Below are 57,172 nucleotides of genomic sequence, written 5' to 3' on the forward strand. Positions count from 1 at the left end.
GACGATCACGAGAGCCAGCTCGACGTCGTAGCGGAACGGAAGGCTGCCGTCTCCGACGACGTCGATATCGGCCTGGGTGAATTCGCGGGCCCGGCCCTCCTGGGGCCGCTCCCCGCGCCACACCTTCTGGATCTGATAGCGGCGGAACGGGAAGGCGAGGTAGCCCGCGTTCTCCACGACATAGCGCGCGAACGGCACCGTGAGGTCGAAGTGGAGGGCCAGCGCATTGGCGTCGCCCCTGCTCGCGGAATCCTCATCGTCCTGAAGTCGGCTGAGGCCGTAGACCTCCTTGTCGATCTCACCCTTCCGCAGAAGCTGGCCGACCGTCTCGACAGCGCGGGTCTCGATCGACGAGAAGCCGTGCAGCTCGAACGTGCGGCGAAGCGTGTCCAGCACGTGAAGCTCCACGAGACGCTCCTGCGGAAGCCACTCGGGGAATCCGGACAGGGAGGCGGTACGTGCCATGGGGTGCTTGCTCCTTGAATGCATTCGCGTGCGTAGACTGGCCGATGACCAAGTCTATGCGGTAGCCAGGGAGGTCAATCCGCGTGTCGAAGCGCAACGCCCAGGAGGCGCGCCGTCGTGTTCAGCTCATGGAAGCCAAGCAGGGGCTCCGCCGTGGCCAGGAGGCCAGACGACGGCGAGACAACCTCATCGCGTCGGCTGCGGTAGTCCTCGCGGTCGCCCTCGCGGGCGTCCTGCAGGGGACCGTGTTCGCGTCGAATCCGACCGCCGCCCAGTACGAGGCGGTCAAGGCCGGACTCCAGACGCCGTCCGCGAGCCCGAGCGCCTCGCCGTCGAACGCTCCCGGCGTCCCTGCCGCGAGCACCGCCGCTGGCAAGACCTTCACCGGAAGCCTCGTCCTCAACGGCGCGAGCGTCGGAGTCTCGATCGACGGGACGAAGGCGCCGCAGGCAGCCGCGGTGTTCAAGTCCATTGCCGACAAGGGCCTCTACAAGGGCCGCGCGTGCCATCGCCTCACGACGAGCCAGACCGCTTCCATCCTCCAATGCGGCGCGGAGGACGCGTCAGGCAAGGCTGATCCGAGCTACACGTGGGGCCCGCTCGAGAACACCCCGGCGGACCAGAAGTACCCCGCGGGCACCATCGCCGTCGCCCGAACTTCGAACAACGCGTACGGGAACGGGCAGCAGCTCTTCATCGCGTACAAGGACTCGACGTTCCCGAACGATTCGGCCGGTGGCTACACGATCGTCGGCCGGGTCACGTCGGGACTCGACGTCATTTCCAAGATCGGCGCGGCGGGTGTCGCGCCCGGCGGATCTTCGTCGGAAGACGGGGCCCCGGTGACGCCTGTCACGATAGACTCGTTCACGTTGAACTGAGGCGGGCGACCGCCCGCACCCACGTACATTCCAAGCGAAAGACTTCTAGCGGTGACCGAAAGTCAGAAACCCGACGACACCGCAGCTCCCGAGGCTGCACCCACCCTTTCCGTCCCTTCTCCGGCCGCGTTCGCGAAGGCCAAGCCCGGGCCCGTGGCCCCGGTGCCGCCTCCCGCACCAGCGGCAGCGCCCGTGCCGGTCAACCTTGACGAGGCCCGCAAGTGGGGCCGCGTCGAGGGCGATGGCCACGTCTTCCTGACGGTCGACGGCGAAGAGCACTCCGTTGGCCAGTACCCTGGCGTCTCCGAAGAGGAGGCACTCGCCTACTTCGCTCGGAAGTTCGAAGACGTCCAGGCCCAGATCGCCCTCCTCGAGCAGCGCGTCGCGTCCCACGCCGCAGCCAGCGATGTGCGCAAGGCCGTTGCCCACCTTCGGGCGCAGCTCGCCGAGCGGGCCATGGTCGGCGACATCCGCGGCGCCGAGGCGCGTCTCGACGCGCTCGACGCGGCGCTGGCCGAAGCCGAGGCCGAGCAGAAGGCCGTCCACGAGCAGGCGCGCGCGGAGGAGCTCGCGAACCGCGAGGCCATCGTCGCCGAGGCGGAGACGATCGCTGAACAGGACCCGCAGCGCACGCAGTGGAAGTCGAGCGGTGCACGCATGAACGAGCTGTTCGATGCCTGGAAGACGTCGCAGAAGTCCGGGCTCCGGCTGGGCCGCACGGCTGAGGACAACCTCTGGAAGCGGTTCAGGGCGGCGCGCACGCAGTTCGACCGCCACCGTCGCGCATACTTCTCGCAGCTCGACAACGCCAACGCCGCGGCCAAGGCTGTCAAGGAGCGGCTCATCGAGGAAGCGGAGGCCCTGCAGACCTCGACCGACTGGGGATTCGCAGCAGGAGAGTTTCGCCGCCTCATGGACGAGTGGAAGGCCGCCCCGCGCGCCAACCGCAAGGAGGACGACGCGCTGTGGTCCCGCTTCCGCGCGGCCCAGAACGTCTTCTTCGAGGCGCGGCAGGCCGCCAATGCGGCGATCGACCGGGAGTTCTCCGCGAACCTCGAGGTCAAGGAGGCGCTCCTCACCGAGGCGCAGAAGCTCCTGCCGGTCACGGATGCCGTGGCCGCGAAGCGGTCCCTCCAGTCGATCCGCGATCGGTGGGAAGACGCAGGAAAGGTGCCGCGGGCCGATATGGGCCGGATCGAGGGTGCACTCCGCAAGGTCGAAGACGCGATCCAGCAGGCTGAGCATGAGACGTGGCGCCGCACGGATCCCGAGATCCAAGCGCGCACCGACTCGGCTCTCTCGCAGCTCGAGACGTCGATCGCAGGCCTCCGTGAGGACCTCTCACGTGCCGAGAGCTCGGGCAACGCCCGCGAAGCGGCCAAGGCCCGCGACGCCCTCGCCGCCCGTGAGGCATGGCTCGAAACGCTCCGGAAGTCGGCGAGCGAGCTCGGCTGAGCCCCCGAACGAGGCCCCGTTCGGCCGTCCCTGTGGACGCCGGGCGGGGCCTCGGCCGTTCCCGGGCGACGTTATCCACAATCGCACGGCCACGGTCGCGGAGGCCGCGCGGCCCACGGCAGAATGCTGGAATGCACAGCGAGTCTCCACCACGCGGCAGCGTCCGGCCCCTTTCGCGCACCGAGGTGATCCTCACGCCCGGATCGCCGTTCACACACGCCGAGCTGCGCGCGATGGCGATCGACGGCGTCGTGCGGCGCGTGGTGGGCACCGCCTACGCATCTTCTGCCCACGAGGAGACCGCTGCTCTGCGGGCCGCGGCGCTCGGGGCAACCCTCGACGCCGGAATTGCGAACAAGGCCGTCGTAGGGAGGCTGTCCGCGGCGTGGATCTATGGCTGCTCCGCTGCCCCCGAGGCTCCGGTCCTGCTCGTGCCCGCACCCCGGCGCCTCTCATCAGCCGGCAAGGGTCCCGGAATCCTGCTCCACGAGGTCGCACTCGGCGATTTCGACGTCGTCGATTTGGGGCCTGTGCAGGTCACCAGCCCGCTTCGCACCGCCGTCGACATCGCAGTGCACACGGAGGCGAAGACGGCCCTTCCCGTGCTGCGTCGCCTGCTGGCCCGCCCGGGCCTCGGGCTCACGCTCTCCCTCATGAGGCGGGCCCTCGAGTCGCTCCCCCGCCAGCCCCACAAGCGCCGCGGCCGAGAAGTCCTCCATCGGCTTGAAGCTGGCGCGGCGGCCTCGGCCTGAGGTCACGTGCGGCGGCGATTGCCCGTCGTCCGGTACACGTCGAAAACGCCATCGATCCGTCGGACCGCGCTGAGGACGTGATTGAGATATTTCGGATCGCCCATTTCGAAGGCAAAACGCGAGAGCGCGAGGCGGTCGCTCGACGTGTGAACGTGCGCCGAAAGGATGTTCACGTGATTCTCGGCGAGAACCCGAGTCACGTCTGAAAGGAGGCTCTTGCGGTCGAGGGCCTCGACCTGGATCTCGACGAGGAAGACGCTCGACTGCGTGGGGGCCCACTCGACCTCGACAATCCGGTCGGGTTGAGCGCGCAGACTCGCCGCGTTCGTGCAGTCGACGCGGTGCACCGAGACTCCCGAGCCGCGCGTCACGAAACCGAGGATGGGATCCGGCGGAACCGGGGTGCAACATCGGGCGAGTTTGACCCAGACCTCGTCGACGCCGCGGACGATGATGCCCGAGTCGGAGTACTTCGGCGGTGCGGGCGTCGTCGGCGCGATGGTCTCGGCGATGTCCTCGGCCGTCCCGGCGGCGCCGCCCAAACTGTCGACGAGCTTCTCGACGACGGACTGGGCCGAATTGTGGCCGTCGCCGATGCCTGCGTAGAGGCCGGCGATGTCCTGATACCTGAACTCCTGCGCGATGGCGAGGAGTGCATCGTGGCTCAGGAGCCGCTGGAGCGGGAGGTTCTGCTTGCGCATCGCGCGCGTGAGCAGCTCCTTGCCCTTGTCGATGGCCTCCTCGCGCCGCTCCTTGCTGAACCACTGCCGGATCTTGTTGCGGGCCCGCGCACTCTTGACGAAGTTCTGCCAGTCCTGGCTAGGGCCGGCGCCTTCGGCCTTTGAGGTGAAGATCTCGACGACGTCACCGTGATTGAGCTCGCTGTTGAGCGGAACGAGCTTGCCGTTGACTCGGGCGCCAATCGTGCGATGGCCCACTTCGGTGTGGATCGCGTACGCGAAATCGACCGGCGTCGAACCCGCCGGGAGGGCCATGACCTCACCCTTCGGGGTGAAGACGAACACCTCCCGCGCGTTGATCTCGAAGCGCAGCGAGTCGAGGAACTCCCCCGGGTCCGAGGTCTCCTGCTGCCAGTCGACAAGCGAGCGGAGCCAGCCCATCTCGGCCGCCTTGCCGTCCGGCGTGTGCGAGTTGCGGTTCGGCTGGTCTTTGTACTTCCAGTGGGCGGCCACGCCGTATTCGGCGCGCCGATGCATCTCGTGCGTGCGGATCTGGATTTCGACGGGCCTGCCGTTGGGCCCGATGACCGTCGTGTGGAGCGACTGGTACATGTTGAACTTCGGCATGGCGATGTAGTCCTTGAATCGCCCGGGCAGAGGGTTCCACCGGGCGTGCATCGCGCCGAGCACGGCGTAGCAGTCCCTCACGGAGTCCACGAGGATGCGGACGCCCATGAGGTCGTTGATGTCGTCGAATTCCTTCTGGCGGACGATCATCTTCTGGTAGATCGAGTAGTAATGCTTCGGCCGACCCGTCACTTCCGCGCGGATCTTGGCCGACCTGAGATCGTCGACGATCTGGTCGCGAATCACCGAAAGCTGCTTCTCGCGCTCGGGCGTCCGCGCCCCGACCATGCGCACGATCTCCTCGTACACCTTCGGGTATAGCGCGGCAAACGAGAGGTCCTCGAGCTCCCACTTGATGGTGTTCATGCCGAGCCGGTGGGCTAGAGGGGCGAAGATCTCGAGGGTTTCGCGCGCCTTGCGGGCCGACGATTCTGGGGAGACGAAGCGCCACGTCCGGGCATTATGCAGGCGGTCCGCGAGCTTGATGACGAGCACGCGGATGTCCTTGGCCATCGCGACGACCATCTTGCGGACGGTCTCTGCCTGCGCGGCGTCGCCGAACTGCACCTTGTCGAGCTTCGTGACACCGTCGACGAGCATCGCGACCTCGGGGCCGAAGTCCTTGCGGAGCTGTTCGAGCGTGTACGACGTGTCCTCGACCGTGTCGTGCAAGAGAGCGGCGGCAAGGGTCGTCCCGGTCATGCCGAGCTCTGCGAGGATGGTGGCCACCGCCACGGGATGCGTGATGTAAGGGTCGCCGCTCTTGCGCTTCTGGCCCTGGTGGCTGCGCTCGGCAACCTCGTACGCACGCGTGATGAGCTCGAAGTCCTCGCGCGGGTTGTTGGCCCGGACGGTCCGCAGGAGGGGCTCGAGAATCGGCGAGTGCGCGCTCACACCCCGGCCAGTGAGACGTGCGAGCCTCGAGAACGTGCGGTCCCGCCTGCCCAGGAGAGGGCGCTCGAGCAGGCTGTTGGTCCCCGGAGCCGGCGCTGGCGAGGTCACGAGCGGCGAGACCGGGGCGGCACCTGCCGGGGCCGCCCCTGGCGTGGACGACGACGCCGGCGCGGCCGCCGCGGCGACCTGACCCTGGGCGCGTGCAAGCTCCGGCTGACCGGCTCCGGCTTCCTCCGCGGGACGCGGGGCACCGGAATGGGCCGGAACAGGCGTCGGACGCTCCTCCACGCAAGCCTCCTGAACGGTCTGAGGATTCATTCAGTCTATGCCCGGGTAGAACGCACGGAACAATCGCCGCCATTCCTCGGGCCAGACTGTGTTCGCCGACAGCGCGTCGCGCACCCAGACGGGAGCGGACGGGCCGCGCGGAGCAAGGCCTCAGACCGTCGCCTCGGACCTCCGCGCCGCGACCTTCTCGGCCTGCTTCACGAGCGCCGGCTCGCCCTCACGAAGCCACGCATACATCGGGGCGGCGATGAAGAGAGTCGCAGCGGTGCCCGCGAGGATGCCGACGAAGAGCGCAAGGGACAGATCACGCAGGGTGCCAGCCCCCAGAAGCCCGGCCCCGATGAAGAGGATCGCGGCAACCGGCAGGACGGCGACCATCATGGTGTTGATCGACCGCACGAGCGTCTGGTTCACGGCGAGGTTGACCTCTTCACCGAACGTGCGCCGCGTCGACGTCGAAATGTCCGCCGTATTCTCGCGGATCTTGTCGAACACCACCACGGTGTCGTAGAGCGAATAGCTCAGGATCGTGAGGAAGCCGATGATGGCCGACGGCGAGATCTCGAAGTCGCTGATCGCGTACACGCCTTCGGTGACGAAGATCGTCACGATCATGCCGGTGAGTGCCGAGAGCGACATCTTCCACGTTCGGAAGTAGAGGGCCATGAGCACGGCCGCGAGGCCGACGAACACCACGAAGCCGATAAGCGCCTGATTGGTGACGTCTGCGCCCCACGTGGGGCCGACGAACGTCGATGCGACCTCGTTCGAATTGACTCCGTAGGCGGCCGCGAGCTTGTCCTTGACCTGAAGGGTCTGCGTGTCGGTGAGCTGATCGGTCTGGACCTGGATCGTGTTCCCGGCGACATTCGCCACGCGCGGCGTCGAGCCGGGCACGATCGAGTGCACCGCGTTCTGGCCCACCACGGTATCGGTGGACTTGGCCTGGGAGATCGTGAACTGGGAGCCGCCCCGGAAGTCGATGCTGAGGTTGAAGCCGCCCCGCACGAGAGGCACGATGATCGCGATGAGCACGGCGGCCCCGGCCACGATGAACCACAGCTTCCGCCTGCCGACGAAATCGTAGGAACGCTTGCCGGAGTAGAGCTCATTGCCGAAGCGGGCGAGGACGGTCGTCGACATCAGTTCTCCTCCTGAGAACGCTCGGCACGCTGAGCGGACTTCGTGGCCGTGGCGAGGTCTGTCTGCTGCTCGGCCTCGGCCGCGCGGCGCTCAGCGATGGTCATGCGGCGCCCGGCCTCGCCGGCCGCGGCCGCGTTCTTGGGCTTGAGGGAGCCTCGAGCGGCTTCCGATGCCTCGCGGAGACGGCCCGCGCCGCGATACAGCGGCACAGCACCGAGCTGGACGGGATCAAGGCCGGAGAAGCGGTGGCCCTCGCCGAAGAACTTCGTCCGCGCAATGATCTGGAGCGTCGGGTGAGTGAACATGAACACGACGATGAGGTCCGCGATGGCCGTGAGCCCGAGCGTGAACGCGAAGCCACGGACGTTGCCGACCGCAACGAAGTACAGCACGACCGCGGCCAGGAGGTTGACGGCCTTCGACGCAAGCACCGTGCGCTTTGCTCTCCTCCAGCCGTTCTCGACGGCGGAGACGAGTCCGCGGCCTTCACGAAGCTCGTCGCGGATGCGCTCGAAGTAGACGATGAACGAGTCTGCGGTCTGACCGATCGCCACGATGAGGCCCGCGACGCCCGCAAGGGACAGGCGGTAGTTCTGCGTCCAGCCGAGGATCGTGATGGACAAGTACGTCATGAGGCCTGCGACGACGAGCGAAGCGATCGTCACGAAGCCAAGGGCGCGGTACTGGAAGAGCGAGTACACGACGACGAGGAGCAGGCCGATGAGCCCCGCGAGGAGGCCCATCTGCAGCTGCTGCGTTCCGAGCGTCGCGGAGATCTGCTCCTCGCTCTGGATGTCGAAGCTGATCGGCAGCGCGCCGAATCGGAGCTGATCCGAAAGGGTCCGGGCACTCGTCTGCGTGAAGCTGCCGGTGATCTGCGGGCGGCCGTCGGTGATCACGGCCAGAGCACGAGGCGCCGAGAGCACCTTGTCGTCGAGGACGATCGCGAACTGCGCACGGGCGTCGTTCCCGCGCTCCCCGCCGGCGGCGACATAGAAGCCGTTGAGCCGCTGCGTGACGTCCTTGAAGACCTTGGTGCCGTCGCCGTTGAACTGGATGTTGACGGCCCACTGGTTCGTGACGGCGCCCTGCTGGCCCTGGACGAGCTGGTAGGTCGAGCCGGAGATATCGGTACCGGGAATCTCGACCGGACCGAGGATGTACTTGATGGCCGGGGTTCCGTTGGCTGCAGGCTGGCACGTCACGAGCGGCTTCTTCGGATCCGAGCGCTGCGTCGTCTCGGGCTGCGGCTGGGTGCAGTCGAGCGCCTCGAACTGCTTGTAGACATCCGCCGTCACCCAATTGGTGTCGCTCGCGTTCGTCGGCGCAGCGCTGGGCTTGGGCAGCTGGTCATCGGGGACGAGCTTCTCCTTCGCCACGGCGGCCGGATCGCCAGCGGCGAGCACCGGGCGGAAGTTCATGTCCGCGGACGCCTGGATGAGCTGGCGCGTCTCGGCCGACGGAACGCCGGGGAGGCTCACGACGACGTTCCGGCTCGACTGCGTGCTGATCTCCGCCTCGGAGACGCCGGAGCCGTCAACGCGCTGGCGGATGATCTCGACCGCCTGGTTGAGCTGATCCGGCGTCACCGCGCCGCCACCCGTCACCTTGGGCGCGAGGATCATCTGGGTTCCGCCCTCGAGATCGAGCGCGAGCTTGGGCGCCCATGACGCTTGGGCTACGAGGACACCGCCGCTGAGGGCAGCGACGAGAGCGACGAACAGGACGACGAGCCAGACGAGGGTCCTGAGTCCCGGCCGCTTCGTGCGGGATCGAGCCATGGGTTCATTACTCCTGATGAGACGGCCGCTGCGCGCGATCGAGCCGGGCGCGGGTGGCAGGCGTTGAGTGGCTTTTACTTGCCTTCGCCGTTGAGGCGCTTGAGGGTCTCCTCCGGGGTCTCTCCGGGGCGGGCCTCGGTGTGCGGGGCAGGATCGCCCGACGGGGTGTGCGACTGCGCCTCGGCGGCCGCATCGTCGTCGTCGGCCGCCTGCTCGTCGACTGCGGGCGCTGCCGACGGCTCGACGACCTTCGAGATGGCCTGCTTGTGGACGGTGGCCGTGGCACCCGGGGAAAGCTCAAGAACGACCTTGTTCTCGCTTTCGTCGACCGACACGATGCGTCCGAAGAGCCCGAAGCTCGTCATGACCTCGACACCGGGGACGAACTTCGAACGCATCTCGGCCTGCTGCGACTGGGTCTTCCTGTTGCGCCGGAACATCGTGAAGATGAAGAACGCAAAAACGACAAGCAGGAGGATGGTTATCGGATCGAAGGGCATGGTGAATCCAATCTCTTGGGTGGCACGCGACTGGGGATGCGCGCCTGACCCGGATCGTTCCGGGCACAGCATCTCGGCCCGCCAGAGGCAGGTTGTCTTCCTTCAGTCTACGGGCAAGGAGACACAAGAGTTCCCGGCGGCGCGCCTCGCGGGGGGCAGGCCGTCAGCGCCACTCGGCGAGGACGTCGTCGTCGCCCGTCTCCTCGGACGCGCCTGTTCCGGGTCCAAAAAGAGTTGAGCTGTAGGCGAACGGGGCATCGGGCGGGACTGGCAGGCCCAAGTGCTGGTAGGCCGCGGGCGTCGCGATGCGCCCGCGCGGGGTGCGTCCCATGAGGCCCTCGCGCACAAGGTACGGCTCGGCAACAGTCTCGACCGTCTCCGGCTCCTCCCCCACGGCAATCGCGAGGGTCGACAAGCCCACGGGACCTCCGCCGAACTTCGTCGCGAGCGCCGTGAGGACCGCGCGGTCAAGGCGGTCCAGTCCCCTCGCGTCGACCTCGTACATATCGAGCGCGGCTGCCGCAGTGCGAGCGTCGATGCGTTCGATCCGGTGCACGAGGGCCCAGTCCCGAACGCGACGGAGCAGACGGTTCGCGATGCGCGGAGTCCCGCGCGAGCGCCCTGCAACCTCTGTGAAGCCAGCCGACGTCACCCTGAGGTCCAGAAGGCCCGCCGAGCGTCGCAGGACCAGCTCGAGCTCCTCGACGGAATAGAACTCGAGATGGCCCGTGAAGCCGAAGCGGTCGCGCAGCGGCCCGGGCAGGAGGCCGGCCCGGGTCGTCGCGCCGACGAGCGTGAACGGCGGCAGGTCGAGCGGGATCGCCGTCGCGCCCGCGCCCTTGCCCACGACGATGTCGACCCGGAAATCCTCCATGGCCATGTAGAGCATTTCCTCGGCGGGCCGAGACATGCGGTGGATCTCATCGAGGAAGAGGACCTCGCCCTCGGAGAGCGAGGAGAGGATCGCCGCGAGATCGCCCGCGTGCTGGATCGCCGGCCCCGACGAGATTCTGAGCGGCGCGTTCATCTCCGCCGCGATGATCATCGCGAGCGTCGTCTTGCCGAGGCCGGGAGGCCCCGAGAGCAGCACGTGATCGGCGCTGCGTCCGCGCAGCCGCGACGCCTCGAGCACGAGCGAGAGCTGGCGCCTGACACGCTGCTGGCCGACGAAGTCGTCGAGCAGCTTCGGGCGGAGCGCCGCCTCGATCGCGCGCTCCTCGGGCTCCTCGCCCGTCGACACGATAGACGGCTCAGCCACGCGAACCCGCCTTCACGGGCGTCCTGGCGCCCTGGCCGAGCCACCGCAGCGTTGCCCGCAGAATCTCCGGGACGCTCCCGGCATCGGCCAGATCGGGCCGGTCCTCGAGCGCGCGCCCGATGCTCGATTCCGCGTCCTTCTCGGACCAGCCAAGGGAAGTCATCGCCGCGATCACCTGCGGCTTCCACGCCGCGTCAGCCGAGGCGGGCGACGACGGCGCGAGGCCGCCCGGCGTGCCATGCGGAACGAGCTTGCCCTTGAGTTCGAGGACGAGGCGCGCGCCGACTTTCGGCCCAATGCCCGGAACCTTCGTGAACGCCTTGGCGTCCTCGGAATGAGCCGCCACGCGCACGGCTTCAGGGCTGTGGACCGCCAAGACCGCGAGGGCGAGCCGAGGCCCCACGCCAGCGACCCCCAGCAGGACCTCGAATACCTCGCGCTCATCAATCGACGCGAAGCCGTAGAGCGTGAGCGAATCCTCGCGCACGACCATGAGGGTATGCACGGTGCCAGGCTCCCCGACCCCAAGGCCGGCGAGCGTCTGCGGCGTGGCGGCGAAAGACATGCCGACCCCGCCGACGTCGATCACCCCCGACGAGAGCCCGACGTGCGCCACCATGCCGCGGAGGAAACTGATCATCGCGGAGCGCTCCCTTCTGCTATCCGAACACATCTACGAACAACTTAGCGTCAGCAGCCGACAGAACACGTCAGGATATGCGGCGCGCCTTCGACTCGGCCGCTGGCCATCTCTCCGCACGCTTCGGGAACCTTTACAACTTTCGACGCGCCTTCGACTCCGCCGCTGGCCATCTCTCCGCACGCTTCGGGAACCTTTACGACTTTCGACGCGCCCTGGACTCCGCCGCTGGCCATCTCTCCGCACGCTTCGGGAACCTTTACGACTTTCGACGCGCCTTCGACTCGGCTTCCACCCACGCCCGTTGGGCCGGCGTCATCGCCGTCGCCGGCATCGCTGTCGTACGTCCGACGGCGGAAGGCGAGCCCGGCGCGGAGCCGCGCCAAGCGTGGGCCAAGGCAAGCGCGAGGGCGTCGGCGGCATCGGCCGGTCGGGGCGACGCGTCGAGGCGCAGGATCTTCGTCACCATGCGCGTCACGGCGTCCTTATCGGCGCGGCCACTCCCCGTCACCGCTGCCTTGACCTCGGAGGGCGTGTGCAGGGCAACGGGTATTCCCTTGCGGGCCGCCGCAGCGATCACGACGCCCGAGGCCTGGGCGACGCCCATGACCGTGCTCACGTTCAGCTGGGAAAAGACGCGTTCGACGGCGACGACTTCCGGCTCGTAGCGCTCGAGCCACTCGTCGATCGCGGTAGCGATGACGAGCAGGCGCGCGTCGAGCGGCTGGTCCGCCGAAGTTCCGACAACGCCAACGCCCACGAGGGAGGCGCGCCGATCCCGCGCGACATCGACGACACCCAGGCCGCACCTCGTGAGGCCCGGGTCGACGCCGAGTACGCGGAGATTGACGGAACCAGCCACGGCGGGGGTCACTCGGCCTCGAGGGCCGCCATGACCTCCTCGCTCATGTCCGCGTTTGTGTAGACGTTCTGGACGTCGTCGAGGTCCTCGAGAGCGTCCACGAGGCGCATGAACTTGCGCGCGCCGTCCGCATCGAGCTCAACCTCCATGGACGGGACGAACTCCGCCTCGTCGGTGTCGTACTCGATCGCGGCGTCCTTGAGGGCGTCCCGGATGGCCTGGAGGTCGTTCGGCTCGGAATAGACGACCCAATTCTCGCCAGCGTCCTTGACCTCCTCGGCGCCGGCCTCGAGAACGGCCATGAGGACGTCGTCCTCGGACAGGCCGTTCTTCGGGAGGCTCACGACGCCCTTGCGCGTGAAGAGGTAGCTCACGGACCCCTGATCCGCCATCGAGCCGCCATTGCGGGTCACCGCGAGGCGCACGTCAGCGGCCGCCCGGTTGCGGTTCTCCGTGAGGCACTCGATGAGGAGCGCGGAACCCTGGGGACCGCGGGCCTCATACATGATCTCCGTGTACTCGATCGCCTCGCCGGTGAGGCCGGCGCCGCGCTTGATCGCCCGATCGATGTTGTCGTTCGGGACCGAGTTCTTCTTGGCCTTCGAGACGGCAAGGTCAAGCGCCGGGTTGCCAGACAGGTCGGGGCCACCCAAGCGCGCCGCAACCTCGATCGTCTTGATGTACTTGGCGAACGCCTTGGCACGCTTGGCGTCGATGACCGCCTTCTTGTGCTTCGTGGTCGCCCATTTGGAGTGGCCGGACATGCCTACGCTTCTCCCTTGATCATGCGGATGAAAAGTTCATGGACTCGCAGCTCGCCCGTCACTTCCGGATGGAAGGATGTCGCGAGCAGATTTCCCGAACGGACTGCGACAATTCTAGACTGGCCGCCCAACGTGGCCGTGTGCGACGCATGCTGGGGATCGACTTCGGCCAGCACCTCGACGGACTCCCCCACGCGCTCGACCCACGGGCCGCGGATGAAGACGGCGTGGACGGGACCACCCGACTGATCGATGTCCTTGAAGTCCAGATCGGTTTCGAAGGACTCCCGCTGCCGGCCGAAGGCATTGCGCCGCACCGTGATGTCGAGGCCTCCGAAGGTCCCCTGCGGCTTCCCCGAAAGGTCTTCGGCGGGATCGGCGATCTCGTCGGCGAGGAGAATCATGCCCGCGCACGAGCCATAGACCGGGAAGCCCTCGGCGATCTTCCGCTTGAGCGGCTCCGACACACCGAACGCGCGGGCGAGCTTGTCGATCGCCGTCGACTCGCCGCCCGGGATGACCAGCCCATCGAGCCCGTCGAGTTCCTCAGGTCGACGCACCTTGACTGCGTCCGCCCCCAACGACTCGAGTGCATGAACGTGCTCCCGCACGTCACCCTGAAGCGCAAGCACACCGACGCGCAGCGCGGGCGCGCCTGAGGCTTCGGCGGGCGGGCGGGAAGAAGTCCGATCGACGCGGGAATTCACCTATCCAGTCTAGTAGGGGCCGCCACGCGGCACGCGAACCGCCCTCCGCGCGCCGACGACACAGGCCGGGCGAGGAAGCCGCACCGGTAGCATGGACGCCGGACCGTGTTCGACGACAGATTGAGGATTGCACGATGTGCGGTATCGCCGGCTACTACGGTTTCGCTCAGGATCGGGCTCTGCTCGAGACGATGAACAGCTGCATCCAGCACCGAGGCCCTGACGGCGAGGGCTACTACGTCTCCGATCCTGTTGGTGACCGGTCCGTGGGCCTCGCTCACCGCCGTCTCGCCATCGTCGACCGCGCCCACGGCCAGGAGCCGATGGTCAGCGCCGACGGCCAGACGATCCTCATCTACAACGGCGAGGTCTACAACTACCGGGAGCTCCGCACCGAGCTCGAAGGGCTCGGACGCACCTTCGCGACCGTCTCGGACACCGAGGTCGTCCTCCAGGCCTATGAGGAATGGGGCACGGACGCCTTCGACCGCTTCAACGGGATGTTCGGCCTCGCCATCCTCGACCACGCGAACGGCCGGCTCGTCCTCGCGCGCGACCACTTCGGCATCAAGCCGCTCTATTGGGCCAACGCCGGATCCGAGCGGGAGCCCCAGCTGCTCTTCGCCTCGGAGATCAAGCCGATCCTCGCCACCGGGAAGCTCGAGGCCCAGCCGAACGAGCGGATCCTCTACCGATACCTCCGGTACCGTATCCACGACGACACGGCCGAGACCTTCTTCGAAGGCGTCAACAAGCTCCTTCCGGGCGAGATGATGACCGTCGACCTCGAGACGGGCCGCCTCCGCATCTCGAGCTACACGCGGCTGCGCGAAGAACTCGAGGAGCTCGCCAAGGTCAGCGCCCCGTACACGCCGGATGTCGTCGACGAATACCGGCGCCGCTTCACGGAGGCAATCCGCATCCGCCTCAACTCCGAGGTCCCGGTGGGCAGCGCCCTCTCGGGCGGACTCGACTCGTCCGCCGTCGTCGTCACGATCAACCGCCTCATGCAGGAGAACGCCGAGGGTCTCGAAGCCGTCGGCGCGAAGCAGAACACGTTCAGCGCGGTCTTCCCCAACGCGATCAACGACGAGGAGGCGTATGCGGACGCGGCGATCGCCGTCTGCAAGGGGAACATCGAGGCCCACAAGATCAAGCCCACGCCTGAGAGCTTCGACGCCGACCTCGAGGACTTCGTCCGCACCATGGAGGAGCCCATCATCTCCTCCGGCCCCTACGCGCAGTACTGCGTCATGAAAGAGGCCTCGAAGCACGTCACGGTCCTGCTCGACGGCCAGGGTGCCGACGAGATGATGGCGGGCTACATCCCGTACTACTTCGCCTACCTGCGCCAGCTCAAGGACGACGGCGACCTCGCGACGCTCGCGCGGGAGTCGTCGTCGAGCCTCGACATCTTCTACCGCCTCGGCCGCTTCCGCCTCAAGGGCATGGCGAGCGGCAAGAAGGCCGTCTCGATGGGCACCCTGCTCAAGCGCGACTGGGCGCAGAAGTTCACCGGAGAGTCCTTTGGGAACATCCCGGCAAACCTCAAGCTGCGCCTCATCGACGACCTCTTCGAGAAGTCCCTCCCATCGCTTCTGCGGTACGAGGACAAGAACACGATGCGCTTCTCGCTCGAGGGACGCGTGCCGTTCCTCGACAAGGAGGTCGTCAAGTACCTCTTCAGCCTCTCCGACGAGGCCATCATCAAGGAGGGCTGGAACAAGCGCGTTCTGCGCGACGCGACGCGCGGCCTCCTGCCCGAGATGATCAGCAACCGCCGCAACAAGATCGGCTTCACGACGCCCGAGGCCGAGTGGTTCAAGCTCATGAAGGAGCGGATCTACAAGATCTTCATGTCGAACTCCTTCTACAGCCGCCCGTATTGGGACCGCGAGCAGGTCCTCACGGCGTTCGAGGAGTACCTCAACGGCAAGAACGACGCCGACACGATGATCTTCTGGCGGCTGCTCAACGTCGAACTGTGGTTCCGCGAGTTCATCGACAAGGACGAGGCTCCGGCCGACGTCAAGCTCAACAAGAGCGACTATGAGGCCAACCCGGACAAGGACCTCGACATCGTCTCGGCCGGCCAGACTTTCCGCCGCTACCCGCTCCAGACCGACGTGTTCTCGCGGGGCACCGAGCTGGCGCCTGCCGTGTCCGGCTATGTCGAGCGGTTCTTCAACGGGCTGCCCGAGGCGCCCGAGGAGGCGCGCAAGGCGGTCGAGGGCCTCCCGTGGTACCTGCTCGTGAGCGAGAAGATCGTCGCCATCACGCAGGGCCGCTCCTTCCCGGTCTGGGAGATCGAGGTCTCCCCCGCCGCCCGCGTGCTCAGCAAGTTCGTGACGCGCACGCCTGCCGGGATCGGCCTCGGAAGCCCGTGGTCGATGCAGATCGCGATCAACGAGGTCGGCCTTCCGCTCATCGTCAAGGCCGCGGCGGCCTCCGTCGTCGGCAAGGTCCAAGGGAAGAGCGGCGTCTTCTACGACGTCGTGGGCCACAACATCAACGCGATCGACGGCGCGACGCCGTACAGCCTCGGCGCCGCGAGCAACTCGGTCAAGCTCGCGCCCAAGGATCCCGACGGTGTCGCGCGGTCGCTCAGCTCCGCGATCCGCGCCGCGCTGCCCGCGGAAGCGACCGCGACCTTCGGCGGGACAGCCATCATGGACGCGAACGATCTCGGCGTCGTCGTCATGGGCCACGACACGGGCCTTCCGAAGGAGACTATCGCCGGGATGTTCAAGGACAACCCGCAGGGCCAGGGCTCGCAGGCCACGCCGATGTCCCTCGTCTTCACCCAGGACGCCGCGGCCGAATAGCCGAGGCTGCGGCCCTGCCTCGCGGCCCCGGTCCTTGCCCGGGGCCGCTAGGCGTGAAAGGCTCCTTTCATGGCCAACCCGCTCCTCACCCGCAGCACGCTTCCGTATGCCCTGCCGCCGTTTGCCGAGATCCGCGATGAGCACTACCCCGAAGCGGTCGACGCGGGCATTGCGTCTCATCTGAGGGAAATCGACGCCATCGTCGAATCGCCCGAGGCACCCGATTTCGAGAACACCGTCGAGGCGATCGAGCGCAGCGGGGCGCTCCTCAACCGTGCCGTCGCGGCGTTCATGACGATGGTTTCCTCGCACGGCACCGATTCCATCCGCACGCTCGAGACGCAGCTCACGCCCAAACTCAGCGCGCACCAGGACGCGATCCTCCTCAATCGCCGCCTCAGGGACCGCTTCGCCGCGATCGACGCGTCGGGACTCGACGCCGAGGCCGCGAGGCTCGTCGACGAATGGCTCAACGACTTCCGCCGTGCCGGGGCAGATCTCGACGACAAGGGGCAGCGCAGACTGCGCGAGCTCAACGCCGAGCTCTCTCGCCTCGGAACCGAATACGGCCAGCGGGTGGCGAAGGCCATCAACGACGCCGCGGTGCTCGTCACCGACGAGGCCGAACTCGCGGGGCTCCCCGCAGACGACCGCGCGAGCGCGGCCCAGGCCGCTCGGGCCGCGGGACACGAGGGCGGCTGGCTCCTGACGTTCGTCCAGCCCACCGGCCAGCCCGTTCTCGCCGTCCTCGAGAACCGCGACCTCCGCCGTCGCGTCTTCGAGCGGTCGGTCGCGCGCGGAAGCTCGGAGGGAGACACCGACGCTCGGGGACTCGTGCTCGATATGGCACGGCTCCGCGCGGAGAAGGCCTCGCTCCTCGGCTATGAGACGTTCGCGGACCTCGCCGTCGACGACCAGACGGCGCCGTCCGCTGACGCTGTCCGTTCGATGCTCGCACGGCTCGCCCCGGCCGCCGTGCGCAACGCCGAAGCCGAGGCGCAGGCCCTCGCCGAGGTGGCAGGGCAGGACCTCGAGCCGTGGGATTGGGCCTTCTATTCGGCCATGGTCCGCCGCACGAAGTACGCGGTCGACGAGAAGGCGCTCCGCCAGTACTTCGAGCTCGACCGCGTGCTCGAGGACGGCGTCTTCTTCGCCGCGGGTCAGCTGTACGGACTCCGCTTCGAGGAGCGGCCTCACCTTCCCGGGTACCACGAGGACGTCCGGGTCTGGGAAATCTTCGACGCCGACGGCTCAGGCCTCGGCCTCTTCCTCGGCGACTACTTCGCCCGCCCGACCAAGCGAGGCGGCGCGTGGATGAACTCGCTCGTCGAGCAGTCGCGCCTCCTCGGCGAGCGGCCCGTCGTCGTCAACAACCTCAACGTCCCGAAGCCCGCTCCCGGCGAACCAGCCCTCCTGACGCTCGACGAGGCGCGCACGGCGTTCCACGAGTTCGGCCACGCGCTCCACGGGCTCCTCTCGGACGTCGAGTACCCGAAGTTCTCCGGTACGAACGTTCCGCGGGACTTCGTCGAATACCCGTCCCAGGTCAACGAGATGTGGCTCCTGTGGCCCGACGTCGTCGCGAACTATGCCCGGCACGTCGAGACCGGAGAACCCCTCTCCCAAGAACAGATCGACGCGCTGGATGCGGCGAAGCTGTGGGGCGAGGGCTTCGCGACGACCGAATACCTCGGGGCCTCGCTGCTCGACCTTGCATGGCACAGCCTCGCCGCCGGCGACGAGCCGGGCGATCCCCTCGACTTCGAGGCGCGAGCCCTCAAGGATGCCGAGGTCGCCGTCGCACTCGTCCCGCCGAGGTATCGCACGGGGTACTTCCAGCACATCTTCGCGGGAGGGTGGTACGCGGCCGGGTACTGGTCGTACATCTGGAGCGAGGTTCTCGACGCGGACACCGTCGAGTGGTTCAAGGAGAACGGTGGGCTCACGCGGGAAAACGGCGACGTGTTCCGCGCCCAGCTCCTGTCCCGCGGCTTCTCGCGAGATCCGCTCGAATCGTTCCGCGCCTTCCGCGGGCGGGAGGCCGACGTCGCGCCTCTCCTCGCGCGCCGCGGCCTCGGCTGACGACTCGGCGTTGCGGCTCATTCTGGTCGGCCGCAGTCCCCTTGTCGTTCGGAAAGGTCCCCTCAAGAAGCCTTTTCGAACGTTAGGGTGACTTGGCTGCGACGAGGCTCCGCGGACCTAGCCTGGGGGACGTCCCGCACCATCGATTGCTCCGTAGCTGTCGTTTTGGCTCCTCATAACGACAGTTGTGCAGCAATGGATGTGAGAACGACGGCGGCCGGCCACCCGAAGGTGACCGGCCGCCGTCGTGCATTGCCTAAAGGCTTACCAGCCGCGCTCGGCGAGGCGGTGAGGCTGAGGGATGTCGTCGACGTTGATGCCGACCATGGCCTCGCCGAGGCCGCGGGAGACCTTGGCGATCATGTCCGGGTCGTCGAAGAACGTCGTGGCCTTGACGACGGCGGCCGCGCGCTGGGCGGGGTTGCCGGACTTGAAGATGCCCGAGCCGACGAAGACGCCGTCCGCGCCGAGCTGCATCATCATGGCTGCGTCGGCGGGGGTCGCGATCCCGCCGGCCGTGAACAGCACGACCGGGAGCTTGCCGGTCTCCGCGATCTCGCGCACGAGCGCGTACGGGGCCTGGAGCTCCTTGGCCGCGACGTAGAGCTCGTCCTCGGCCATCGTGGTCAGGCGGCGGATCTCGGCGCGGATCTTGCGCATGTGCGTGGTGGCGTTGGAGACGTCTCCGGTGCCGGCCTCGCCCTTGGAACGGATCATCGCCGCGCCCTCATTGATGCGGCGCAGCGCCTCGCCGAGGTTCGTCGCCCCGCACACGAACGGCACGGTGAACTGCCACTTGTCGATGTGGTTCTCATAGTCGGCCGGGGTCAGGACCTCAGACTCGTCGATGTAGTCCACGCCGAGGGACTGGAGGACCTGAGCCTCGACGAAGTGGCCGATGCGGGCCTTCGCCATCACCGGAATCGAGACCGCGCCGATGATCGCGTCGATCATGTCCGGGTCCGACATGCGCGAGACCCCGCCCTGGGCGCGGATGTCGGCCGGCACGCGCTCGAGGGCCATCACGGCCACGGCGCCGGCGTCCTCGGCGATCTTCGCCTGCTCGACGTTGACGACGTCCATGATGACGCCGCCCTTGAGCATCTCCGCCATGCCGCGCTTGACGCGATCGCTGCCGGTGGTCGGAGCCGAGGAGTTTGCTTCAGTAGACACGTACTCGTCTTTCTTTAGGCTGCTCAAATGAAGAAGTGGTGTCGATCCAACCCGAGAGGAAGAACCTGAATCCTTGGGGAGAACCCCAGTCTATCGCCGCAGGTGCCACGGTGTGAGCGGTGCGACCAACCAAGAGCGCCGCGGCGCGCATGGGCGAATGCACAGGGCGCCGGCGGGGCTCCGTCAGGCCGGGCTGGACTCTTCGCGGGCCTGGCGCCGCACCGCGAGAATCCGCTGGATGACCGTCACGACGCTTGCGAGCGCAAGCACCACGAAAGTCCAGAACAGGAACGGCGTGGGCAGGCCCAAGCCGCACAGGCCGGCGACGACGAGGACCGAGACGAGCCGCTCCGCCCTCTCCGCGATGCCGACATTGGCCGTGTAGCCGAGCGATTCCGCCTTCGCCCGGGCATACGAGACGAGGTTCCCGAGGAGGATGCTGACGACGGCGAGAGAGCCCGTCTCCGGCGAACGGCCGCCGCTGTAGAACCACAGGGCGAGTCCGAGGAAGATCGCGCTGTCCTGCACCCGATCCAGCGTCGAGTCGAGGAAGCTCCCCCACCGGCCCTGGCGCCCGGCGAGGCGTGCCATGATCCCATCGACGACGTCGGAGAACACGAAGAGCGTGATGGCGACGACGCCCCAGAAGAGCTGGCCCAACGGGAACAGGATGAGGGCCGCGAGGCTCACCCCTGCAGTTCCCGCGAACGTCACGGCGTCCGGCGAGACGCCGAGCTTGAGGAGCGCGCGAGCGAGGGGCGTGAAAAGCCGCGTGAAGAACTCGCGGGCGTGTCTATTGAGCACCCGCTGCCTTCCCGCCGTCCCGCGCGAGCGCCGCGTCGCCGTCGTCCTCCACGCCGGCCCGGTGCCACGCCTCGGCGAGGAGCCCGCGCGTCTCGTCCAAGGTCTGAGTGATCTGCTTCGTCTGGGCGATGATCGGGAGGAAATTCCCGTCGCCACCCCACCGCGGCACGACGTGCTGGTGGAGGTGCGCCGCGATGCCCGCTCCCCCGGCGTCGCCCTGGTTGATGCCGATGTTGAACCCGTGCGGGCCCGCGACCTTGCGGATCACGCGCATCGCCGCCTGGGTGATCTCCGACATCTCTGCCGTCTCTTCGGGCGTGATATCTGTGTAGTCCGCAACGTGGCGGTAGGGGCACACCAAGAGGTGGCCCGGGTTGTACGGGAACAGGTTGAGCACCGCGTAGCACGTGCGCCCGCGGTGCACGATGAGCGCTTCCTCATCGCTGCGGGCGGGTGCCGCGCAGAAGGGGCAGTCCTCCCGATTGCGGAATTGCCCCTGGCCGCCCTTGACGTATGCCATGCGGTGCGGAGTCCACAGACGCCCGAAAGCATCCGGGGCGCTGGGCAGCTCGAAGCTGTCCGTCACCTCGCTGTCCGGGTCGCCGCCCGCGCGGGGCAGCTGTGCGCCTGTGAACTCCGCCATGTCAGAGCGCCCGCGTGCGGACGGCCTCGACGATCCGCTTGACCGCCTCGTCGACGGGCACGCCATTGTCCTGGCTGCCATCGCGGAACCTGAACGACACGGCTCCGGCCTCGGCGTCCTCGCCACCCGCGATCAGCACGAACGGGATCTTGTCCTTGCTCGCCGTGCGGATCTTCTTCGGGAAGCGATCGCTCGAGGCGTCCACGTGGGCGCGGATGCCCTCCTTCTTGAGGCGATCGACGACGTCGTACATGTAGTCGTCGAACGCCTCGGCGACGGGAATCCCGACGACCTGGACCGGGGCGAGCCACGCCGGGAAGGCTCCCGCATAATGCTCCGTCAGGACGCCGAGGAACCGCTCGACCGAGCCGAAGAGCGCACGGTGGATCATGACGGGACGCTGGCGCGTTCCGTCTGCGGCCTGGTACTCGAGCTCGAAGCGCTCCGGCAGGTTGAAGTCGAGCTGGATCGTCGACATCTGCCACGTGCGCCCGATCGCGTCGCGGGCCTGGACGGAGATCTTGGGACCGTAGAACGCGGCCCCGCCCGGATCCGGCACGAGCTCGAGGCCGGAGGCCTCGGCGACCGCCGCGAGGGTGCTCGTGGCCTCCTCCCAGGCATCGTCCGAGCCGACGTACTTCTCGGGATCCTTCGTGGAGAGCTCGAGGTAGAAGTCGTTGAGGCCGTAGTCCTTCAGCAGGTCGAGGACGAAGTTGAGCGTCGTGGTGAGCTCATCCTTCATCTGCTCCTTCGTGCAGTAGATGTGGGCGTCGTCCTGGGTCATGCCGCGGACGCGGGTGAGACCGTGCACAACGCCCGACTTCTCGTAGCGGTACACCGAGCCGAACTCGAACAGCCGCAGCGGAAGCTCGCGGTAGGAACGGCCCCGTGAGCGGAAGATGAGGTTGTGCATGGGGCAGTTCATGGGCTTAAGGTAGTAGTCCTGCCCCGGCTTGCGAACGGTGCCGTCCTCATTGAGCTCGGCGTCGACGTGCATCGCTGGGAACATGCCCTCGCGATACCAGTCGAGGTGGCCGGAGACCTCGTACAGGTGGCCCTTCGTAATGTGCGGCGTATAGACGAACTCATAGCCGGCCTCGGTGTGGCGCTGGCGCGAGTAATCCTCCATGGACTTGCGGATGATGCCGCCCTTGGGGTGGAAGACCGGGAGGCCCGAGCCGAGCTCGTCCGGGAACGAGAACAGGTCGAGTTCGGCGCCGAGCTTGCGATGGTCGCGGCGCTCCGCCTCGGCGATGCGGTCCTGGTACTCCTTGAGCGCTTCCTTCGTGGGCCACGCGGTGCCGTAGATGCGCTGGAGCTGGTCGTTCTTCTCGCTGCCGAGCCAGTACGCCGCGGCCGACCGGGTGAGCGCGAACGCGTTCGAGATGAGCTTCGTGTTGGGCAGGTGCGGCCCGCGGCACAGGTCGTGCCACACGGCCTCGCCGTTCTTGCGGTCGATGTTGTCGTAGATCGTGATCTCGCCGGCACCGACCTCGATGTTGGCGCCCTCCTTCGCCGCCCCCTCGGACTGGTGGTCCTTGGCCCCGAGCAGCACGAGCTTGTACGGCTCGTGCTTCATGGCCTCGATCGCCTCGCCCTCCGAGACGCTGCGGCGCCTGAAGATCTGGTTCTGGTTGACGATCTTGAGCATCATCTTCTCGAGGGAGCGCAGGTCCTCGGGCGTGAACGGCTCTTCGACGTCGAAATCGAAGTAGAAGCCGTCCCTGATGTACGGGCCGATGCCGAGTTTCGCGTCGGGCCGCAGCTGCTGAACGGCCTGCGCCATGACGTGCGCGGCCGAGTGCCGGAGGACATTGAGGCCGTCCTCCGAGGCAACATCCACGCCTTCGACGACGGCGCCGGCCGGGATGGGCTGGTCGAGATCCTTGAGCGCGCCGTCAACGCGGACGACGACGATCTCCCGCCTGCCGTCGAAGAGGTCCGCGCCCGTCGTGCCCCGCGTGACGGTCCGCTCCTCGCCGTCGACAGTGATGGTGATCTGTTGGGCATCTGACACGGGCGTCTCCTCTTCGTTGTCGGCTTCATAGCTTGTGGCATACGGGGACCACAGCCAGCCATCGTCAAGACTAGCGGAAAGGCGTGCGCACCCCCGCCGTCACGCAGCCGGCACGGACGACGGCGGGACTCCAGGGCGGTTGGGGACTTCGGCCTCGGCGATGTCGAGGGTGAGCTGCCCGTCGATCGACGTGCCCCAGTGCGAGGACGGCGGAGCCGGAGGTGCGAGCTGCTCGACGAGATCCGCTCCGCTCCCCCGGCTCACGGCCGCTCGGTGCAGCGAATCGAACGCCCCAGCCTGAGCGAGGCGCCGCACGCTCGCCCTGCTCGGCCGCGCCCGATCCAGAAGGTCCGCGATCGACGTGTATGGCTGTCCCGCCACAATCCGTCGAAGGTCATTCCGGGAGAGGCCGTGGATGTCCCTGAGCGCGGGGCGGATGCCGAGCTTGCCGGCGTCCGGCCCCGAATCGATCCGTTCGACGCAGTATCCGTCGCGGCTTTCGTTGGTGTCCGGCGGCAGGATCGGGATACCGAGCCGACGCGCCTCCGCGACGAGGAGGCTCCTGGGATATGTTCCTGAACGGTGCTCGAACATCCCCGCAAGGAACGCTTCGGGATGATGCGTCGCGAGCCACGCCGACTGGTAGGCGGGCAGCGCGGACGTGGCCCCGTGGGCTCGGGAGCTGCCAACCGCTGTGATGAGGTCGTTGAAGTCGCGGGGCGCCGTGCTCCCCGCAGCCGTGCGCCGGCCCGGGGACTCGACCGGCCGACCGCCAAGCGTGTGGGTCGAGCGGATGAGCTCGTACGTGGGCTCGTCGTCGAGGGGAATGGCATCGAGGTCGATCCGCGCGTCCTCGTGGGCGCCTTCGGGACCTGCAGCCGAGCCTCCGCGAATCCGCGCAATCTCGCGCACGGCGAAGGCCATCGTGCTCTGGAGGGGCGCTCCGTGGATGCCGAGCGTGAGCAGCCCCATGGAGTCCAGGTCGTGCCGGTCGAACTGGCTCATCGGCAGGCCTCGGCCGCTCGGCTGCACGGGCGTTCGGTCGAGCAGGCGCGCGTCGCCCAGAATCAGCCCGCCCGGATGCATCGACAGGAGACGCGACTGCTGGTCAAGGACCTCGGTCGCGTCCACGGATAGCTCGAGCTGGCCCTCCTGCCCCGCGTGCGGGGCCACCGCGCGCAGCTCAGCCTCCTGAAGGATGCTGCCGGGACCGCCCACGAGCGCGACGCGCTCGGCGCCGAAGCGCTTGAAGACCTGCCGGTGCACGGTGAGGCACGCAGCGTGCTCGACGGCGAAGCCTATGCGCGGGAGCGTGCGGCCATCGCGGGGAAGGAATTCCTCGAAGCTCAGCCGGTGCCGCAGCGGATCGACGTGGCTGATCCCGAGGACATAATTGACCACGCTCGAGGCGCCCGAGCCTTGCACCGCCGACCGAACGCCCATGCCGCGGATCGTCTCCGCCAACTCGGCGACCGCGAGGAAGTAAGGCGCGACGCCGAGGCCGTCGATGACGCCGAGCTCATGCTCAAGCCGCGCAGCAACCCGGTCGTCGGTATCCCCCACGGCGCCCGGATAGCGGTCCGGAACGGCGGCGCGGCAGCGCTCGGCGAGCACGCGGATCGGTTCCCCGGTCACGCCGAGGACGGACGCCTCGGGGACGACTGGCCGCCGCCATCCGGCGTCGGCGGCAGGATCGAGCCGACAGCGGTCCGCGATCCGCTCCGTGTTGCCGAGGAGGTTCGCGAGGTCCTTCGCTCCGAGGCCCGCCGCGTGCACGATCTCGCGCCCGAGGCGATGCATGAGTGCCGCGGGCTTGAGCCAGCTGTGCCCCGTAGCGACGTCCGAGGCCTCGCCGGGCGGCATGGGCGCGCGGACGGCGGCGAGGACCGCCGCCGCTTGGGCGCGGGCCATGTCTGCGCGGGCCGCTTCGCCCCGAGGGGCGTCAGGGCGGGCCGATTCTGCGGCGGCCTCGTCAACGTGGCGGACCGCGTTCGTGAGCACTGCCGGGATGCTGTGCTCGCTCGCGAGACGGAGCATGCGCACGGCGTGCGCAGTACTAAGCGGTCGGCCGGGACCGGTCAGCTGGGTCACGAGCTCGACGGCGAGGGCACCCGCCGGCATGACGTCGAGCCACTCGCGGAACAGCGTTCGCGGGCGTAAGAACCGCTGCCCGGACAACGCGCGGCCAACGTCCGAATCCGGTCCGATGAGCACGGTCAGGACGGGCCTTCCGGTGTCGGGGTCGACGCACCGCGCGGCGAGCTCCGAGCGCAGGACGCCGACCGGCACCGGGCCGTTCCTCGTGGCCTTGGTCGCCGCGTGGGCGTCGGAGACGAGCCGGCACAGGGCCCTCCAGCCCGCCCCGCCGTTGCTCCCGTGGGCGAGCACGACGACGCGCCCCGCCACCCCGCGGGAACCGCGCCGTGGCCGCCGCGCACCTCGGCGAGCGCCGTCGTCGTCCTCTTCTGCGTGAACCTCGGCGGGTTCGGCGAGGATCGGGAGGTCGACGCCGACGATCGGATCGATCCCCGCGGCAAGGCACGCGCCGATGTGCCTGACGGCGCCGTAGAGGCCGTCGCGGTCCGTGCGGGCGAGCGCGGTGGCGCCGTCGGCCGCGGCGGCGGCCACGAAATCGTCGGGACGGGACCCGCCGCCAAATGAGCTGAACGCGCTCGCGACGTGCAGATGCGTGAACGGTTCAGGCACGGGCTCTCTCACTCGGCTTCTTGGTCTTCTACCCAAAGTCTTCGAAGATAGTTTCGAACAATCCCAGTCTAGCCACGGCGTCAGGGGCGAGGTGAATAATGAGCAGCATGTGCGGGAGATACGTCATGGCGAGGGGCGTCGGCGACCTCGTGGCCGAATTCGACGTCGACGAGACCTATGTCGACGAACTCGACGCGTCCTACAACATCGCTCCGACCGACCCCGTGCCGCTCATCCTCGACCGGAAGGACAAGGACAGTGGCAGCGTCTCGCGGAAGCTCGTGACTGCGCGATGGGGACTCGTGCCCTCGTGGTCGAAGGACGCGAAGGGGGCCGCGAAGCTCATCAACGCCCGGCGCGAGACCATCACCGAGAAACCCTCGTTCCGCAAGGCAGCCGCCCAGCGCCGCGCTCTCGTGCCGGCGGACGGCTACTACGAGTGGCAGCAGGAGCTCGTGGGCGGCAAGATCCACAAGATCCCGACGTATCTCCATGAGGTCGAGAACGGCGTGCTCGCGTTCGCGGCGCTGTTCGAAAACTGGCCCGACCCCGCTCTCCCGGCGGACGATCCCGCCCGTTGGCTCCGCACGTGCACGATCATCACGGCCCCCGCCGCAGACTCGATCGGGCACATCCACGACCGGACCCCGCTCATCGTGCCCAAGGACCTGTGGGCGGAGTGGCTCGACCCCGAGACAACGTCCGAGGCCGACATCCGCAGCCTCGTCGACTCGATGCCCGAACCGCACCTCGTTCCCAGGGTCGTCGGCAGTCTCGTCAACAGCGTGAGGAACAACGGCCCCGAGCTCATCGAGGCGGCCGGTCCCGAGTCGGGAACGCTCTTTTCCTGATGCTCGCGCCAGCGCGCTCGGCGAGGTGCGCTACTCCTCGAACCGGTAGCCCAGCCCGGCCTCGGTGATGAGGTGTTTCGGCCGCGCGGGGTCGGTTTCCAGCTTGCGGCGCAGCTGGGCCATGTAGACACGAAGGTACTGGGTTTCCTCGCCGTAGGCCGGCCCCCACACCGTCTGGAGGAGCTGGCGCTGGGTCACGAGGTTCCCCCGGTTGGCGACAAGCATCTGCAGGACGCCCCACTCGCGCGGCGTGAGGTGCACTCGCTCGCCGTCGCGCGTCACGGTCGCGGCGCCGAGGTTGATGTGGAGGTCCCCCACGTCCACGACGCCGCCGGGCGGGACGTGCGCCGAGCGGCGCTCGACGGCGCGCAGGCGCGCGAGCAGTTCGTCGAGGCCGAACGGCTTCGTCACGTAGTCGTCGGCGCCGGCGTCGAGCGCCTCGACCTTGTCTGCCGAGCCGTGTCGCGCCGAGAGCACGACGATCGGCATGTCCGACCAGCCGCGGATGCCGCGGATCACCTCTGAGCCGTCCATGTCCGGGAGCCCGAGGTCCAGCACGAGCACGTCGGGAGGATTGGAGGCGGCGAGGTGGAGAGCCTGCGTGCCGTTCTCAGCGGTGGCGACGGCGTACCCTTCGGCCCTGAGATTGATCTGAAGGGCGCGCAGGAGCTGCGGCTCGTCGTCGACCACAAGAACCCGTTTCATCGCCGCCCTTCTTCTTCGCGTCCCTGAGCCGCCGACCTCCGGTGCGGCGGCGCTCCCTGGATCTTCCACTCAATCCCGGGGCCCAGCGTACAGCGGCATGCGCAGGACCATCGTGAGGCCGCCTCCCGGAGTCGGTTCGGCGGCGAGCTCGCCGCCCATCGCCTCGATGAAGCCCTTCGCGACGGCGAGCCCGAGGCCGATGCCCGAGCCTTTCGCCTCGTCGCCAAGGCGCTGGAACGGCTGGAACATCGCCATGACCCGTTCGGCCGGCACACCCGTGCCGTGGTCGACGACGCGAAGTTCGCTCACCGGCCGGTCGCCGACGCTCGGCGAGAGCAGGCCACCCGTCGTCGCGACGATCACGATGTCGCTGCCGCCCGCGTATTTGACGGCGTTCTCGGCGACGTTCGCGAGGACGCGCTCGAGGAGGCCGCGGTCGCCGTCGAGCGCTGGGAGATTGGGCGCGAGATCGACGCGCACCGAGTCGGCCGGCAGCTCCGAGACGACGTCGGAGACGACGTCGAGCCACGTCACGGGCTCGTGGAGGACGCTGAGCACCGCGCTGTCGATGCGGGACATGTCGAGGAGGTTCGCCACGAGGTTCTCAAGCCGGCCCGAGTAGCCGTCAATCGTTTCCAGCATCTCGGCCTGTTCCTCGGGAGTGGTCTTCCCGCGCTGGCGCCGTAGCGCCGTCACGGCGAGGCGAATTCCGGCGAGCGGCGTGCGGAGATCATGCGAGACGGCCCGCAGGATAGACGTGCGGATGCGGTTTGCCTCGCCCAGCTTGACCGTTTCGCGGAGGCTCACGGCGAGCTCTTGCCGTTCGAGCAGGGCCGAGAGATGGGCCTCGAAGGCCGCGAGGAGTCGCCGCTCTCCCCCGCTGAGCGCGCGACCCTTCCACGCGATGGTGAGGCCCGGCTCAAGGTGGTCGGCGCCGTCGGCCTCGTCGGGGTTCGCCGGGGCACCTTGGCCGGCGCGCGCCCGCACGGCCCACGAGCTGTCGCCGTCCTGCGAGAGGACGCTCACCGACGCGAGCTGAAACTCGCCGCGCAGCTGCTCGAGGAACTCCTCGGCGCTTTGGTCCCGCGCGAGGGAGCCGCGCGCCAGCTCGCTGAGCGTCCCCGCCTCGGTGCGGGCGCGGGCGGCGTCCCGGGACCGGCGGCTCGAGACGCCCACGACGAGTGAAAACGCGACGGCGACCGCGAGGAAGACTACGAGGGCGAAGAAGTTCTGCGGGTCGTCGATGGTCAGCGTTCCGATGGGCGGGGTGACGAAATAATTGAGAAGAAGGGAATCAAAGACGGCCGCGACGACCGCGGGCCACAGGCCGCCCACGAAGGCGACCACCACGACGCCGGACAGGTGCGCGAGGGCGTGCGTCGTGAGGTTGAGCTCCGGGAACGGCAGGAGCGCGGCCGTCATGGCGATCGGCACGACGAACGCGAGCGCATAGCCGACGATCGTCCGGGCGCGGCCAAGGATCGGCGTGAGCCTTCTGCGGGGCGCACGCCCCGCGAGCGAGTGGGTCACCATGTGCACGTCGATCTCGCCGGAGTTGCGCACGACGGCGCTGCCCACACCTCCGCGTCCGAGCAGCTGCTGGAAGCGCGTGTGCCGCGAGACGCCGACGACGATCTGCGTCGCGTTGACGGTGCGCGCGAAGTCGAGGAGGCTCGCAGCGACGTCGTCGCCCGCAAGCTGCTGATAGGTACCGCCGAGATCCTCGACGAGCTTCCGCTGGATCGCGAGGGGCTGCTCGGAACCCTCCGCGAGGCCATCCGGCCGCCGCACATGGACCGCAAGCAGGTCCCCGCCGCTCACGCGGGTGAGGATGCGCGCCGCACGCCGGATCAAGGCCTCGCCCTCAGGGCCGCCCGTGAGCGCGACGACGACGCGCTCGCGGGCCGGCCACGTCTCGTCGATCCGGTGCCGCTGACGGTACTGTGCGAGCCCCTCCTCGACCCTGTCCGCGAGCCAGATGAGCGCGATCTCGCGCAAGGCCGCGAGGTTGCCGAGCCGGAAGTAGTTGGCCAGGGCCGCGTCGATCTTGTCCGGCGCATACACGAGCCCCGAGCTGAGACGCTGCCGCAGGAGCTCGGGAGGGATGTCGACAAGCTCGATCTGGTCCGCCTTGCGGACGATCGCGTCCGGGATCATCTCCTGCTGACGCGTGCCGGTGATGGCCTCGACCACGTCGTTGAGCGACGCGAGGTGCTGGACGTTGACGGTCGTGAGGACGTTGATGCCCGCGTCGAGGAGCTCGTCGACGTCCTCCCAGCGCTTTGCGTGCTGGCTCCCGGGCGCGTTGGTGTGCGCGTACTCGTCCACGAGCGCCGTGTGCGGCCGCCGCTTGAGCACCGCATCGACGTCCATCTCGGCGAGGTAGGTGCCGCGGTATTCGACGTCACGCAGCGGCACCTCCTCGAGGCCGTGCACGAGCGCGGCAGTCTGCGCGCGGCCGTGGTCCATGACGACGGCGACCACGACGTCCGTGCCCGACGCGGCAAGCCGATGGGCTTCTTCGAGCATTCCATAGGTCTTGCCGACGCCGGGCGCGGCGCCGAGGAAGATGCGCAGACTGCCGCGTTCCATGCAGCGATTCTTTCAGGTCGATCGTCCTGCGGTGACTTGCCGACCCGCCTACTTCAGCCTTGCGGCGATCGCGAGGTTGAGTTTCGTCGTGTTGACGGCCGGCTGGCCGAGCAGGCTCAGGACGGGGTTGCTCGTGGCCTCGGAAACCATCTTCCGGAGGTCGTCAGCGCTCAGGCCCGTGCCCTTGGCGACCCTGGGCACCTGGAGTTCCGCGTACGCAGGCGAGATGTCCGGGTCGAGTCCCGAGCCCGACGCGGTGACAGCGTCGAGCGGGACGGCCGATTCCGCGACGCCCTCGCGGGCCGCAACAGCCGCCCGCGCGGCTGATTCGGCCTTGGACAAGGCCGGGTCGGACGGGCCGAGGTTCGAGGCGCCCGAGGTCGTGGAATCCCATTTGACGGCGGAGGGCCGGGGGAAGAAGAACCGGGTTTCCGTCTCGGGTACGGCCTGGACGAGGAGGGTCGAGGCCGCTGGCTGTCCGTTGAGCCGCGCGATCGATCCGTTGGCCTGAGCAGAGGCGACGGCCTGGCCGACGCCGAACATGACGAGCGGGTAGAACACGCCGAGAAGCACGGTGGCCACGGCGAGGAAACGGAACGCGGTGCCGAACTGTCGCAGATAGGCGGTCACAGGAAGACTCCCTTCCTTATCGATTGGTCAGTGCAGCCCCGGCACGACGGCCAGGAGCAAGTCGATGATCTTGATGCCGATGAACGGAGCAACGAGCCCGCCGACCCCGTAGATCAGCAGGTTCCTCCGCAGCGCCTGCTGGGCGGACACGGCCCGGTAGCGCACGCCGCGAAGGGCAAGCGGGACGAGCAGCACGATGATGATCGCGTTGAAGACGACCGCGGCCATGATGGCGCTCTTCGGGCTCGTCAGGCCCATGATGTTCAGCAAGCCCAGACCGGGGAACACGGCCACGAACAACGCGGGGATGATCGCGAAGTACTTCGCGACGTCGTTCGCCACAGAGAACGTCGTCAGTGAACCGCGCGTGATGAGCAGCTGCTTGCCGATCGCGACGACGTCGATGAGCTTCGTCGGGTCCGAATCGAGGTCCACCATGTTGGCGGCTTCCTTCGCGGCCTGCGTGCCGGAGTTCATCGCGACGCCGACGTCCGCGGCCGCGAGGGCCGGTGCGTCATTCGTGCCGTCGCCGGTCATCGCGACGAGCTGGCCGGCTGCCTGCTCCTGACGGATGCGGGTGAGCTTGTCCTCTGGGGTGGCTTCGGCCAGATAGTCGTCGACACCCGCCTCCTTCGCGATCGCCGCCGCGGTGAGCTTGTTGTCGCCCGTGATCATGACCGTGCGGATGCCCATGCGGCGCAGGGCCGCGAAACGTTCCGCAATGCCGGGCTTGACCACGTCGGCGAGGTGAATGGTACCGAGGACGCGCGGTCTCTGCTCACCTTGCTGATCGTCGCCGTCGTCCGTCGCCACGACGAGCGGAGTGCCGCCGTCGCTCGCGATGGCGTCGACGTCGTCGCGCACGCCCGGAGGGAGGTCGCCACCCAGCTCGCGCACCCAGTGGGCGACGGCGGAGGCCGCGCCCTTGCGGTACCGGCGGTGGCCGTCGTCGAGCCCGCTCATGCGCGTCGTCGCCGTGAACTGGACGGCCGTGACGTGGCCGCCGCGCTCACGGGCGAGCTCGGCCAGGTCCGGACCGGCGGCACTGGCGCCGTCCTTGCTGCGCTCGGCCGCAAGGTCAACGATCGAGCGGCCCTCGGGGGTCTCGTCCGCGAGGGAGGAGAGGCGCGCCGCCTCGATCAACTCGCCCACCGGCACCCCGGGCGCGGGAAGGAAGTCCACCGCGCGGCGGTTGCCGAACGTGATCGTGCCGGTCTTGTCGAGCAGGAGCGTCGTGATGTCGCCGGCCGTCTCGACCGCGCGGCCGCTCGTGGCGAGGACGTTGTGCCTGACGAGCCGGTCCATGCCGGCGATGCCGATGGCGGGGACGAGCGCCCCGATCGTCGTCGGAATGAGGCACACGAGCAGGGCCACGAGAACCACGGGCGAGGGAATTGATCCCGCGAAGTTCGCGAACGGCACGAGCGCGACGGTGACGACGAGGAACACGATCGTGAGCGCGACGAGCAGGACGTGGAGCGCGATCTCGTTCGGCGTCTTCTGCCGCTCCGCGCCCTCGACGAGGGCGATCATCCGATCGATGAACGTCTGGCCCGGGTCAGCCGTGATGCGCACGACGATCCGGTCCGAGATGACCTTCGTGCCGCCGGTCACAGCCGAGCGGTCGCCGCCGGACTCGCGCACCACGGGGGCCGACTCGCCGGTGATCGCCGACTCGTCGACCATGGCCAGGCCCTCGATGATCTCGCCGTCGGACGGGATCACGTCGCCGGCCTCGCAGACCACAAGGTCGCCCTTGCGAAGATCCGGCGCCGGAACGGCCTCCTCGAGGGGACCGTTGATCTTGCGCGCCACGAGCCCCTGGCGTCCGGCGCGGAGACTGTCGGCCTGGGCCTTGCCACGGCCCTCGGCGAGGGCTTCGGAGAAGTTCGCGAAGAGGACGGTCAGCAGCAGCCATACCGTGACGACGAGGCTGAAGACGACGTCGGGGCTGTCCTGGACGATCTGGACACCACACGCGATGGCGGAGACCACGGTGCCGAGGAGCACCGTGAACATGACCGGCGAGTGCCTCATCTGCCGCGGGTCGAGCTTGACGAAGGACCCCGGGATCGCGGTGAGGATGAGCTGGCGGTTGAACGCCTTGCGACGCTTATACGCGTGCCCCGATAGCTCCGTGACGCGGGGCGCGGGCCCGGGCCCGGGCGCGCCGTGCGGCGGCTGGGGTTGGCCCTGGGTGCCGTATCTGGTGGGGGTGGTAGTCATCTGAGGGTTCCCTCTGCAATGGGTCCCAGCGCCAAGGCCGGGAAGTAGTTCAGGGCACTAAAGAGGACGGCGACGGTTCCGAGGAGGCCCGCGAAGAGCGGCCCGTACGTCGGGAGCGTTCCGGGCGAGGGCGGGATGGGCTCCTGCTTGGCAAAGCAGCCAGCCAGGGCCAGGACCAGCACCATCGGCAGGACGCGCCCGAGCCACATCGCCACGTTGATGAGCGAGGAGATGATCGGGTCGGAGGCGCTGATGCCTGCAAAGGCAGAGCCGTTGTTGTTCGTCGCGGACGTGAACGCATAGAGCAGTTCGCTGAACTGGTGCGGACCGGGGGCGGGCGCGTCCGCGACGACGGAAGGTATCAGGACCGCTGCGCCGGTCAGCACGAGCACGAGCACCGGGGTGACCAGCAGATACAGCGCCGCGAGGGTCATGTGCCGGGCCTGAATCTTCTTGCCCAGGTATTCGGGTGTGCGCCCGACCATGAGACCACCGAGGAACACCGCCACGATGGCCAGGATGAGCATGCCGTAGAGGCCGGAGCCGACGCCACCCGGGGCGACCTCCCCCAGCATCATGTCGAACATGGCTATGCCTCCCGCGAGAGGTGGGAGAGAGTCGTGCGCGGCGTTGACGGCGCCCGTCGACGTGAGGGTCGTCGCGGTGGCGAAGATTCCGCTCGCGGCGGGACCGAAGCGTTGCTCGAGTCCTTCGCCCAGACTCGGCCAAGCGGCGACGGCCCACGCCATAAGGCTTGTGGTGATGATCCACAGTGCAGCCATGACCGTCAGGATGGTGAAGCCCTGCTTCCGGCTGCCAACCATGCGTCCGAACGTGTACGGGAGCGAGAACGGGATCGCCAGAAGCAGGAAGACCTCGAACAGGTTCGTGAAGGCGTTCGGGTTCTCGAATGGGTGCGCCGAGTTGGCGTTGAAGTACCCGCCGCCGTTCGTGCCCAGGATCTTGATGGCCTCCTGGCTCGCGACCGGGCCCCCGGGGATGGTCTGGGAGACGCCCGTGAGCGGATTGGTCACCGCGGTGGGCCAGAAGTTCTGGACAACGCCGGCGACCACAAGGACGGCCGCGGCAAGCGCCGCGAGCGGGAGGAGAACGCGGAACGTGATGCGGGTCATATCGACCCAGAAGTTCCCGAGCGAGTCGGTACCCTTCCGGGCGAAGCCACGCACGAGCGCGAAGGCTATCGCGATGCCGACGGCGGCGGAGACGAAGTTCTGCACGGCGAGGAAGGCCATCTGGATCACGAATCCGACGGTCGACTCTGGTGTGTACGACTGCCAGTTGGTGTTGGTGATGAACGAGATGGCGGTGTTCATGGCCACCCACGGGTCCACGCCCGCGATCTGTCCCCCGGACAGGAGCGGCTGGACGCGCTGGCCGACGTACAGCAGGATGACGCCTGCCGCGGAGAGCGCGACCACGCTCCGCGCGTAGGCCTTCCACGTCTGGGCGCTGTCCGGGCCGACACCGGCCGCCTTGTAGATCCAGCGCTCGAATGGGCGGTGTCCTTCGCCATCGGCAACCTTAGCGAGGTAGGCGCCCAGCGGCTGGTGTACCGCGCCAAGCGCAACGATCAGGATCGCGATCTGAGTGATGAATGAGAGGAAGCTGAACTGCATCGCCTACTTGCCTCCCGGTCGGAACAACTGGTCCACGAGGTAGACACACAGAATCAGTGCGAGCAAGCCCAGGAGGGCCCAGGCGATGACGGCGCCGCTCACTTCCCGTCCACCAGCTTCGAGAGCGCGGACGTGCACCACATCACGAGGCCCGCGAGCACCAAGAAGATCGCGACAACGGCCACGTCGGCCATGACATTCCCCTTCCACGGCCGCACGGTGCGGCCCGTGGAATCAGTGAAGCGCCGGCCGGCGGGCCTGACCGGCGCTTTGACGCCCTCCTTACGTTCCCTCCCCGGACCTTTACACGTCCTTGACGCGCCGACTGGTCTCGGCCCGGGCGATGGCAAAACCTTGACGAACGCCTTGCGTAAGGAACTCGTAAAGCGCCTTCCGAACTGCCCGCGCCCGGTGCTACTTTCGCCTCGATCGGTGAACGCCAGCACGACGAGTCCGGAGGTCTGACCATGACCACGTTGAGTAGACCACCAGCGGACGCAACACGTGGCCGCAGGGCGACCGGCGAGGCCTTGAGAGCGTGGCTCCTTCATGACCTGCACCAGACCCAGGCGATTCACCAAGGACCCCATGCGATTCCGCAGGCCCAGGAGAGGAAGCACCGCTGGTGGCAGGTCATGTGCCTGACCGGTGTGGACCTGTTCTCCTCGCTCGGCTACGCACCCGCCATCGCCGTCGTCGCGGCCGGGGTGCTCTCGCCGCTGGCCACGGTCGTGCTGGTGATCGTGATGCTGCTCGGCGCGCTCCCGGTGTATCGGAGGGTGTCAGTCGAGAGCCACAGCGGCTCAGGCTCGATCGCCATGCTCGAACGCCTGCTCTCGCGGTGGGGCGGCAAGTTCTTCGTGCTCGCGCTGATCGGTTTCGCGGCCACGGACTTCATGATCACCATGACGCTCTCCGCGGCCGACGCCGCGGCGCACCTCATCGCCAACCCGTTCATGCCCGGGTGGCTGCAGGGACAGAACATTGTGGTCACCCTGTTCCTGCTCGCCCTGCTGGCGGCCATCTTCCTGCGCGGATTCAAGGAGGCGATCGGGGTCGCCGTCGTCCTGGTCAGCCTCTATCTGGCGCTCAACGCGGTCCTCGTCGTCGTCACCCTCGGGCAGGCCTTCACCCACCCGGTCCAAATAGGCGACTGGTGGCAGGCCTTGACCACCTCGCAGGGAAACCCGCTCCTCATGATCGGCCTCGCCCTTCTGGTCTTCCCGAAACTCGCCCTCGGCATGTCGGGCTTCGAGACCGGTGTGGCCGTCATGCCGCAGATCCGCGGAGACGCGAGCGACACCGAAGACAACCCCGCTGGGCGTATCAGGGGAACCAAGCGCCTGTTGACGGCCGCGGCGGTCATCATGAGCACCTTCCTCGTGACGACGAGCTTCACCACGGTGGTCCTCATCCCCCAAGACGACTTCCAGCCCGGCGGCCCCGCCGACGGGCGCGCGCTTGCCCTTCTCGCCCACGAATACCTTGGGGCGGGCTTCGGCACGGCCTACGACATCAGCACGATCGCCATCCTGTGGTTCGCCGGCGCCTCGGCCATGGCCGGCCTGCTGAACCTCGTACCCCGGTACCTGCCGCGCTACGGCATGGCCCCCCAATGGACCAAGGCCACCCGGCCCCTCGTCCTCGTCTTCACGGCGGTCGGATTCCTGATCACTCTCATCTTCGCGGCGAACGTCGACGCCCAGGGCGGCGCCTACGCGACCGGTGTGTTGGTTCTCATGACCTCCGCCGCGATCGCCGTCACCCTCTCCGCCCGCCGTCATCGACAGCGTGGCCTCACGGTCGCCTTCGGGGTCATCGCCGTGGTCTTCGTCTACACGACGCTCACGAACATGATCGAACGCCCTGAAGGCATCCAGATCGCCGCCATCTTCATTGCTGCCATCATCGTCATATCGTTCATCTCTCGCGCCAAGCGCTCCTTCGAACTGCACGCCACGAGCATCCGCTTCGACGAGAAGGCGATCGAGTTCATTGCGGAGGCCGAGTCGGGACCCCTTCAGATCATCGCCCACGAGCCCCTCAGGATCACCGGCGAGGCATACCGCCACAAGCTGCAGACAGTGGGCGAGGCGAGCCATCTGCCGGTCGACAACGAGAACGTCATGTTCCTCGAGGTGACGGTCGACGACTCCTCAGACTTCGAAACCCCGCTCGACGTGCACGGGATCATGCGGCACGGATACCGCGTACTGGAAGTCCACGGTCCCGTGATTCCCAATACGATCGCCTCGGTGCTGCTGCACATCCGGGACGTCACCGGGCTCATGCCGCACATCTACTTCCGCTGGACCGAAGGCAATCCCGTGCGGAACCTCTTGCGCTTCATGTTCTTCGGGGAAGGCGAGATCGCGCCGGTCACGAGGGAGGTCCTTCGACAGGCCGTCCCCGACGTCACCCAACGGCCTTGGGTCCACGTCGGCTAGCTTCCCCGCGTGTCATGACTGGCCCGATCCGGACAATCAGGCCAGACTACAGCCGTGACTACGGGCAGATCGGCGGACGGCTTCAACGAATGGGAACAGGAGTTCGCGCCGGGAGAGGCGCAGCAGGGTCAGGCGCGCCCGCGCCTGCGAAACTCCACCCTTGAGAACCTCGAGTTCCTCCTGGGGTCGTGGGAGACGACGCTCTCCCACGCAGAGTTCCTTCCCGAGCCGGATCAGGTAGCCGTCGGGCGCGCGGATTTCGACGTCGTCGAAGATGGCGCGCTCATCGTCATGCGGCAGCTGATCGAGCTCGACGGTCCGCCCGTGGCGCGATGGGTCATCGGCCGCGACGGCTCACGTCCCGACTACACGGTGCTCTATTCGGACGCGCGGGACGTCTCACGGGTTTACCAGATGAGCTTCATGGGAGACACGTGGAGGATCTGGCGCGACGACCCGGCCTTCTCCCAGCGCTTCGAGGCACGGGTGACTCCAGATCGCGCGAGGATGCGCGGCTCGTGGGAGCGGCGTTTCGCCGGCGGGGAGTGGGAGCACGACTTCGACGTGGACTTCTCGCGCATCTCCTCGCCGCAGGCTTAGAGGGTCCGTAGGCTCAGAGGCTCGCGAGGAGGATGCCCAAGGCGGCCGCGATGAGCGTCGCGGCCAGGGTGCCGACCGCGTTGAGGACGGCGACGCCGGGCCGTCGGGCTTGGATGAGCCGTACCGTCTCGACGCTCGCCGTGCTGAAGGTCGTGTAGCCGCCGAGGAAGCCCGTCCCGACGATCGCCTGCAGCTCGAGTGGCGCACCATGGGTGAGCGCTCCCGCGATGAGCCCCAAGAGGAACGATCCCGTGACATTGATGGTGATCGTGCCGAGCGGCAGCGCTGTGCGGGCCTTCGAGCGGACGAGCCCGTCGAGCACGAATCGCGCCCCGGCGCCGACACCCCCGGCCACGCCGAGCAGGACGACCGTCACGGGGTTCACCGGGCGCCCCTCGCGTGGTGGTAGGCCGCAGCCCAGATACCGAGCGCGCTGGCCAGCGTCCCGCCGAGCACGGTCGCCGCGAGGTAGCCGACCCCTTCGGCGCCGCGACCCGCGGCGAAGAGCTTCACGGACTCGACCGCGAACGTGCTGTACGTCGTGAACGCGCCGATGAAGCCCGTCCCGATCAGGAGGCGCAGGACGCGCAGCCCGCCCTCGTCGGGACCCCGCCGGGCGAGCGCCTCAAGGAGGATCCCGAGCACAAAGGCCCCCGCGAGGTTGATGACGAGCGTGGGCAGCGGCCAGCCGTCCGGTGTCGGCACCGCGATCCCGAGCCAATAGCGGCACAGCGCTCCGGCGATTCCGCCCCCGACGACGATGAGGATGTGGCGGGGATTCAGGTGCACAGGACGGTGCGCGGGGCGCACCCCCAGAGTGCCCTCGTCGGCGTCCCGTCGGCCGTGCGGAACGGCGGTCGCTTTCTCAGTGGGTTCCACGACCGTCTCCCCGCGTGACGCCGGCGTTTGGCCGGAGGGGCACGACGACGACGGGCCGGTCCTGCTGATGGGACAGGCGCGCGGCTACCGAGCCCGCAAGGCGTTCTTCCAGCCGATGGGCCAGGCCGCCCTCGCGCGCGCCGACGACGATCGCGGAGGCGCCGAGCTCGTCGGCGAGGGCCGCGAGGGCGTGCGCGGGATCGCCCGTGGGGACGACGAGGCGCCACTCGACGCCTGCGTCCGCGAGTTCGGTACGGAGGACGTCGGTGAGCTCTGAGCGGACCTGGGCGTCGTCGTCGTCCGCATCGGAGTCGATCGGCACGACGGCGACGCGGCCGGCCGGCTCGGCCTCCTGGATCGAAGTCGGATCGGCGTAGGCGAACACAAGGTCGACGCCGAGTCCGTGCGCGAGGTCCACGGCGCGGTGCACGACGGCGAGGCCCTGACCGGGGACGACGCCAACGACAATTGGGCCGGAGAGGCGCCGCGGAGTGTACCCAGAGCGGGCCGTGGGCTGGTCATCCTCGCGGCGGTGCGCGTGAGTCACTGGCTCCTCCTTGACTGGACGCCATTCTTGGCTGGACCGGCAGTCCATCGGCGACAAGGGTAGGAACCATCGGCCGTGCGGCGGTTCGGAGGCCCCTTCAAGGCGTCCCGGCGGGATCCATCGCCGTGACCAGACCATACAACGCGGGCCGCGACGCGTCCATTCTGACTCCTCACGAGCGTGGTACTGTCAGGGCCTCCCCCGCGCGTGCCGCCATCCACTAGCGTCGAAACCGACCCCCACGCCCATCGATCCAGGGAGACACCCTTGCTCACGGTCAACGCCTACGCCGCTGTGTCCGCAACCGCCCCGCTCGAACCCGTCACCATCACGCGCCGGAACGTCGGGCCGAAGGATGTGCTCATCGACATCAGGTACGCCGGCATCTGCCACTCCGACATCCACACCGTGCGCGAGGACTGGGGTCCGCTTCGGCACCCCCTCGTGGTCGGCCACGAGATCGTCGGAATCGTCGCCGAGGTGGGCTCGGAGGTGACACGTCACGCCGTCGGCGACCGCGTCGGTGTCGGCTGCCTCGTGAACTCGTGCCGGACGTGCGAGAACTGCCTCGACGGCGAAGAGCAGTACTGCCTCAACGGCAACACCGGCACCTACGGGAGTGTCGACGCCGACGGGACCATCACCCAGGGAGGCTATTCGACGCATGTCGTGGTGGATGAGGACTTCGTGCTCAGGGTGCCCGAGTCCCTCGACTTCACCGCCGCGGCCCCACTCCTGTGCGCCGGGATCACGACGTACTCGCCCCTGCAGCACTGGAACGCGGGCCCCGGCAAGAAGGTCGCCGTCGTCGGCATGGGCGGCCTCGGGCACATGGCCGTCAAGCTCGCCCACGCCATGGGTGCTGAGGTCACCGTGCTCTCGCGCACGCTGTCGAAGAAGGACGACGGCCTGAGGCTCGGTGCCGATCACTACTACGCGACCGAGGACCCCGAGACGTTCGTGGCACTCAAGAACGGCTTCGACCTCATCGTCAACACCGTCTCGGCGCCGATCGACCTCGACGCCTACCTGAGCCTCCTGCGCCGCAACGGGACGATGGTCAATGTCGGCGCCCCCGCGGAGCCGCTTCCGCTCAGGGTCTTCAGCCTGTTCGGCAACCGGCGGTCCTTCGCCGGCTCGGGCATCGGCGGGATCCGCGAGACCCAGGAGATGCTCGACTTCTGCGCGGAGCACGGCATCCTGCCCGAGACCGAGCTCATCGAAGCGTCGCAGATCAACGATGCGTGGAAGCGAGTCCTCGACTCGGACGTCCGCTACCGCTTCGTCATCGACGCGGCGACGTTCGCCTGACACGCGTCACGCCGGGTCGCGAATGGCGCCCCGGCGTGACCCGTCCGGAATACTTGACGCTCGGGCGCCGTTGCGCCAGCTGAAAGCGATCCACACGAGGAGCACACGCATGCACGAGTTCACCCCTGCCGACGGCACCATCACGATGTTCTCGACGACCTGGTGCGGCTACTGCACCCGGCTCAAGAAGCAGCTCGACGCGCAGGGCATCGGCTATGCGGAAGTGAACATCGAAGAGGTCGCGGGCACGGCGGAACTCGTCGAGACGCTCAACGGCGGCAATCGCACCGTCCCGACGGTGATCTTCCCCGACGGCACGGCAGTGACCAACCCCTCCGCGGCGCAGGTTCGCGAGAAGCTCGGGGTCTGACGGCCCCGCCGAGATCGGGGCGCCTGCCGCCGAGATCGGGGCGCCTGCCGCCGAGATCGGGGCGCCTGCCGCCGAAGTCGGGGCGCCTGCCGCCGAGGTCGGGGCGCTTGCCGCCGAGATCGGCCATTCCGCACGCACGACGACGGCTGGCGCCTTCCACGCGGAAAGCGCCAGCCGTCGTCGAACACGGCAGACCCGACCTCAGCGCCACGCCACCCGACCTCAGCGCCACGCCGCCCGACCTCAGCGCCACGCCACCCGACCTCAGCGCCACGCCACCCGACCTCAGCGCCACGCCGCCCGACCTCAGCGCCACGCCACCCGACCTCAGCGCCACACCGCCCGACCTCAGCGCCACGCCACCCGACCTCAGCGCCACACCGCCCGACCTCAGCGTCAGTGAGCGGCGAATGCCCGCTCAAGGCGCACGACGACGGACTTCGACGCGGGCGTGTTGCTCACCTCGGCCGTCGACTCGAGCGGGACGAGGACGTTCGCCTCAGGGAAATACGTCGCGACGCAGCCTCGCGCCGTCGGGTACGAGACAATCCGCAGCCCGGGCAGGGTGCGATCCACGCCGTCGGCCGCTTCGCTGTGGACGTCCACGTGCTCGCCGTCGCCGAAGCCCAACTCCGCCAGATCCTCCGGATTCACGAACAGCACGTGCCGGCCCTTGTGGATGCCGCGGTAGCGGTCGTTGAGGCCATACATCGTCGTGTTGAACTGGTCGTGCGACCGGACCGACTGCAGGAGCAGCCGGCCCTCCGGGACCCGGATGGTCTCGAGCTCGTTGACCGTGAGCTTGGCCCTCCCGCTCGACGTCGGGAAGCGGCGTTCGTCCCGCGGCGGATGGGCCAAGACGAATCCGCCGGGCTGACGGATGCGCACGTTGTAGTCCTCGCACCCGGGACACACGTGGGCGATATGCTCGCGAATCGCGTCGTAGTCGTGCTCGAAGCCGGCCCAGTCGACCGGGTGGCCTGGCCCGAGGACGGCCCGCGCGAGACGGCTCACGATGGCCACCTCGGACAGCGCCCTGTCTGAGACCGGCTCGACGCGTCCGGCCGAGGGATGCACGGCGCATACGGTGTCCTCGACGCTCACGAACTGCGGGCCCGACTCCTGGCGGTCGATCTCTGTGCGGCCCAGCGTCGGGAGGATCAAGGCCTCCTCCCCCACGAACGCGTGGGTCCGGTTGAGTTTCGTCGAGATGCTCACGCTCAGCCGGGCGCCCATCAGGGCGGGCTCGGCCACGGCCGTGTCCGAGATCGCAGAGACGAGGTTCCCGCCGAGCGCGACGAACGCCTTGACTTTTCCGTCCCGCAGCGCCTGGATGCTCTGCACGGCGTCGAAGCCCGGCTCGCGAGGCGGGTCGAAGCCGAACTCGCGCTGAATTGCGTCAAGGAACGACGGCGGCATCTTCTCCCAGATGCCCATCGTCCGGTCGCCCTGCACGTTGCTGTGCCCGCGGATCGGCGAGGGCCCGGCGCCGGGCTTGCCGATGTTCCCACGCAGCAGCAGGAGGTTCACGATCTCCTTGATCGTCGGGACGGCCTTCTTGTGCTGGGTGAGGCCCATGGCCCACGTGATGATGACGCGGTCCGCCGCGAGATAGCGCCGCGCGAGCTCGTCGATCTCCGCGTCGGCGAGCCCCGTCGCGGCCCGGACCTCGTCGTCGTCGAGCGCCGCGATGTGGGCGGCGAACGCGTCGAGGCCTTCGCAGTGCTCGCGCAGGAAGGGGTGGTCGAGGACCGTCCCGGGGGAAGCGGCCTCGGCGGCGAGCACGCGCTTCGAGAGCGCCTGCAGGAGCGCCATGTCCCCCGCGAGGCGAATCTGCAGGAACTGGTCCGCGAGGTCAGTGCCGTGGCCCACGAGGCCCCGCGGGCGCTGTGGGTTCTTGAAGTTGATGAGCCCGGCCTCGGGCAGCGGATTCACCGCGACGATCTGGGCCCCCGCGAGCTTGGCCTCCTCGAGCGCGGTCAGCATGCGCGGATGGCACGTGCCCGGGTTCTGGCCCATGATGATGATCAGGTCGGCCTTCGCGAAGTCCGTATAGGAGACGGCGCTCTTGCCGACGCCGATCGTCTCCCCCATCGCCGCGCCCGTGGATTCGTGGCACATGTTCGAGCAGTCGGGCAGGTTGTTGGTGCCGAAGGCGCGCACGAAGAGCTGGTACGCGAACGCCGCTTCGTTGCTGGTGCGGCCGCTCGTGTAGAACGTGGCCTCGTTGGGCGATTCGAGGGCCTTGAGCTCGCGGGCAATGATCGCGAACGCGTCGTCCCACGTCACGGGCCGATAGTGGTCGCTCCCAGCGGGCTTGTAGACGGGCTCGACGATCCGCCCCTGCTGCCCGAGCCAATACTCGGTGCGCTCCCGCAGCTCGCTCACCGGGTGCTGGGCCCAGAAGCTGCTCTCGATGCGCAGCGGCTCGGCCTCCCACGTGACGGCCTTGGCCCCGTTCTCGCAGAACTCGGCGACCTTGCGGTCGGGCGGGTCCGGCCACGCGCAGCTCATGCAGTCGAAGCCGTCCCTCTGGTTCATGTTCGCGAGCGTGACGGCGGCGCGAGCGGCTCCCATGCGGCCGAGCGCCTTGGGGATGGTCTCGGTGAGGCTCGGCAGCCCCGCAGCGCTGCGAAGAGGCGGGACGACGCTCAGCTCGGCGTCGGTGACGTCCTGGATGATGGGCTTCTTGACCATGCCGGTGAAGAACCTTCCCGGGGCCTGGGGCGGGCCCCGTCATCCTCCGGTCTAGCACCGGCAGACCCGGCACGGCAACGGGTCCCACGAGGCCGCGCCCGGCTTCGCTGCCAAGAGCTGGTCAGATCTCCAGATCGCCGCGGTGCTCGCCGTAGAAGTCGGACTGCCGGCGCATGAGTTCACCCATCGTCGTCGACCGGTCCACTCCATACACGGTGCCGGGAAAGTCGAGCCCCCGCTGGATCTCCCAAATGCGGTCGTGCTGATCCGGCGGAAGGATCGACGCCGGATCGCCGACGGCCACCCAGCCGATGGGCACCACCGCACCCGGCTCAAGCCGCGTGTTCACCTGGACGACGGCGTTGATCCTCACCTCAGAGCCCTTCCCGACCACGCTCCCCGGGAACAGCGAGGCGCCCGTGGCGATGAACACTTCATCGCCGACGTCGGCCCCATTCACGTGCGTGTGGGGGCCGACCATGCAGCTGTCCCCGATCCGTGCAGGATGCTTCGCCCGGCCGCGCACCAAGGCGTTTTCCATGACGATCGAGTTCTCCCCGACGGTGACTTCGCCGTCCTCCGCCGTCAGCACGGCGCCGTGAAGGATCCGTGCGCCGTCCGCGACGGTGACGTCTCCGATCAGGACGGCGGTCGGCGCGACGTACGCGCCCGCGTGAACGTTCGGACTTGCTCCGCGGTGGGTGACGAGCACCGGGTCCCCTTTCTGTCGTGCGGGCTGCGGCCCATGGCTACGCGAGCGCGCCGTGCTCGCGGTACATCGCGAGAAGGGCCGCCTCGACGTCGTCGACCGTCAGGCCAGGCACGAGCTCGTCCGCGGCACCGGCCGTCGAAGGCTCGAACGGCAGCTCGAGCGCGCGATAGACGTCGGTGAGCACCGCGCGCACCGGCGCGGCGTCGCTCACGACGATGACCGACGAGAACAGCCACGCCCCGGCGACCACGCGCTGAGCCGTGCCGACGAGCTTGACGAGCGCCGTCGTCGTCGACCGCTCGCCCGGCACGCCGTGCACGCTGTACTCTCCGGGGCAGTATTCGCCCGGAATCTCGCCGACGCGCGCATCCACGCCGAGCGTGCGGAGCGCACCGGCGTAGAGCTCGCCGAACACCTCGAAGCGGTGCCGGTGGCCCACCATGGCCTCGCGCGCGGGCTCGATGTGGTCGACGATGAGCGTGCCCTCGTGGTACGCCGCGGCTCGCCCTCCGGCCTTCCGGACGACCGGCACGAAGCCGCCCGCCAGCGACGCCGCCTCGGCCGCCGCGAACCCGGGCAAGCGCGTGTCACGCTGGCCGAACGCCATCGTGGGCCGCGGGCGATACAGCCGAAGCGTCGGCCCGCGCACGCCGCGCTTGACCTCGTCGAGGAGCTCGGCCGCGCGGGCGAGCTGTGCTGCTGGGTCCTGACCGTCCCGGTCCTCGATGAGGGCAAGCCGGGCGGTCTCGCCGTCATTCCATTCGGTCATGCCTACGTCCTGCGGATGGTGAGGATCTGCTCCGCGCGGCCGAAGGGGCCCTCGGAGTCGTGCAGGACGGAGGACGTGAGCCCGATGCCGTCGGCGCCGAACGTCACGGCGTTGTCGATCCCGAGCCATTCGCCCGCCGGTTCGCGGTAGAGGTGGATCTGGAGGTCGACATTCGGGAACGCCCAGCTGTTCGGCCCTGGCGGCACACGCGTCGCAATGCCGTTGGCGGTGTCCACGAGGCCCATGAGGCGGACCCAGTCTGCGCTCTCGACGCCGTCAATGAGCGCGTAGGGGGTGTGAATCCATACCGTGCCGCTGCCAGAACGGTGGTGGGGCGCCTGGTACATCTTGAGGGAGCGGATGTAGCCGCCGGGCCATTCGGTCGTGCCGTCCCACCGCTCGCAGTCTTCGATCGGCGGGATCAGCGGGTCTTCGAAGGCCGCGACGGCCGACGTGTCGCTCTGGATGAGCCGCCAGGCCGTCGCACGAATCGCCACGCGGCCCTTGGCTGAGAGCTCCGACTGGATGAGCTCGATCGTGCGGCCCGGACGGAGTGTCGTCGTGGCAATCTCGCACTCGCCCGCATGGATGAGCCCGAGGATCTCGTAGCTGATGCGGGCGATCCGCATCCCCTCGCGGGGCTCGTGGCGCTCAAGCGCGTGGGCGAGGAGGCCCGACGCCGGGGCCATGTGCTGCTCGCGCTCATTCCATGCACCCTGGGCATGGATCGTCGAACGGAAGCGGCCGCCGCCGAGGTCTTGGTAGTAGAAGTCGCCCTGGGCGAGCTCCAACGGCTCGATCCTCTGCTGCGTCTCGGTCACGCGCTCTTCCCTTCCTCCGGCGCAGCGTCATCGCGCGCACCGTCCACCCTAGCCGCTGCCGCGCCGAGGACGGCGCGCCGACGGCGGCGCGCGAAGAGCACCCGGACGACGACGGCGGAGCACGCGACGGCGACGACGGCCCAGGCCCACGGCGAGGCGGCTGCCTGCTCGACGAGAAGGTCGACGGCGGCGAGGCCCACCGTCGCGTAAAGGACCGCCCACACGAGCGAGCCCACCGCCGTCGCCGGAATGTAGTACCGCAGGCTCATCCGGCCCGCACCCGCGGCGAGGTTCACGGCTGTCTGGAGGCCGACAGTCACGAACGTCAGGACGATCGCGAGCGGGCCCCATCGGTCGATGAGCCGCCGCGCGCCGTCGAGCCTCGAAGGATCCCAGCGCGCCGCAAGCCTCGTCCTCCCGTAGCCTGCGGCCAGGGCACGGCCGAGCCAATAGGTTCCGTTGGTGCGGAGGAACACGATGGCGAAGAGGGCCGCGACCGCCGTCTCGAAGGGCAGCGCACGGAGCTGGTCCACGTCCCTCCCCTCCAATTTCGGCACGTCAAGGTGACTCAATTCGCCAGCTTACCCCGATGGTTGCTCGTTCACGTTCCGGCAGTCAGGCTCGTGGTCGTCTTGCTGTGAGGATGGCGGCGCTGAGTGCCCAGAGTGCGATCAGAATCGCGAAGAGGGGGACGTAGTTGACGAAGGAGTGCATGACGTCGATCGGGACCAGCACTCCGGTCAGCGGCACGAAGGCGGAGAAGATTCCGAAGCCGAGTCCGCCCGCGACTCCGATCACCGCGGTCGCCGAATTGCCCAGCACGTGGGCCCGACCTAGCGACCATGCGACGACAGCGAGGCAAAGGGACCACACCGCGTCGCCGGATTCGACGATGTCCTTGACCCACAGTGCCCATCCTTCGTGGGAGTCGGCGACGCTGGGGCGGCCGATCGGGAGGACGAGGTGGATGGCCATCGCGGCGACGCAGACCCAGGCGATGGGGGTCACGACCCTGAGCAGCCGTCGAACGGACGAGGGGAGGTTCCCGAGCCTCGATGTGGCACGGAGGCACAGGCCGAAGGAGACGAAAGCGAGCAGCAGCAGGAGGTGGGCTGGCCACCAGGCCTCCTGACCGGTTTGGACGTAGGCGACCTCCGCCATCGTGTGGGCGTCGGGTGCGTGCGGATGGAGTCCGGCACCCACGAGGTACAGCGGTCCTGCCGCCGCCAACAGGAGTGCGATTCGAGATGTCGAGCGGCGAACGCTGCGGTCGAGATTTTCGACCTCGTCGGCCTTGCGGATGGCGTCGGTCATGTTCCGCCTCCATTTTAGTTGATATCGAATCAATCTAATTGATAGGTGTACAACTGTCCTATGGCGCAAGTCAAGAGGTCCTACCGATCCCCGATCCGCGAGCAGCAGGCGGCACTGACGCGCGCCCGCATCGTCGAAGCGGCCGCCGCGGAGTTCTCCGAGCGAGGCTGGTCGGCCACGACGCTGGCCGGCATCGCCGAACGTGCCGGGGTCACCCCTCAAGCGGTCCATCTCGCCGTGGGCGCGAAGCCGGCGCTCTTACGCCGCGCGATCGAAACCACCGTCTCCGACGGAGAGGGAGGCCGCCTCGTCGATTCTGGCCAACTCAGCGCGGTGCTCGGGGCCAACACCGGTATCGACGACCAGCTGGCCGCCCTCGCTCGCGCTCACCGACAGATTTACGAGCGCGCGGCCCCGCTGTTCGCAGCTCTCGAAGAAGCGGCAGCCGCGGACCCTGATGCCGCTGAGCTGCTTCGCCTCGGGGGTGACCGTCGTCTGGCCGACATGCGTCGAATCGCACGGCGGTTCCTGCCCAATGGTTCACGCAGCGCGATCGCGACGGCCGCCGACGAGCTTTGGGTTCTGGGCGGGCAGCGTGTCTACCTCGAATTCGTCCACCGTCGCGGGTGGTCCTCCCGGCGGTACGAGGCCTGGCTGGCCCGCCAACTCAGAGCAGCCTTCTCCTCCGAGCAGGACGCGCCTCCGCCAAGCGACTAGGCGATGTCCTCGAAGAGGCCCACCGTGAACGTGTCCGGACCGCTGCGGACCACCTTGACCCGATCCTTCGGGGTATTCGTCTTGGCCGAGACGTGGACCACGGCGGCGTCAAGCGTGTGGTCGAGGGTTGCGGGATCCCAGATCTTGAGAGTCAGGGCGTGCGATTCAAAGCTCATGCGTCATTGCCTTCTTTGATCATCGGTCGAAATGCGGGGTTCAATTCGCGGCGCATTTGCTGCGAAATCAATGAACGCCCAAGGCGCCGCCTCGCCGGTGAGGAGGGCCTTTTCCACGGTACCGGACCCCAATTGGCGAGTGGCATAAATGTGAGTGAAGGCACAGTCACGCTCCGATGACGCCGACCGCGCAACGGCGCCGTTCCAGGTCACGAGCGGGAACGCATCCGTGATCTGGAGGGCGCCCCATGAACCCCATCCCGAGACCATGCATACGGTTGGGGAGCAATACGCCTCTGACCCGCTCCCGACGGCTCGGGCCGATCTACGATCAGCTCATCCATCAGCGCCGACGCACCCAGCAGAGGCCTTAACACCTGGATCAGCCATGAAAAAGATCGCCGCGGCCGTTGGCGCCGCACTCCTCGCTTTCGGCCTCGGGGCACCCGTGGCCAACGCTGCAACCCCTGCGTCCAGCCCGAGCGCGACGTCGGCCACCTGCGCCGCACACTGGAGCTCGCTCCCAAAGTCCATCCCGACCCTTTCCCAGGCAACCGTAGAGAACGTCCGTGCGGGGCGTCACGGATGCTTCGACCGGCTCGTCATCATCCTGCACGGCAAGGCCGCAGGCTACAACGTCCGCTACGTGGACCAGGTCCTCGCGCAGGGCAGCGGCAAGCCCGTGCCGCTCCGCGGCGGGGCCTTCCTTGACGTCACGGTGACGTCGCCCGCGTTCGACGCCGCCGGTCGCCCGACCTTCGTCCCCGCCAATCCCAGCGAAGTGGTGAATGTCGGCGGGTTCGCGACGTTCCGCCAAGTCGCATGGGCCGGATCCTTCGAGGGCTACACCAGCCTCGGGCTCGGCGTCAGGGCTCGCCTGCCCTTCCGTGTTTTCATTCTCAACGGGCCCGACGGCGGCTCACGGCTCGTGGTCGACGTCGCCCACCGGTGGTAGAGACCGCCCTCGGTGCGGCGCAGCGGACCGGGCCCGTCCTCGGCAGATGCGTCGCGTCGTCGTCCTTCAAACGTGCCGCGCAGGCTCAGCCGAGCCGGGCGACAATCGTGTAGGTGCACGGAATCCGCTCGCTATCCTCGCCGGGCCAGGCGAATCCCCCCTCGGTCTCGACCATGCGCGGACTGAGCGCGTACAGCGCAGGGTGGCCGTCCCGGATCAAGAACGTCCCGCCAGGCCGCAGAAGCTGAACGATCTGGCGCGCCCAGCGGTCGAGGTCCGGGAGCCATACGATCGTTCCGATGCTCGTGTACACGAGGTCGAAATCGCCGGTGACGGCTGCCCGCGCGTCGAGCACGTCGCTCTCGACCCACGTTGCGCACAGTCCCAATCGCTCGGCGAGGCGGGCCGCGGATGCGAGCGCAGCTGAGGAGAAGTCGACGCCCGTCACGCGGGCGCCGGCCCGTGCCAGGGAAAGAGTATCCGTGCCGATGTGGCATTGGAGGTGGCACACGTCGAGGCCTGAGACGCTTCCGTCCGGCACAAAGGGCGACAGCGCGGCCAGATCGCGACGGACGACCCGGCTCAGGTAGCTCGGGTCGTCGAACGCATCGACGCCGTACGCCTCCTCATGCAGCGGCACGCGGTCATCCCAGTTGTCGCGATTACTCGCACGCGCCGATTCCCAGTCAATCTCGACGAGACGTTCGCCCATGATGGCGAGTGTAGGCGCAGGGCGCCGTCATGCCTGCGTCATGCGCTCGCTGTGAGGTGGCGGGGCGGCTGGATCCGCGCAGCGCGCTGGCGGGACTCGATATTGACGACGACGACGGCGGGGGCGGGCGCTCGCCTGAGACGGCGGCGGCCGTACACGACGGCCGAGAGGACCAGCGCGGAAATGCAGGTGATGGCGCCGAGGACCGCAAGCACGAGCGCCGCGAACGCCGCGGTTGTGAAGAAGACAGCTGTGTCGACCAGATCGCTTGTCACCATGAGGCTCATCCCTATTCTGCGGACCGATGTGATCCGCCCACTGCAGGATGAGACCGTGCTGAGGCTCCGGTATGACGCGAGTACCGCGAATTCGCGAATCACGCGATGCGACGGGCCGGCGCCGCGATCTGTGCCGCGATGGTCCGCACCGCCTTCCCATACCGCTCCAACGCTGCGTCGTCGGGGCGTGCCGCGATGAGCGAGACTCCGACTGCGAACCGCGGGGCCGAACCAACTTCGGGGACGGCTGCGGCGACCCCGACCACGGCGGGATGCACCTCGCCGATGTCGACCGCGTAGCCCCGTTCCCGCACGGCGCCGAGCTGCCGGATCAGCTCGTCGACCGTGCGAACGCTTCTGGCCGTCCCGGGCCCAAGGTCGCCCGAGGCTCCAAATCGCGCCCGCACGGACGGTTCGCCGAGCGACGCCAGCAGGGCCTTGCCGACGGCGGTGAGGGCCGCCGGGAAACGATCGCCGATGCGGGCTGAAAGATGCAGAGGGGAACGCCCCTCGTGCCGCGCCACGTACAGCACGTCCGTTCCGTCCATGATGGCCACTTGAACGAGCTCGCGGGAAAGCAGGGGCGATTCGGCGCACGCGCGGTAGAACTCCCGGATCTGGTCGAACGATGAAAGATATGCCCCGCCGAACTCGACGAGTCGCCGGCCAAGCTGATAGCCGCCGTCCCGGCGCTGGATGAGGCCCCCGTCCTCCAATGCGCTGCAGATGTTCCGAGTCGACGAACGAGCGGCCCCGATCCCGCGGGCGATGTCGGTCAAGGACACGGGCGCGGCGCTGTGTCCGGCAAGGAACTCGAGCACTTCGATGGCTCGGCTGACGGCGGGCGCTGCGCTGGTGGGCATATCAGCAAGCTCCTTTGTGCGAGAGGCCCCGAAAGCATATGTACCGAATATTCCCCGAAAGGAGAATGGAATCGCATCGATCATACGGCGCACCCGGGTTCGAAGGGTCATAAGGCTTTCTTATCCGCCCACCCGATTTACGTCTTATCCGTTGGACTGATTTCTTATCTACGCTCACTAGGAGTCGATACTTTCGCCCACGCTTTTGGAGGAGACATGTCCGTGTATCAGCCGGCCGCGCGAGTGACCCGGATCAGGGAATCAGCGAGCGTTCTTGCGGCCGCGCGCGTCCGTGAGCTCAAGGCGGAGGGGCGCTCCATCATCGACCTGACCGTCGGGGAGCCGGACTTCGACACTCCCGATCACGTCAAGCTCGCCGCGATCGCCGCCATCAACGCCGGCGAGACGAAATACACCTCGGTCACGGGCACCCCCGCGCTCCGCACGGCCATCCTGGCTCACGTCGAAAAGCGGCTCGGCCTGAGCTACGGCCCCCACCAGATCACGATCGCCGGCGGTGCGAAACAAGTGATCTTCACGGCCTTCATGGCATCGCTCGACGACGGGGACGAGGTCATCATTCCGGCCCCGTACTGGGTCTCCTACCCCGACATGGTGCTGGCCAACGACGGCACACCGGTCATCGTCCCGTGCGGAGACGAGGTTGGATTCAAGCTCACCCCGACGGCGTTGTCCGCAGCGATCACGCCAGCGACGAAGTGGGTCATCCTCAACACCCCGTCGAATCCGACCGGTGTGGTCTACACGCGCGCCGAGCTCGAGGCCCTCGCCGCGGTGCTGCTCGACAACCCTCACGTGAACGTGCTCACCGATGAGATCTACGACGAGATCTACTTCGGCCCTGGGCGCATGACCAACCTCGTCGCGGCCGCTCCCGCGCTCCGCGACCGCGTCCTCGTCGTCAACGGCGTTTCGAAGGCGTACGCGATGACCGGCTGGCGGCTCGGCTACGCCGTCGGCCCGGAGGGTCTCGTGGCCTCGATCAACAAGCTCCAGTCGCAGATCTCTTCCTGCCCTTCCTCGGTCAGCCAGGCGGCCGCTGCCGCAGCACTCGCGGGCGATCAGAGGTTCGTTGCCGAGTGTGTCGACGCATATCGCATCCGGCGCGACGTCGCGGTCGCGGGCCTCAACTCCATCGAGGGACTCTCATGCAGCTCCCCCGACGGGGCGTTCTACGCCTATGTGAACTGCGCGGGCGCCATCGGAAAGACGACGCCGAGCGGCGCGCTGATCTCCGACGACGTGGATTTCACGGCCTACCTGCTCGAAGCAGCGTCGGTCGCCGTCATTCCTGGTTCGGCCTACGGCCTGGGCCCCTACTTCCGCATTTCGTTCGCGACATCCCTCGACACCATCAATTCTGGTGTGGAAGCCATCGACAAAGCCGTCCGCGCCCTCAACTGAAAACGGAATACACCATGAAACCCATGATTCACGTCAAGACGAAGTTCGAGCGCCCCTCCGAGGAGGTCGTGGAGCGCCTCGCCAAGTTCTCGTCGGCCACGATCCACGAGGCGCAGGGCCGAAAGGGCGCGCTCAGTTCGCGCATCAAGCCGATCGACCGTTCGATGTCCTTCTGCGGCCCTGCAGTCACGGTCCGCTGCGCACCCCGCGACAACCTCATGCTCCAGGTGGGGATTCACTATGCCCAAGCCGGTGACGTTGTTCTCGTGGGCGCGGGCGAATTCACGGAGGCCGGCACGTTCGGCGATGTCTTGGGCAACGCGATGAAGGCCAAGGGCATCGCCGCGATGGTCACCGACTCCGGGGTCCGCGACACGCAGGATCTCATCGCACTCGGCCTCCCGGTGTTCTCAGGCAGCATCTCCATCAAGGGCACGGTCAAGGAAACCCTCGGGCCGATCAACCATCCCCTCGTCATCGGCGACGAGATCATCTTCCCCGGGGACATTGTTCGCGGTGACGCCGACGGCGTCGTCGTCGTGAGGCGTGAAGAGGCCGAGGAGGTCATCGACCTGTGCCAGGCCCGCGTCGACCACGAGAACGAGCTCATCAAGCTCTACCACGCCGGCGGAACCACGATCGAGCTGTGCCAGCTCACCGATGTCCTCAAGGCGAAGGGCCTCCTCGTCGAAGAATAGGTCGATATTGCACGGAGAGAGGGAGCCCTGCTTCGGCAGGGCTCCCTCTCTCCGGTGTTTTCACATCATGCGCAAAGGTCGGCGGCCTGTCACCATCGAGCGCTATCGGCCGGGCGGGCGCCGGTGGCCACAAGTATCCACTCGGCAGTTCCGCCGAGGTGGGTCGGCATAATGCTTCCCTCGAAAACGAAAAGCGGCTCGGCGGAGGAATCAACGGGCTGCCAGAGGCCGTTGGCGGGGCAATGCGCTCCGGTTCGGGCAATCATGGCCATGTGGGATTTCCTCAGGTTCCAGCTCGTCTGGCTGATCTTCTTCATGTCAGGCTTCCTCGACGACGACAGCGTATTCGCAGTCCGATGAATTGATCTGATATTCCGATAATAGTCAGGACTGCTCGGCCTGAATAAGATCAAAGTAGGGTGCCGCGATAAGGAAGCCGTATGGATGATCCCGCTCCGCCGACGGCTAGGCGGGACCAGTTCCGTAGCGATCGAGGAGCTGGTTCTTCACCATCTCGCGCACGAGAATCAGCACGGCGGACGCGGCCTCGGACATCGGCTCGTGATCAGCCGTGCACAGGGCGATCTTGCACTGAAGTGCCGGCTCGACGATGCGGTGCACCTGGAAGTGCTGATCGGGAAACAGCGTGTCTGCGGCGGATCGCGGCAGGATCGTCGCGCCGAGGTTCGCGCGGAGAAGACGGCCCAGAGAGGGGACCGACTCGACTTCACCTGCGAGCCGCAGAGGGAGACCACGGTCCTGCAGCGCCCCGTCGACAACCTGTCGGATCGTATGGTTGCTCTCCGGAAGGAAGAGCTCGAATCCCGACACTGTCTCAAGCGTGACCGCGCCGGAAGGATCGGTTTCAAGCTCCACAGCAGGATTCGCGACCAGATAGAGATCTTCGACGATCATGGTCGTGAACCGCACGCCCCGGATCTCTCCCGGCTCGTAGATCAGCGCCATGTCGAGCTTGCCGTTCTTGATCGCCTCGCTCAGGACGCCCCCGAAGATCTCGGTGAGATGCAGCAGGATGTCCGGGTAGCGGCGCTTGACTTCGCGGACGATCTTCGGGGCGAGGCTCGAAGCCATGCTGTAGGGCGCGATCGCGATGGAAACCCGTCCGGAAGGTGCAGCGCCAGACGTCGCGACATCCTGCCGGGCCTCCTCGACGAGCCGCAGAATCGTCTGCGCGTGGCGGTACAGCGAGTTCCCCGCGGCCGTGGGCTCGACGCCCTGCTTGCTGCGGATGAGGAGTCGCTGCTTGAGCTCCTTTTCGAGTGCCGAGACCTGCTGGCTGAGGGCGGGCTGGGCAACGTGGAGGGCCGCCGCTGCCTTCGTGATGCTCCCGGAGTCGACAATCTTCACGAAGTACTCGAGCTTTCGCGTGTCCACGGCTCCTGCCTTTCACTGACTCGCCTGCGGAACGGCACCATCACATGGATGGGCCGGTCATAACCGAACCCTATGCCGGGACACAGAACCGGTCTTTGTGTGACGTGCGCCTCAGTCGCTAATTTGAAGTTCCAGCCCCCGCCAGTTCGCACTCAAATCGGTGGTTGCGAATAAATGCTATCCGTTCCCACCCGATTCCCGGAACATTGTTCACCAAGAAAGAGGCACCGTGAGATCTTACACGAAGTATGGGATGGCGGCCACAGCGCTCATGATGGCTTCCGCCCTTGCTCTTTCCGCATGCGGAAACACGAGCTCCGGCTCCGATGCAGCTTCGGCCACGTCAGGCGAAGTCGACGTGATTGCCTACTCAGGAATCTGGCAGGATCAGTACACGGCGGCCGTCATCAAGCCATTCCAGGCCAAGTACCCGAACATCAAGATCAATTTCGCGTCCAAGCGCTCGTCAGCGGACATGCTGAGCGCTCTTCAGGGGCAGAAGAGCAACCCGAACACCGACGTCGCGATCATGGACCAATCGGTATCCGAAAGCGGCAACAAGCAGGGGCTCTTCGACAAGGTCGATGCGTCCGCCGTCGCAAATCTCGCGAACGTCCCGGACAAGTTCAGGAACAAGGACGGCTACGGCCCGGTCGCGATGCTCGATGCCATTGGCGTCGTGTACGACACCAAGGCGTTCCCCACTGCCCCGGCGAGCTGGAACGCGCTGTGGGACAAGTCCACTTGCGGAAAGGTCAACGTCGTCGCCCCGCCGTCCCTCCTCGGAATCTCCCTCACGGCCATCACGTCGAGCATGGAGGGCGAGGACTACACGAAGAGCATCGACAAGGGCGTCGACAAGCTCAAGCAGCTGGCTCCCTGCATCCAGACGTTCGCGCCCAACCCCGATGAATACCAGAACGTCATCACCGGGCAGACCGTGATCGGCCTCGGCCAGAACGCTCGCGGGCAGTACTACGCCGACCAGTCCGGGAAGAAGATCGGCGTCGCGTTCCCGAAGGAAGGCACGGCGTACCAGATCAACACCATCAACCTGGTCAAGGGCGCCCCGCACTCGGCGGCCGCCAAGACGTTCATCAACTACGCACTCTCCGCCGAAGCCCAGGAAGCGTTCGCCAAGGCCCTGTTCTACGCCCCGTCGGTCAGCAACGCCAAGCTCCCGGCTGACGTCCAGGCCCGCGTCGTCCCGACCGATGGATCCCTCAAGATCCTGCCGCTCGACGTCGACTTCCTCGCTTCTGTCCGCGACAAGTGGACCGAGACCTGGAAGCGTCAGATCATCACCAAGCAGTAGCGACGACCGCTTCCTACGCTCGCACCCTGCACGAGGAGAGTCACCGAATGAACCAGTCCAAGCTCTCGATCGTCGACCTGACCAAGCGATATGCACCAGGCCTCGACCCTGCCGTGGACAAGCTCAGCATGGAGGTTGAGGAGGGTCATCTTGTGGCCCTCCTGGGCCCCTCAGGCTGCGGAAAGACCACGACGCTCAGGATGGTTGCCGGTCTCATGGACCCAACAGCGGGCTCCATCATTGTCGACGGCAGAGACATCACCCAGACCCCGGTCAACAAGCGCGGGATGGGCATGGTCTTCCAGTCCTACGCGCTCTTCCCCCACATGGACGTTGCGCAGAACGTGGCGTTCGGACTTCAGATGCGCAGAGTCCCGCCTGCGGAACAGTCACGGCGGGTCGCCGCGGCCCTCGACATGGTGAAGCTCGGACACCTCGCGAAACGAAAGGTCCGCGAGCTTTCGGGCGGTCAGCAGCAGCGCATCGCCCTCGCGCGGGCCCTCGTCGTCGAACCGACCCTCCTTCTACTGGACGAGCCTCTCTCAAACCTCGACGCGAAACTCCGCGAGACGATGCGCAGCGAGATCCGCTCGATCCAACAGCGCACGAGGGCGACAACCCTCTTCGTGACCCACGATCAGGACGAGGCGCTCGACATGGCCGACCGCATCGCCGTCATGAACGGCGGGCTCATCGAGCAATACGACTCCCCCAGCGTCATCTACGAACGGCCCAACACCCGCTTCGTCGCCGACTTCATCGGCCAGGCGAACTTCCTCACTGCGAGCGTTGTCGCAGACAACGGACCGACCGCGAGCGGCGGGGCAACTGCCGGCGGAGCCTCGGAGCGGAACTACACCGTGGACGTCGACGGCCTGGGCCGCTATGGGGCAACGGGCCACCCTGGCTTCGTGGGATCGACCCGAGAGCTCGTCGTCCGGCCACATCGCCTTCGCGTCTCGCTCGAAGCACGGGGTGGCGAGGCAGGCATCGCCGGGACGATCGTGGGCGTGAGCTACACCGGGGACACGGTCGGCTTCTCCGTCAGGGTCGGCGAGCGGACGCTCCAGGCACAGTTCATGACATCGAGTGCGGCGGTGCCCCGGCCCGGAGACTCTGCCTATCTGTCATGGAACCCGTCCGACGCCTATCTCCTGCCGGGCAACCCAGAGGTCGCTGCCGCATGACCACGACCCAGACCCAGGAGCGACCCGGACTTCGGGCGGGCAATACGCCGGGCAGCCTGGAGAAGGCCAAGGCAAGGCGCGACCGCCGCACCTACACCGCTCTCCTGATCCCCGCGATCCTCGGGCTCCTCGTGAGCTTCGTCCTGCCGTTGGCGTACATGATCCGCATGTCGTTCAACCACGGCGAGGCCGACGGCGTGATCATCGAAGGCTTCACGCTCGACTCCTACATTCAGCCGCTGAGCGATCCGTTCTACTGGAAGGTCACGCTCGACACGTTCCAGATGGGTGTCGTCGTCGGGGTTGTGTGCGTCGCCCTCTCGTACCCGATCACGCTCTTCCTCGCGCGGACCACGAGCAAGTACAAGAGCGCCCTCCTCGCCATCGCCATCGCGC

52 protein-coding genes and 1 riboswitch (2 of these 53 only partly in view) are annotated in these 57,172 nt (G+C 67.7%); of the genes, 17 read left to right on the forward strand and 35 right to left on the reverse strand.

Annotated elements, in window-relative coordinates; all coding sequences use genetic code 11:
- Positions 1–465: the 5' end (the start) of a histidine--tRNA ligase gene (gene hisS, locus RBS12_RS02365; RefSeq protein ID WP_307964430.1), read on the reverse strand. Its footprint begins 894 nt before the window's first position; the window shows 465 of its 1,359 coding nt (coding positions 1–465); its start codon is at positions 463–465; the stop codon falls past the left edge of the window.
- A 77-nt stretch (positions 466–542) separates the two neighbouring features.
- Here hisS and RBS12_RS02370 point away from each other — a divergent pair, with 77 nt between their 5' ends.
- The 3 genes from RBS12_RS02370 (at position 543) to RBS12_RS02380 (ending at position 3,553) form a co-directional block, all read left to right on the forward strand.
- Positions 543–1,346 (forward strand): peptidylprolyl isomerase, encoded by an 804-nt coding sequence (locus RBS12_RS02370; RefSeq protein ID WP_307964524.1) that lies wholly within the window; start codon positions 543–545, stop codon positions 1,344–1,346.
- 27 nt (positions 1,347–1,373) lie between these two features.
- Complete coding sequence (locus RBS12_RS02375) at positions 1,374–2,801, forward strand: DUF349 domain-containing protein (protein WP_373886463.1); 1,428 nt, start codon at positions 1,374–1,376, stop codon at positions 2,799–2,801.
- Positions 2,802–2,932: 131 nt separating this feature from the next.
- The gene (locus tag RBS12_RS02380; RefSeq protein ID WP_307964432.1) at positions 2,933–3,553 is read left to right on the forward strand and encodes a type IV toxin-antitoxin system AbiEi family antitoxin; all 621 of its coding nucleotides are present in this window, start codon (positions 2,933–2,935) and stop codon (positions 3,551–3,553) included.
- 2 nt (positions 3,554–3,555) lie between these two features.
- Here the strand turns inward: RBS12_RS02380 and RBS12_RS02385 are convergent, their stop codons facing one another.
- The 9 genes from RBS12_RS02385 to pdxT all read right to left on the reverse strand — a co-directional run bounded on the left by RBS12_RS02385 (position 3,556) and on the right by pdxT (position 13,634).
- Entirely contained in the window at positions 3,556–5,862 is a 2,307-nt protein-coding gene (locus RBS12_RS02385; protein ID WP_307964525.1) for a bifunctional (p)ppGpp synthetase/guanosine-3',5'-bis(diphosphate) 3'-pyrophosphohydrolase, read from the reverse strand.
- 330 nt (positions 5,863–6,192) lie between these two features.
- Positions 6,193–7,185, reverse strand: coding sequence for a protein translocase subunit SecF (gene secF / locus RBS12_RS02390; RefSeq protein ID WP_307964433.1), 993 nt, complete (start codon positions 7,183–7,185; stop codon positions 6,193–6,195).
- Entirely contained in the window at positions 7,185–8,966 is a 1,782-nt protein-coding gene (gene secD / locus RBS12_RS02395; protein WP_307964434.1) for a protein translocase subunit SecD, read from the reverse strand. Before secD ends, secF begins: the two co-directional genes overlap by 1 nt.
- 74 nt (positions 8,967–9,040) lie before the next feature.
- Positions 9,041–9,466 (reverse strand): preprotein translocase subunit YajC, encoded by a 426-nt coding sequence (gene yajC, locus RBS12_RS02400; protein WP_307964435.1) that lies wholly within the window; start codon positions 9,464–9,466, stop codon positions 9,041–9,043.
- A gap of 163 nt (positions 9,467–9,629) precedes the next feature.
- A complete protein-coding gene (gene ruvB, locus RBS12_RS02405; RefSeq protein WP_373886457.1) occupies positions 9,630–10,724 on the reverse strand; it encodes a Holliday junction branch migration DNA helicase RuvB in 1,095 nt (364 codons plus the stop codon).
- Positions 10,717–11,364: a Holliday junction branch migration protein RuvA gene (gene ruvA, locus RBS12_RS02410; RefSeq protein ID WP_307964436.1), complete on the reverse strand. Its 648-nt coding sequence runs from the start codon at positions 11,362–11,364 to the stop codon at positions 10,717–10,719. Before ruvA ends, ruvB begins: the two co-directional genes overlap by 8 nt.
- A 259-nt stretch (positions 11,365–11,623) precedes the next feature.
- A complete protein-coding gene (gene ruvC / locus RBS12_RS02415; RefSeq protein ID WP_307964437.1) occupies positions 11,624–12,226 on the reverse strand; it encodes a crossover junction endodeoxyribonuclease RuvC in 603 nt (200 codons plus the stop codon).
- 8 nt (positions 12,227–12,234) lie between these two features.
- Positions 12,235–12,990, reverse strand: coding sequence for a YebC/PmpR family DNA-binding transcriptional regulator (locus RBS12_RS02420; protein ID WP_307964438.1), 756 nt, complete (start codon positions 12,988–12,990; stop codon positions 12,235–12,237).
- Positions 12,991–12,992: 2 nt separating this feature from the next.
- Positions 12,993–13,634 (reverse strand): pyridoxal 5'-phosphate synthase glutaminase subunit PdxT, encoded by a 642-nt coding sequence (gene pdxT / locus RBS12_RS02425; RefSeq protein WP_307964526.1) that lies wholly within the window; start codon positions 13,632–13,634, stop codon positions 12,993–12,995.
- A 197-nt stretch (positions 13,635–13,831) separates the two neighbouring features.
- Between pdxT and asnB the strand changes: the two genes are divergently transcribed.
- Positions 13,832–16,522 (forward strand): asparagine synthase (glutamine-hydrolyzing), encoded by a 2,691-nt coding sequence (asnB, locus tag RBS12_RS02430; RefSeq protein ID WP_307964439.1) that lies wholly within the window; start codon positions 13,832–13,834, stop codon positions 16,520–16,522.
- A gap of 69 nt (positions 16,523–16,591) precedes the next feature.
- Positions 16,592–18,604, forward strand: coding sequence for a M3 family metallopeptidase (locus RBS12_RS02435; protein ID WP_307964440.1), 2,013 nt, complete (start codon positions 16,592–16,594; stop codon positions 18,602–18,604).
- Between the two features lie 264 nt (positions 18,605–18,868).
- On the opposite strand, the gene pdxS is transcribed toward RBS12_RS02435, so the two are convergent.
- The 5 genes from pdxS to RBS12_RS02460 all read right to left on the reverse strand — a co-directional run bounded on the left by pdxS (position 18,869) and on the right by RBS12_RS02460 (position 25,947).
- Entirely contained in the window at positions 18,869–19,777 is a 909-nt protein-coding gene (pdxS, locus tag RBS12_RS02440) for a pyridoxal 5'-phosphate synthase lyase subunit PdxS (protein ID WP_307964441.1), read from the reverse strand.
- 183 nt (positions 19,778–19,960) lie between these two features.
- Positions 19,961–20,581 (reverse strand): phosphatidylinositol phosphate synthase, encoded by a 621-nt coding sequence (gene pgsA, locus RBS12_RS02445; RefSeq protein ID WP_307964442.1) that lies wholly within the window; start codon positions 20,579–20,581, stop codon positions 19,961–19,963.
- The gene (locus RBS12_RS02450) at positions 20,571–21,224 is read right to left on the reverse strand and encodes an HIT domain-containing protein (protein ID WP_307964443.1); all 654 of its coding nucleotides are present in this window, start codon (positions 21,222–21,224) and stop codon (positions 20,571–20,573) included. Before RBS12_RS02450 ends, pgsA begins: the two co-directional genes overlap by 11 nt.
- Before the next feature lies 1 nt (position 21,225).
- On the reverse strand, positions 21,226–23,241 hold the full coding sequence (thrS, locus tag RBS12_RS02455; protein ID WP_307964444.1) for a threonine--tRNA ligase: 2,016 nt from the start codon (positions 23,239–23,241) through the stop codon (positions 21,226–21,228).
- A gap of 99 nt (positions 23,242–23,340) precedes the next feature.
- Entirely contained in the window at positions 23,341–25,947 is a 2,607-nt protein-coding gene (locus RBS12_RS02460; protein WP_307964445.1) for a PHP domain-containing protein, read from the reverse strand.
- 98 nt (positions 25,948–26,045) lie between these two features.
- Between RBS12_RS02460 and RBS12_RS02465 the strand changes: the two genes are divergently transcribed.
- Positions 26,046–26,798: an SOS response-associated peptidase gene (locus RBS12_RS02465; RefSeq protein WP_307964446.1), complete on the forward strand. Its 753-nt coding sequence runs from the start codon at positions 26,046–26,048 to the stop codon at positions 26,796–26,798.
- 30 nt (positions 26,799–26,828) lie between these two features.
- Here RBS12_RS02465 and RBS12_RS02470 read toward each other — a convergent pair whose 3' ends face one another.
- The 5 genes from RBS12_RS02470 to kdpA all read right to left on the reverse strand — a co-directional run bounded on the left by RBS12_RS02470 (position 26,829) and on the right by kdpA (position 34,588).
- A complete protein-coding gene (locus tag RBS12_RS02470; protein ID WP_307964447.1) occupies positions 26,829–27,503 on the reverse strand; it encodes a response regulator in 675 nt (224 codons plus the stop codon).
- Positions 27,504–27,572: 69 nt separating this feature from the next.
- Positions 27,573–30,095, reverse strand: a complete 2,523-nt coding sequence (locus RBS12_RS02475; protein ID WP_307964448.1) for a DUF4118 domain-containing protein — start codon at positions 30,093–30,095, stop codon at positions 27,573–27,575.
- Between the two features lie 48 nt (positions 30,096–30,143).
- The gene (gene kdpC, locus RBS12_RS02480) at positions 30,144–30,725 is read right to left on the reverse strand and encodes a K(+)-transporting ATPase subunit C (RefSeq protein WP_307964449.1); all 582 of its coding nucleotides are present in this window, start codon (positions 30,723–30,725) and stop codon (positions 30,144–30,146) included.
- A 27-nt stretch (positions 30,726–30,752) separates the two neighbouring features.
- Positions 30,753–32,951: a potassium-transporting ATPase subunit KdpB gene (kdpB, locus tag RBS12_RS02485; protein WP_307964450.1), complete on the reverse strand. Its 2,199-nt coding sequence runs from the start codon at positions 32,949–32,951 to the stop codon at positions 30,753–30,755.
- Positions 32,948–34,588 carry a potassium-transporting ATPase subunit KdpA gene (gene kdpA / locus RBS12_RS02490; protein ID WP_307964451.1) on the reverse strand — a complete coding sequence of 547 codons (1,641 nt, stop codon included), beginning with the start codon at positions 34,586–34,588 and terminating at the stop codon, positions 32,948–32,950. The genes kdpB and kdpA overlap by 4 nt, the downstream gene beginning before the upstream one ends.
- A gap of 467 nt (positions 34,589–35,055) precedes the next feature.
- Between kdpA and RBS12_RS02495 the strand changes: the two genes are divergently transcribed.
- Together RBS12_RS02495 and RBS12_RS02500 are read left to right on the forward strand one after the other, a co-directional pair.
- A complete protein-coding gene (locus tag RBS12_RS02495; protein WP_307964452.1) occupies positions 35,056–37,035 on the forward strand; it encodes an amino acid transporter in 1,980 nt (659 codons plus the stop codon).
- A gap of 54 nt (positions 37,036–37,089) precedes the next feature.
- On the forward strand, positions 37,090–37,635 hold the full coding sequence (locus RBS12_RS02500; RefSeq protein WP_307964453.1) for a hypothetical protein: 546 nt from the start codon (positions 37,090–37,092) through the stop codon (positions 37,633–37,635).
- Between the two features lie 13 nt (positions 37,636–37,648).
- On the opposite strand, the gene crcB (RBS12_RS02505) is transcribed toward RBS12_RS02500, so the two are convergent.
- Genes crcB (RBS12_RS02505) through RBS12_RS02515 form a run of 3 tightly spaced genes read right to left on the reverse strand, consistent with a single transcriptional unit; the run spans position 37,649 to position 39,061 of the window.
- A complete protein-coding gene (gene crcB / locus RBS12_RS02505) occupies positions 37,649–38,020 on the reverse strand; it encodes a fluoride efflux transporter CrcB (protein ID WP_307964454.1) in 372 nt (123 codons plus the stop codon).
- Positions 38,017–38,514 carry a fluoride efflux transporter CrcB gene (gene crcB / locus RBS12_RS02510; RefSeq protein ID WP_307964455.1) on the reverse strand — a complete coding sequence of 166 codons (498 nt, stop codon included), beginning with the start codon at positions 38,512–38,514 and terminating at the stop codon, positions 38,017–38,019. Before crcB (RBS12_RS02510) ends, crcB (RBS12_RS02505) begins: the two co-directional genes overlap by 4 nt.
- A complete protein-coding gene (locus tag RBS12_RS02515; protein ID WP_307964456.1) occupies positions 38,501–39,061 on the reverse strand; it encodes a universal stress protein in 561 nt (186 codons plus the stop codon). The genes crcB (RBS12_RS02510) and RBS12_RS02515 overlap by 14 nt, the downstream gene beginning before the upstream one ends.
- Before the next feature lie 53 nt (positions 39,062–39,114).
- Positions 39,115–39,195, reverse strand: a riboswitch (Fluoride riboswitch).
- 133 nt (positions 39,196–39,328) lie between these two features.
- Here RBS12_RS02515 and RBS12_RS02520 point away from each other — a divergent pair.
- A complete protein-coding gene (locus RBS12_RS02520; protein WP_307964457.1) occupies positions 39,329–40,372 on the forward strand; it encodes an NAD(P)-dependent alcohol dehydrogenase in 1,044 nt (347 codons plus the stop codon).
- Between the two features lie 109 nt (positions 40,373–40,481).
- On the forward strand, positions 40,482–40,742 hold the full coding sequence (locus RBS12_RS02525) for a mycoredoxin (RefSeq protein WP_307964458.1): 261 nt from the start codon (positions 40,482–40,484) through the stop codon (positions 40,740–40,742).
- Positions 40,743–41,138: 396 nt separating this feature from the next.
- On the opposite strand, the gene RBS12_RS02530 is transcribed toward RBS12_RS02525, so the two are convergent.
- The 6 genes from RBS12_RS02530 to RBS12_RS02555 all read right to left on the reverse strand — a co-directional run bounded on the left by RBS12_RS02530 (position 41,139) and on the right by RBS12_RS02555 (position 47,055).
- Complete coding sequence (locus RBS12_RS02530) at positions 41,139–43,439, reverse strand: FdhF/YdeP family oxidoreductase (protein WP_307964459.1); 2,301 nt, start codon at positions 43,437–43,439, stop codon at positions 41,139–41,141.
- A 121-nt stretch (positions 43,440–43,560) separates the two neighbouring features.
- Positions 43,561–44,151 (reverse strand): gamma carbonic anhydrase family protein, encoded by a 591-nt coding sequence (locus tag RBS12_RS02535; RefSeq protein WP_307964460.1) that lies wholly within the window; start codon positions 44,149–44,151, stop codon positions 43,561–43,563.
- 37 nt (positions 44,152–44,188) lie between these two features.
- Positions 44,189–44,920: a lipoate--protein ligase family protein gene (locus RBS12_RS02540; RefSeq protein WP_307964461.1), complete on the reverse strand. Its 732-nt coding sequence runs from the start codon at positions 44,918–44,920 to the stop codon at positions 44,189–44,191.
- A 2-nt stretch (positions 44,921–44,922) separates the two neighbouring features.
- Positions 44,923–45,741: a thioesterase family protein gene (locus tag RBS12_RS02545; RefSeq protein WP_307964462.1), complete on the reverse strand. Its 819-nt coding sequence runs from the start codon at positions 45,739–45,741 to the stop codon at positions 44,923–44,925.
- Entirely contained in the window at positions 45,738–46,274 is a 537-nt protein-coding gene (locus RBS12_RS02550; protein WP_307964463.1) for a VTT domain-containing protein, read from the reverse strand. Before RBS12_RS02550 ends, RBS12_RS02545 begins: the two co-directional genes overlap by 4 nt.
- Positions 46,275–46,356: 82 nt before the next feature.
- Positions 46,357–47,055, reverse strand: coding sequence for a hypothetical protein (locus tag RBS12_RS02555; RefSeq protein WP_307964464.1), 699 nt, complete (start codon positions 47,053–47,055; stop codon positions 46,357–46,359).
- Positions 47,056–47,115: 60 nt separating this feature from the next.
- On the opposite strand from RBS12_RS02555, the gene RBS12_RS02560 reads away from it, so the two are divergent.
- Entirely contained in the window at positions 47,116–47,772 is a 657-nt protein-coding gene (locus RBS12_RS02560) for a TetR family transcriptional regulator (RefSeq protein WP_307964465.1), read from the forward strand.
- On the opposite strand, the gene RBS12_RS02565 is transcribed toward RBS12_RS02560, so the two are convergent.
- A complete protein-coding gene (locus RBS12_RS02565; RefSeq protein ID WP_307964466.1) occupies positions 47,769–47,948 on the reverse strand; it encodes a hypothetical protein in 180 nt (59 codons plus the stop codon). The two genes, RBS12_RS02560 and RBS12_RS02565, sit on opposite strands and share 4 nt — an antisense overlap.
- Positions 47,949–48,336: 388 nt before the next feature.
- Here RBS12_RS02565 and RBS12_RS02570 point away from each other — a divergent pair, with 388 nt between their 5' ends.
- Entirely contained in the window at positions 48,337–48,903 is a 567-nt protein-coding gene (locus tag RBS12_RS02570; RefSeq protein WP_307964467.1) for a hypothetical protein, read from the forward strand.
- A gap of 85 nt (positions 48,904–48,988) precedes the next feature.
- Here RBS12_RS02570 and RBS12_RS02575 read toward each other — a convergent pair whose 3' ends face one another.
- The 3 genes from RBS12_RS02575 to RBS12_RS02585 form a co-directional block, all read right to left on the reverse strand.
- Positions 48,989–49,615, reverse strand: a complete 627-nt coding sequence (locus tag RBS12_RS02575; RefSeq protein WP_307964468.1) for a class I SAM-dependent methyltransferase — start codon at positions 49,613–49,615, stop codon at positions 48,989–48,991.
- 38 nt (positions 49,616–49,653) lie between these two features.
- Positions 49,654–49,893, reverse strand: coding sequence for a hypothetical protein (locus RBS12_RS02580; protein ID WP_307964469.1), 240 nt, complete (start codon positions 49,891–49,893; stop codon positions 49,654–49,656).
- 98 nt (positions 49,894–49,991) lie between these two features.
- Positions 49,992–50,756 carry an IclR family transcriptional regulator gene (locus RBS12_RS02585; protein ID WP_307964470.1) on the reverse strand — a complete coding sequence of 255 codons (765 nt, stop codon included), beginning with the start codon at positions 50,754–50,756 and terminating at the stop codon, positions 49,992–49,994.
- A 216-nt stretch (positions 50,757–50,972) separates the two neighbouring features.
- On the opposite strand from RBS12_RS02585, the gene RBS12_RS02590 reads away from it, so the two are divergent.
- A complete protein-coding gene (locus RBS12_RS02590; protein WP_307964471.1) occupies positions 50,973–52,181 on the forward strand; it encodes an aspartate transaminase in 1,209 nt (402 codons plus the stop codon).
- A 14-nt stretch (positions 52,182–52,195) separates the two neighbouring features.
- Positions 52,196–52,879, forward strand: a complete 684-nt coding sequence (locus RBS12_RS02595) for a 4-carboxy-4-hydroxy-2-oxoadipate aldolase/oxaloacetate decarboxylase (protein WP_307964472.1) — start codon at positions 52,196–52,198, stop codon at positions 52,877–52,879.
- Positions 52,880–52,968: 89 nt separating this feature from the next.
- Here the strand turns inward: RBS12_RS02595 and RBS12_RS02600 are convergent, their stop codons facing one another.
- Positions 52,969–53,196, reverse strand: a complete 228-nt coding sequence (locus tag RBS12_RS02600) for a hypothetical protein (protein ID WP_307964473.1) — start codon at positions 53,194–53,196, stop codon at positions 52,969–52,971.
- A gap of 148 nt (positions 53,197–53,344) precedes the next feature.
- Entirely contained in the window at positions 53,345–54,274 is a 930-nt protein-coding gene (nac, locus tag RBS12_RS02605) for a nitrogen assimilation transcriptional regulator NAC (protein ID WP_307964474.1), read from the reverse strand.
- A 229-nt stretch (positions 54,275–54,503) separates the two neighbouring features.
- On the opposite strand from nac, the gene RBS12_RS02610 reads away from it, so the two are divergent.
- The 3 genes in view from RBS12_RS02610 to RBS12_RS02620 are tightly spaced (at most 47 nt apart) and all read left to right on the forward strand, a layout consistent with a single transcriptional unit that may run on beyond the window.
- A complete protein-coding gene (locus RBS12_RS02610; protein WP_307964475.1) occupies positions 54,504–55,589 on the forward strand; it encodes an ABC transporter substrate-binding protein in 1,086 nt (361 codons plus the stop codon).
- 47 nt (positions 55,590–55,636) lie between these two features.
- Positions 55,637–56,776 carry an ABC transporter ATP-binding protein gene (locus RBS12_RS02615; RefSeq protein ID WP_307964476.1) on the forward strand — a complete coding sequence of 380 codons (1,140 nt, stop codon included), beginning with the start codon at positions 55,637–55,639 and terminating at the stop codon, positions 56,774–56,776.
- A protein-coding gene (locus RBS12_RS02620) for an ABC transporter permease (protein WP_307964477.1) crosses the window boundary here: on the forward strand, positions 56,773–57,172 show its 5' end (the start). Its footprint extends 521 nt past the window's final position; 400 of the gene's 921 nt are visible here — the first part of the coding sequence; it begins with the start codon at positions 56,773–56,775; its stop codon lies beyond the right edge, outside the window. The genes RBS12_RS02615 and RBS12_RS02620 overlap by 4 nt, the downstream gene beginning before the upstream one ends.

Origin of the sequence: Sinomonas sp. ASV322, assembly GCF_030908245.1 — a bacterium.
In the GTDB taxonomy this organism is placed as follows: Bacteria; Actinomycetota; Actinomycetes; order Actinomycetales; family Micrococcaceae; genus Sinomonas.

What these genes read in the sequence shown, in the direction of transcription:
- RBS12_RS02380 (WP_307964432.1), top strand. Translation starts at nt 2,933, where the DNA reads ATGCACAGCGAGTCTCCACCACGCGGCAGCGTCCGGCCCCTTTCGCGC.
- secF (WP_307964433.1), bottom strand. Translation starts at nt 7,185, where the DNA reads ATGTCGACGACCGTCCTCGCCCGCTTCGGCAATGAGCTCTACTCCGGC.
- secD (WP_307964434.1), bottom strand. Translation starts at nt 8,966, where the DNA reads ATGGCTCGATCCCGCACGAAGCGGCCGGGACTCAGGACCCTCGTCTGG.
- yajC (WP_307964435.1), bottom strand. Translation starts at nt 9,466, where the DNA reads ATGCCCTTCGATCCGATAACCATCCTCCTGCTTGTCGTTTTTGCGTTC.
- ruvA (WP_307964436.1), bottom strand. Translation starts at nt 11,364, where the DNA reads ATGATCAGTTTCCTCCGCGGCATGGTGGCGCACGTCGGGCTCTCGTCG.
- RBS12_RS02420 (WP_307964438.1), bottom strand. Translation starts at nt 12,990, where the DNA reads ATGTCCGGCCACTCCAAATGGGCGACCACGAAGCACAAGAAGGCGGTC.
- asnB (WP_307964439.1), top strand. Translation starts at nt 13,832, where the DNA reads ATGTGCGGTATCGCCGGCTACTACGGTTTCGCTCAGGATCGGGCTCTG.
- RBS12_RS02435 (WP_307964440.1), top strand. Translation starts at nt 16,592, where the DNA reads ATGGCCAACCCGCTCCTCACCCGCAGCACGCTTCCGTATGCCCTGCCG.
- RBS12_RS02450 (WP_307964443.1), bottom strand. Translation starts at nt 21,224, where the DNA reads ATGGCGGAGTTCACAGGCGCACAGCTGCCCCGCGCGGGCGGCGACCCG.
- RBS12_RS02465 (WP_307964446.1), top strand. Translation starts at nt 26,046, where the DNA reads ATGAGCAGCATGTGCGGGAGATACGTCATGGCGAGGGGCGTCGGCGAC.
- RBS12_RS02470 (WP_307964447.1), bottom strand. Translation starts at nt 27,503, where the DNA reads ATGAAACGGGTTCTTGTGGTCGACGACGAGCCGCAGCTCCTGCGCGCC.
- RBS12_RS02475 (WP_307964448.1), bottom strand. Translation starts at nt 30,095, where the DNA reads ATGGAACGCGGCAGTCTGCGCATCTTCCTCGGCGCCGCGCCCGGCGTC.
- kdpB (WP_307964450.1), bottom strand. Translation starts at nt 32,951, where the DNA reads ATGACTACCACCCCCACCAGATACGGCACCCAGGGCCAACCCCAGCCG.
- kdpA (WP_307964451.1), bottom strand. Translation starts at nt 34,588, where the DNA reads ATGCAGTTCAGCTTCCTCTCATTCATCACTCAGATCGCGATCCTGATC.
- RBS12_RS02495 (WP_307964452.1), top strand. Translation starts at nt 35,056, where the DNA reads ATGACCACGTTGAGTAGACCACCAGCGGACGCAACACGTGGCCGCAGG.
- RBS12_RS02525 (WP_307964458.1), top strand. Translation starts at nt 40,482, where the DNA reads ATGCACGAGTTCACCCCTGCCGACGGCACCATCACGATGTTCTCGACG.
- RBS12_RS02530 (WP_307964459.1), bottom strand. Translation starts at nt 43,439, where the DNA reads ATGGTCAAGAAGCCCATCATCCAGGACGTCACCGACGCCGAGCTGAGC.
- RBS12_RS02540 (WP_307964461.1), bottom strand. Translation starts at nt 44,920, where the DNA reads ATGACCGAATGGAATGACGGCGAGACCGCCCGGCTTGCCCTCATCGAG.
- RBS12_RS02555 (WP_307964464.1), bottom strand. Translation starts at nt 47,055, where the DNA reads ATGACCGACGCCATCCGCAAGGCCGACGAGGTCGAAAATCTCGACCGC.
- RBS12_RS02560 (WP_307964465.1), top strand. Translation starts at nt 47,116, where the DNA reads ATGGCGCAAGTCAAGAGGTCCTACCGATCCCCGATCCGCGAGCAGCAG.
- RBS12_RS02565 (WP_307964466.1), bottom strand. Translation starts at nt 47,948, where the DNA reads ATGAGCTTTGAATCGCACGCCCTGACTCTCAAGATCTGGGATCCCGCA.
- RBS12_RS02570 (WP_307964467.1), top strand. Translation starts at nt 48,337, where the DNA reads ATGAAAAAGATCGCCGCGGCCGTTGGCGCCGCACTCCTCGCTTTCGGC.
- RBS12_RS02575 (WP_307964468.1), bottom strand. Translation starts at nt 49,615, where the DNA reads ATGGGCGAACGTCTCGTCGAGATTGACTGGGAATCGGCGCGTGCGAGT.
- RBS12_RS02580 (WP_307964469.1), bottom strand. Translation starts at nt 49,893, where the DNA reads ATGGTGACAAGCGATCTGGTCGACACAGCTGTCTTCTTCACAACCGCG.
- RBS12_RS02585 (WP_307964470.1), bottom strand. Translation starts at nt 50,756, where the DNA reads ATGCCCACCAGCGCAGCGCCCGCCGTCAGCCGAGCCATCGAAGTGCTC.
- RBS12_RS02590 (WP_307964471.1), top strand. Translation starts at nt 50,973, where the DNA reads ATGTCCGTGTATCAGCCGGCCGCGCGAGTGACCCGGATCAGGGAATCA.
- RBS12_RS02595 (WP_307964472.1), top strand. Translation starts at nt 52,196, where the DNA reads ATGAAACCCATGATTCACGTCAAGACGAAGTTCGAGCGCCCCTCCGAG.
- RBS12_RS02600 (WP_307964473.1), bottom strand. Translation starts at nt 53,196, where the DNA reads ATGAAGAAGATCAGCCAGACGAGCTGGAACCTGAGGAAATCCCACATG.
- RBS12_RS02615 (WP_307964476.1), top strand. Translation starts at nt 55,637, where the DNA reads ATGAACCAGTCCAAGCTCTCGATCGTCGACCTGACCAAGCGATATGCA.